Consider the following 57,671-nt stretch of genomic DNA (forward strand, 5'->3'; position numbering starts at 1 on the left):
ATGACAATGACCCGATTTCACAGCGGCATGCGGCGTGGTTAACGCATTTTCTGGGTGTCTCCCGTTTGACCGCACTTCAAACCAAAAAACTAGACACGATACTGGAGCGTATTTTTAGCCGATTGATCAAACCGTCCATGAACCCTCTGAATTCGAAACGGTATGTGGTGGGCCGTAGCAGGGACAGTGACCCTAATCTGATTGCCTTTGTGACGAAACTTGATAGCAGAAAATATATTTATTTATTCGACACTTTTTTCCGCACTCGACTGGATGCTCGCCAGGCAGGGGTGATGGAGGAACTTAGGCCGACCGTGCCGCCATTTGATTTCAATGGGCACTTCAGGGCGGTCACGTTAATTCATGAGTTGTGTCATCAAGTGGCAGGTGCCGAAGACATCGCTTATATAAACTCTGCACTGCCGTATGTAGAGTTTTTGCAAGATGTTGTGCCGTCGACAGCTAATTCCGCAACCGCTACTCGGCGCTTGCAAGAAGAGGGGCTCTCGGCACGAACGCCGCGTGATGAGTTGTTCAGGGTCCAAGGTTCAATCAGTTCGCACAATCATGAAGTCAATGCCAGGATCGCCGACTCTATAGTGAAATTAACGGGGGCCCAATCGCTGGATCAAGCTCGAGACATCTTCATAAATGATGAGTTGAAGCGTGCAGACGTCATTCTGGCCAATGCGGACTCACTGGCATTGATCATCAGTCGTTTAGGGGGCGGGCTGGAAAACTACAGCGTGGTCGGACGCGGGCGTTAATTTTGTAGTTGCGTGCGAAGCAGCGGCGGGCTGCATGTTCACATGCAAGCCCTGCCGCCTGATCGCTCGGTGTATGACGTGCGGATTAACCGTTTGAGCAGCCGTTGCCCATGACGCGGTATTCGAGGGTGTGTTTTATACCTTGCGAGTCTTCGTAAACCATCTGAGCCGGTACAACTTCGCAAACATTAGGAATTTCGCTCATGGAAATTACTTTGGCGATATCAAGTTCAGAAGAGTAGGAATAGTGTTCTACAACCGGTTGCTGGTGCGATACCTGAGTACTTGCTTCATCAGCAAAAGCGCTAACACACACACTGCTGAGGGCCAGAACTAACAACGCTTTCATTTCGTATTTACCTGTCGATGGGCGAGTTGGGTCACGCGGCCCTTTTGAGGCTGCGTGTGAAACTTGATTAATTAAGAGCGATTAAAAATGCCTTCGTGGGGGCTGTAACTTGCGTTAATCGCGGTGCCTTGGTTGGCGAGGCGAATTTTAGGCCGCCGCCCTGCAGGCATATAGAGGGTCTTTTGATAAAGACTGTTGACAGATTCTGCAACAATCGTCGAAAACAGGTCGTGTGTTCAGGTATTTCAAGTCTGACGACAAGGGGGGAAGCGCTGTAAGCATTGTTCTTGAGCCTTGCGTAGAAAAACCATGGTTTTTCTGGGTGTTTCTTACTACCAACGTCGAATGGATCTCACGCCAAGGCCCGGCTACAACAGGGTCATAAAACAACAACTACAAATATAGAGGTATGAAACATGAGTGCCGCTTCCCTGTATCCCGTACGCCCTGAGGTTGCAGCCAATACGCTGACTGATGAGGCGACCTACAAGGCGATGTACCAGCAATCCGTCATCAACCCGGATGGTTTCTGGCGCGAGCAAGCCCAGCGTCTGGATTGGATCAAGCCGTTTACGACTGTTAAGCAGACCTCTTTCGACGATCACCATGTCGATATCAAATGGTTTGCCGACGGCACTCTTAACGTTTCCTACAACTGTCTGGACCGTCACCTCGCCGAGCGGGGCGATCAGGTCGCGATCATCTGGGAGGGCGATGACCCTTCCGAGCAGCGCAACATTACCTACCGTGAACTGCACGAAGAAGTCTGCAAGCTGGCCAACGCCCTGCGCGGTCAGGACGTTCACCGGGGGGACGTTGTCACTATCTATATGCCCATGGTGCCCGAGGCGGTTGTCGCAATGCTGGCCTGTACCCGTATTGGCGCGATTCACTCGGTGGTGTTCGGCGGCTTCTCGCCGGAGGCATTGGCAGGGCGGATTATCGACTGCAAATCCAAAGTGGTGATCACAGCCGACGAAGGCGTGCGTGGCGGCAAACGCACTGCGCTGAAAGCTAACGTGGACATCGCGTTGACTAACCCTGACACCTCCAGCGTGCAGAAAATCATCGTGTTCAAGCGTACGGGCGGCGACATTGCCTGGTACAAGCACCGTGATATCTGGTACCACGATCTGATGGCTGTCGCCTCCACCCATTGCGCGCCCAAGGAAATGGGGGCCGAAGAAGCGCTGTTCATCCTTTATACCTCTGGCTCCACCGGCAAGCCCAAGGGCGTGCAGCACACCACCGGCGGCTACCTGCTGTATGCCGCGCTGACCCATGAACGCGTGTTCGATTACCGTCCGGGCGAAGTCTACTGGTGTACGGCCGACGTGGGTTGGGTCACGGGCCACACCTATATCGTCTACGGTCCGCTGGCAAACGGTGCGACCACCGTCCTGTTTGAAGGCGTGCCGAACTATCCAGACATCACCCGCGTGTCGAAAATCGTCGACAAGCACAAGGTCAACATTCTCTACACCGCGCCTACCGCAATTCGCGCCATGATGGCCGAAGGGCAGGCTGCCGTTAAAGATGCTGACGGTTCGAGCTTGCGCCTGCTGGGTTCGGTGGGCGAGCCGATCAACCCCGAGGCCTGGAACTGGTACTACACCACGGTCGGCAAAGAGCGTTGCCCGATTGTGGATACTTGGTGGCAGACCGAAACCGGTGCTTGCATGATGACTCCGCTGCCGGGCGCCCATGCGCTCAAGCCGGGTTCGGCGGCGCGTCCTTTCTTTGGCGTGGTACCCGCGCTGGTGGACAACCTGGGCAACCTCATTGAGGGGGCGGCCGAAGGCAACTTGGTGATTCTCGATTCGTGGCCGGGGCAGGCGCGTACCTTGTACGGCGACCATGATCGTTTTGTGGACACGTATTTCAAGACTTTCCGCGGCATGTACTTCACGGGCGACGGTGCGCGCCGTGATGAAGACGGTTACTACTGGATCACCGGTCGCGTGGACGACGTGCTCAACGTCTCCGGGCATCGCATGGGCACGGCAGAAATCGAAAGCGCGATGGTTGCGCATGCCAAGGTGGCTGAGGCTGCCGTTGTCGGCGTGCCGCATGACATCAAGGGGCAGGGCATCTATGTCTACGTCACCCTCAATGGCGGCGAAGAACCCACCGAAGCGCTGCGCCAGGAGCTGAAAAACTGGGTACGCAAGGAGATCGGTCCGATTGCCTCGCCTGATGTCATCCAGTGGGCGCCGGGCTTGCCAAAAACCCGTTCGGGCAAAATCATGCGGCGCATCCTGCGCAAGATTGCCACGGGTGAGTACGACGGCCTGGGGGATATTTCGACCCTGGCTGACCCGGGCGTGGTGCAACACTTGATCGATACCCACAAGAGCATGAAGGTCGCATAACGCACCTTGGATGTAAGAAAGCCCCGCCTGAACTTGTCAGGCGGGGCTTTTTTTGACCTGTGTAGACGCTGCCGCAGGCTGCGATATGGTCCGAAGCACACTGATAAAAGCACGGCGCTTCGCGGCCCTCTGCAGCGGCTACAGGTTCAATCTTGGTTCTAAAGGTGTTACCCCATGTGTAACCGTGCGCCCTAAAACGGGCAGATGTGACACCAAAGGCACCGTTTTAGAGCGTCCTGGCGAGCCCCGGAAAATAAGATGGAACGCTAGACTTGCCGGAATAGAAGGGTTTGCGAATAATAGGCCCGCTATTTGCAACTCATATAGGTTCTATATCTTTTGCTCTTGCACGAACTTGAAGAGCTGTCAATGCCTGGAGTCGCCTTTCTCGGTGCATTTGTAATATGTTGTCGCATTGAAGAAATAACGGCTTGAAGCCTGTCGTTAGAATGCCGCTCACTCGCTCGTCGTCGTGGTGCTGACCCTCAGTTCAACGCCAGCAGGACGTGGCGCCGCATTCCCGGTTTAACCTCCGCATATTGGGCTTAGGCTCACTCTGCATTTATTGCCCTTTACCGATGGAGTCCTAAGATGAAGAAACTCGTGCTTCTTGGCGCCCTGGCACTGTCCGTGCTGTCCTTGCAGGCTTTTGCTGATCCAAAGCCACTGAAAATTGGCATTGAAGCCGCTTACCCTCCGTTTGCCTCCAAGGCGCCGGATGGCAGCATTGTCGGCTTTGACTATGACATCGGTAACGCGCTGTGCGAGCAGATGCAGGTCAAATGCGTCTGGGTCGAGCAAGAATTCGACGGCCTGATCCCTGCGCTTAAAGTGCGCAAGATCGACGCCATCCTGTCATCGATGTCGATCACCGACGACCGCAAGAAGTCTGTCGACTTCACCAACCGCTACTACCTGACCCCGGCTCGCCTGGTACTGAAGGAAGGCACAACGGTTTCCGATTCGCTTGATGAACTCAAGGGCAAGAAGATCGGCGTGCAACGCGGTTCGATCCACGACCGTTTCGCCAAGGAAGTCTTTGCTCCTAAAGGCGCGACCGTTGTGCCTTACAGCTCGCAGAACGAAATCTACCTGGACATCGAAGCCGGTCGTCTGGACGGCACTGTCGCTGACGCCACCCTGTTGCAGGAAGGTTTCCTGGATACCCCGGCTGGCAAGGGCTACGCCTTCGTAGGTCCTGCGTTCACTGACGCCAAATACTTTGGTGATGGCATCGGCATCGCCGTACGCAAGGGCGATAAAGAGAACCTGGACCGCATCAATGCCGCGATTGCTGCTATCCGTGCAAACGGCAAGTACAAGGCAATTCAGGACAAGTACTTCAACTTCGATATTTACGGCCCAGAAGCCAAGTAAATCATCGCTGCTGTAAGTCTGAAATGGCGCAAGCGACAGGATTTCTGAAGTTTGCGCCATTTTTCATTCTCATTTTCGAGCTAATTTTTCGAGGGCCGGAATCATGTTGAAAGGCTACGGGGCTGTCATCCTCGATGGCGCTTGGCTGACGCTGCAGCTCGCCTTGTCGTCCATGGCCCTGGCCATTGTTCTAGGTCTGATTGGTGTTTCGATGCGCCTGTCGCCAGTGCGCTGGTTGGCCTGGCTGGGTGATCTGTATTCAACGGTGATCCGTGGGATTCCCGATCTGGTGCTGATCCTGCTGATTTTTTACGGCGGGCAGAATTTGCTGAACAACGTTGCCCCGATGGTGGGCTACGACGATTACATCGACCTCAATCCTTTCTCGGCCGGTGTGTTCACCCTGGGCTTTATCTTTGGTGCGTACCTGTCCGAAACCTTTCGTGGCGCCTTCATGGCGATCCCCAAGGGGCAGGCAGAAGCGGGTATGGCTTACGGCATGAGCCGTTTGCAGGTGTTTTTCCGGGTATTGGTGCCACAGATGATCCGCCTGGCGATTCCGGGCTTTACCAATAACTGGCTGGTGTTGACCAAAGCCACCGCGCTGATTTCGGTGGTTGGCTTGCAAGACATGATGTTCAAGGCCAAGCAGGCGGCCGATGCCACCCGCGAACCTTTTACCTTCTTCCTTGCCGTGGCAGCGCTGTACCTGGTGATGACCAGTGTTTCGCTGCTGGCGTTGCGACAACTCGAAAAGCGCTACTCGGTAGGCGTAAAGGTGGCTGAGCTATGATCTTCGACTACAACGTCATTTGGGACAGCATGCCGCTGTACCTGAGTGGAATGGTTGAAACGCTCAAGTTGCTGGGTATTTCGCTGTTCTTTGGTTTGCTGGTGGCGTTGCCGCTGGGCTTGATGCGCGTCTCGAAGCGCCCGTGGGTCAACTTCCCGGCGTGGCTCTACACCTACGTGATTCGCGGCACGCCGATGCTGGTGCAGCTGTTTTTGATCTACTACGGCCTGGCGCAGTTCGACATCGTGCGCGAAAGCTTCCTCTGGCCCTTGCTGTCCAGTGCGACCTTTTGCGCTTGCCTGGCGTTTTCGATCAACACCAGTGCCTACACCGCCGAGATCATCGCGGGCAGCCTCAAGGCCACGCCCCATGGCGAGATCGAAGCGGCCAAAGCGATGGGCATGTCACCGGGCAAAATGTATCGCCGCATTCTGCTGCCGTCGGCCATGCGTCGCGCGCTGCCGCAATACAGCAACGAAGTGATCATGATGCTGCAGACCACCAGTCTGGCGTCCATCGTGACCCTGATCGACATCACCGGCGCTGCACGCACGGTCAACGCGCAGTATTACCTGCCGTTTGAAGCCTACATCACCGCCGGTGCGTTCTACCTGTGCCTGACCTTCATTCTGGTGCGCCTGTTCAAAATGGCAGAGCGCCGCTGGCTGGGCTACATGGCCCCGCGCAAGGCCTGAGAGTTGAGCGACGCTCAACGTCTGACCCACTGTTTTTGTGAGAACCGACAGCATGTACAAACTTGAAGTCCAAGACCTGCATAAGCGCTACGGCAGTCACGAAGTGCTCAAAGGCGTGTCTCTGGCTGCAAAGGCGGGTGATGTAATCAGCATCATCGGTTCCAGCGGTTCGGGCAAAAGCACCTTTTTGCGCTGCATCAACCTGCTTGAGCAGCCGCACGCCGGCAAGATCCTGCTCAACAACGAAGAGCTGAAGCTGGTCGCGAAAAAAGACGGCGCGCTGGTGGCGGCCGATCCCAAGCAGTTGCAGCGCATGCGTTCGCGTCTGTCGATGGTGTTCCAGCATTTCAATCTGTGGTCACACATGACCGCGCTGGAAAACATCATGGAAGCGCCCGTGCACGTACTGGGCATGGCCAAGGCCGAAGCGCGGGATAAAGCCGAGCATTACCTCAGCAAAGTGGGTGTGTCCCATCGCAAGGATGCCTACCCTGGGCACATGTCCGGCGGTGAACAGCAGCGCGTGGCGATTGCCCGTGCGCTGGCGATGGAGCCGGAAGTCATGCTGTTTGACGAGCCGACCTCGGCCCTCGACCCAGAATTGGTGGGTGATGTGTTGAAGGTCATGCAAGACCTTGCCCAGGAAGGCCGGACCATGGTGGTGGTGACCCATGAAATGGGCTTTGCCCGCGAAGTGTCCAACCAACTGGTGTTCCTGCACAAAGGGATTGTCGAAGAGAGCGGCAACCCGCGTGAAGTGCTGGTGAACCCGCAGTGCGAGCGCTTGAAGCAGTTCCTGTCGGGCAGCCTCAAATAATTTAACGTTACGCGAGACTGCTTTTTGCACCAAGTTAGTGCATGCTGCACGCCATAATAAATAGCGTGGTGGCGGATCTAGCTTGGTGGTTGCCACCTTCGGCATTAACACTGTTCACGTTTCGGATTGCATGCCATGACTGCCCATCGAATAGGTTTCCTGATTTGGCCCAGCACCAAAGCATTGACGCTTGCGCTGGCCGAGGAGGCCTTGCGGGTCGCCCAACGGGTACACCCGGAAGTGGCTTACGAACTGGTGTTTCTCAGTGCAGAAACCCCGATCGAGGTCGTGGCAGGGGGCTGGCAATTGCCGGGCGAGCCGTGGGCAGGAAAGCTCGAAGGCTGCCAGAAGCTGTTTCTGGTCGCCGATGAGCCGCCTGCCACAATCGCCCCGGCGCTCAGCAGTGCGCTCAAGCAACTGGTGCGCGCGGGCTGCGTGATCGGTGGTCTGTCGGCGGGTGTGTATCCCTTGGCGCAACTGGGCTTGCTCGATGGTTATCGGGCGGCCGTGCATTGGCGCTGGCAGGATGACTTTGCCGAACGCTTCCCCAAGGTGATTGCCACCAGCCACTTGTTTGACTGGGACCGTGATCGTCTGAGCGCCTGTGGCGGCATGTCGGTGCTGGACTTGTTGCTGGCCTTGCTGGCTCGCGATCACGGCGCGGAGCTGGCGGGGGCGGTGTCGGAAGAGCTGGTGGTCGAGCGGATTCGCGAAGGCGGTGAGCGTCAGCGTATTCCGCTGCAAAACCGCCTGGGCTCCAGCCATCCGAAACTCACCCAGGCCGTGTTGCTCATGGAAGCCAACATTGAAGAGCCGCTGACCACCGATGAAATCGCGCAGCATGTGTGCGTGTCCCGTCGCCAGCTGGAGCGTATCTTCAAGCAATACCTCAACCGGGTTCCGAGCCAGTACTACCTTGAGCTGCGCTTGAACAAGGCCCGTCAAATGCTGATGCAGACCAGCAAATCGATCATTCAGATCGGCTTGTCATGCGGGTTCTCCTCGGGGCCGCATTTCTCCAGTGCCTACCGCAACTTCTTTGGTGCCACGCCGCGCGAAGACCGCAACCAGCGCCGCAGCAGCAGCCCGTTCGAATTGTCGTCGGTGCCTTCCGAGCGCGGCTGAGCCAGCCCTTGATGCATGCGTAGGGGCAAGCTTGTCTCGCGATCTTTTGATCTATAAAAGATCGCGAGCAAGCTTGCCCCTACAGATCATGGGCAGTCGGTGTTTTTTCTCGTTACAAAAGGCTTTTCTCGGCACGCCCAGCGTTTAAACTGCGTCTTTGCGAAGCAATATGTCGCATTGCTATAAACCCGGCCATACCGGGGTTTGGCGCTATAAGAAGTTGTCGCTTGGCGGCAAGGCCGCATCACCATCTGTCCTTACAATCCCCCCATCGCTCGCCATTTTAGGCTGGCGTTTCTCATCAGGAGACTCCGATGTCCGTTGAGCAAGCCCCGGTGCAACGCGCCGATTTCGATCAGGTCATGGTTCCGAACTACGCACCTGCTGCTTTCATTCCTGTGCGTGGCGCCGGTTCCCGAGTCTGGGACCAGTCGGGGCGCGAACTCATCGACTTCGCAGGCGGCATTGCGGTTAACGTGTTGGGCCACGCTCACCCGGCGCTGGTCGGCGCCTTGACCGAGCAGGCCAATAACCTGTGGCACGTGTCCAACGTGTTCACCAACGAACCGGCGCTGCGCCTGGCTAAAAAGCTGGTAGACGCGACCTTCGCTGAACGCGTGTTCTTCTGCAACTCCGGCGCCGAAGCCAACGAAGCGGCCTTCAAGCTGGCCCGTCGTGTGGCGTTCGACCGCTTCGGTGACGAGAAATACGAAATCATCGCGGCTCTCAACAGCTTCCACGGCCGCACGCTGTTCACAGTCAACGTGGGCGGGCAGTCGAAGTACTCCGACGGTTTCGGTCCAAAAATCACCGGCATCACGCACATCCCGTTCAACGATCTCGACGCCCTGAAGGCGGCGATCTCGGACAAAACCTGTGCCGTGGTACTGGAACCGGTACAAGGCGAGGGCGGCGTGTTGCCTGCCGAAAAGGCTTACCTGCAAGGCGCGCGTGAACTGTGCGACAAACACAACGCGCTGCTGGTGTTTGACGAAGTGCAAACCGGCATGGGCCGTACCGGCCAACTGTTTGCCTACCAGCACTACGGCGTGACGCCGGACATCCTCACCAGCGCCAAAAGCCTGGGCGGCGGTTTTCCGATTGCCGCCATGTTGACCACCGAAGACCTGGCCAAACACCTTGTGGTCGGCACCCATGGCACCACTTACGGCGGTAACCCGCTGGCGTGCGCGGTGGCCAATGCGGTGATCGACGTGATCAACACCCCTGAAGTGTTGCAAGGCGTTGAAGCCAAGCATCAACTGTTCAAAACCCGCCTTCAGAGCATTGGCCAGCAGTACGGCGTGTTCACTGAAGTGCGCGGTCTGGGCCTGCTCATCGGTTGCGTCTTGAGCGACGCCTGGAAGGGCCGCGCCAAAGACATCTTCAACGCGGCTGAAAAAGAAAACCTGATGATCCTGCAAGCCGGCCCGGACGTGGTGCGTTTCGCGCCAAGCCTGGTGGTAGAAGAAGCAGACATCACTGAAGGCCTGGATCGTTTTGAGCGTGCAGTGAAAAACCTGACCGCCTGATCCACGCCATACCCTGTAGGAGCGAGCTCGCCTCGCGATCTTTTAATCTTTTAAAAGACCGTGAGACATGCTCGCCCCTACAGGGCCCCATTTTTTATTTTCTGGATTAAGGAGTGACACCATGCTGGTGATGCGCCCCGCGCAAATGGCTGACCTGAACGAGGTACAGCGTCTGGCTGCGGACAGCCCGATTGGTGTCACTTCATTGCCGGACGACCTCGACCGTCTGCGCGACAAGATTGCCGCCTCCGAAGCCTCGTTTGCCGCTGAAGTGAGCTTCAATGGCGAAGAAAGTTACTTCTTCGTCCTCGAAGACACGTCAACCGGCAAGCTGGTGGGGTGTTCGGCGATTGTCGCGTCGGCCGGGTACTCCGAGCCTTTTTACAGTTTTCGTAACGAGACCTTCGTTCACGCATCGCGGGAACTGAAGATCCATAACAAGATTCACGTGTTGTCGCAGTGTCACGACCTGACCGGCAACAGCCTGCTGACCAGCTTTTATGTAGTCCCGGAACTGGTAGGCACGGCCTGGTCCGAACTCAACTCCCGTGGCCGCCTGCTGTTTGTGGCCAACCACCCGGAGCGCTTTGCCGACTCGGTGGTGACCGAGATCGTCGGTTACAGCGATGAGCAGGGCGATTCGCCGTTCTGGGATGCCATTGGCCGCAACTTCTTTGATTTGAACTACGCCGCCGCCGAGCGTCTGTGCGGGCTGAAAAGCCGTACCTTCCTCGCCGAGCTGATGCCGCATTACCCCATTTACGTGCCGCTGCTGCCCGACACCGCCCAGGAAGCCATGGGGCAGGTGCACCCGCGTGCGCAAATCACCTTCGACATCCTGATGCGCGAAGGTTTCGAGACCGATCATTACATCGACATTTTCGACGGCGGCCCGACCCTGCATGCGCGGGTATCGGGCATTCGTTCGATCGCTCAAAGCCGTGTGGTACCGGTCAAGATCGGTGAGCCGGTTCGCGGTGGTGGTCGCCAGTACTTGGTGGCCAACGCCCAGTTGCAGGACTACCGAGCCGTATTGCTGGAGCTCGATTGGGCGCCGGGCAAACCGGTCACGCTGGATCTGGAAGCGGCCGAAGCGCTTGGCGTTGGCGAAGGCGTCAGCGTGCGAGTGGTTGCGGTTTAACGCGTTTGAGCGAGTGTCACGGGGTTCGTCAGCGAGCCCTGTTTAAGGAGATAGCATGATCGTTCGTCCTGTACGCAATAGCGATTTACCGGCCCTGATTGAACTGGCCCGCAGCACCGGCACCGGCCTGACCACCCTGCCGGCCAATGAAGAACGCCTGTTACACCGTGTCAGCTGGGCTGAAAAAGCGTTTCGTGGCGAAGCCGAACGTGCCGATGCCGACTACCTGTTCGTGCTCGAAGATGACGACGGCAAAGTGGTCGGCATTTCTGCCATCGCCGGCGCAGTGGGCCTGCGCGAGCCGTGGTACAACTTCCGGGTCGGCCTGACGGTCAGCGCCTCCCAGGAGCTGAACATCTACCGCGAAATCCCGACCCTGTTCCTGGCCAACGACCTGACGGGCAACTCTGAGCTGTGCTCGTTGTTCCTCAGTGCCGACCACCGCAATGGCCTTAACGGCCGCATGCTGGCCAAGGCGCGCATGCTGTTCATTGCCGAGTTCCCTGAACTGTTTGGCGACAAGATCATTGCCGAAATGCGCGGCATGTCGGACGAAAGCGGGCGCTCGCCTTTCTGGGAAAGCCTGGGGCGACACTTCTTCAAAATGGAATTCAGCCAGGCTGACTACCTCACCGGCGTGGGCAACAAGGCTTTTATCGCCGAGTTGATGCCCAAGTTCCCGGTGTACACCTGCTTCCTGTCCGAAAGCGCCCGTGCGGTGATCGGCAAGGTTCACACCGACACTGAGCCTGCCTTGAACATGCTCAAGAGCGAAGGTTTCAGCTATCAGGGCTACGTCGATATTTTCGATGCGGGCCCAGCAGTGGAATGCGAAACCACCAAGATTCGCGCCGTGCGTGACAGCGAAACCCTGGTGCTGGCCATCGGCACGCCAGGCGACGACGCCACCACTTACCTGATTCACAACCGCAAGCGCGAAGAGTGTCGCATCACTGCCGCTCCGGCGCGCTTGGCCGCAGGCACGCTGGTCGTCGACAAACTGACCGCCAAGCGTCTGCAATTGAGTGCGGGTGACCAGGTGCGCGCCGTACCGTTGTCTGCCCAGCCAGCCGCCTCTCGGGAGTCCAAATAATGAGCACGTTGTACATTGCAGGCGCCTGGCAGGACGGCCAGGGCGAAATCATTGAATCGCTGAACCCGGTGACCCAGCAAGTGCTGTGGACCGGCAATGCAGCCAATGCCGAGCAGGTGAGCGAGGCGGTCAAGGCTGCGCGCCAAGCATTCCCGAGTTGGGCCAGACGCTCGTTCGAGGAGCGTCTGGGTGTGCTTGAAGCCTTTGCGGCGAGCCTGAAAAAACACGCGGATGAACTGGCCCACAGCATCGGCGAAGAAACCGGCAAACCCTTGTGGGAGGCGGCCACCGAAGTCACCAGCATGATCAACAAGGTGGCGATTTCGGTGCAAAGCTATCGCGAGCGTACCGGTGAAAAAAGCGGCCCATTGGGGGATGCCACCGCCGTGCTGCGACACAAGCCACACGGCGTGGTTGCGGTGTTTGGCCCGTACAACTTCCCGGGGCACTTGGCCAACGGGCACATCGTCCCGGCCTTGCTGGCGGGTAACTGCGTGGTGTTCAAGCCGAGCGAGCTGACCCCGAAAGTTGCCGAGCTGACCGTGAATTGCTGGATCGAAGCCGGTTTGCCTGCGGGCGTACTGAACCTGGTGCAAGGTGCGCGCAAGACCGGTGTCGCGTTGGCGGCCCACGCCGGCATCGACGGTTTGTTTTTCACCGGTTCCAGCCGCACTGGCAACAGCTTGCATCAGCAGTTTGCCGGACGACCGGACAAAATCCTGGCGCTGGAAATGGGCGGCAACAACCCGCTGGTGGTCGATCAGGTCGCTGATCTGGACGCTGCGGTGTACACCATCATCCAGTCGGCCTTTATCTCGGCAGGCCAGCGTTGCACCTGTGCGCGCCGCTTGCTGGTGCCGCAAGGCGCGTGGGGCGATAGCCTGTTGGAGCGTCTGGTCGACGTCTGCAAAAGCATCGACGTGGGCGCGTTTGACCAGCAGCCCGCACCGTTCATGGGCTCGGTGATTTCCTTGTCGGCGGCCCGTGACTTGCTGGCCGCCCAGTCGCTGTTGATCGATAACGGCGCTCAAGTGCTGCTGCGCATGAGCCAGCCAAATGCGACCTCGGCGTTGCTGACGCCGGGCATTATCGATGTGACGGCGGTGAGCGAGCGCTCAGACGAAGAATTATTCGGGCCGTTGTTGCAGGTGATTCGCTACGCCGATTTTGATGCTGCGATAGCTGAAGCCAACAACACCGCCTATGGATTGGCGGCGGGCTTGTTGTCGGATTCCGAGGCGCGTTACCAGCAGTTCTGGCTCGAAAGCCGCGCCGGCATTGTGAACTGGAACAAACAACTCACCGGTGCTGCCAGCAGCGCGCCATTTGGCGGGATAGGCGCATCGGGCAACCATCGCGCCAGTGCGTATTACGCTGCTGACTATTGCGCGTACCCGGTTGCGTCGCTGGAAACCCCGAGCCTTGCGCTGCCCGCTGCATTGACACCGGGCGTGAGATTGCCTTAAGGCCTCATATCGTCACTGTGGGAGCGTGCGTGCTCGCGATGCAGGCCACGCGGTTTTACGGTTGAGCCGCGATGATGCCATTGCGAGCAAGCCCGCTCCCACAGGTCAAGTGCTCTACCTTGTCTATTACCACCGTTTGCCGGAGCCTCACCGATGAAATCCTTTGAAGTCAACTTTGACGGTCTAGTGGGGCCGACCCATAACTACGGCGGTTTGTCCTTCGGCAATGTCGCGTCCCAGAGCAACAGCCAACAGGCTTCCAACCCCAAGGAAGCTGCGCTGCAAGGCCTGGAAAAAATGAAGGCGCTGATGGACATGGGCTTTGTCCAGGGCGTGCTGGCTCCCCAGGAGCGCCCGGATGTTGGCGCGTTGCGCAGCCTGGGTTTTAGCGGTACAGACGCCCAAGTGATTGAGCGCGCCGCCAAAGAATCCATGCCGCTGCTGGCCGCCACTTGTTCGGCCTCCAGCATGTGGGTGGCCAATGCGGCTACCGTCAGCCCGAGCGCCGATACGGCAGACGGGCGTGTGCATTTCACCGCTGCCAATCTCAACTGCAAATTTCACCGCAGCATCGAGCATCCCACCACCAGCCGCGTGCTGGGCGCGATGTTTGCCGATCAGCAACACTTTGCCCATCACGCTGCGCTGCCCGCAGTGGCTCAGTTTGGTGATGAAGGCGCCGCCAACCACACGCGGTTTTGCCGTGACTACGGCGAGGCCGGGGTGGAGTTTTTTGTCTTCGGGCGCAGCGCGTTCGACAGTCGTTACCCGGCGCCGCAAAAGTACCCGGCGCGTCAGACCCTCGAAGCGTCTCAAGCCGTGGCGCGCCTGCACGGTTTGAGCGAGGAGGGCGTGGTCTTCGCCCAGCAAAATCCGTCGGTGATCGATCAGGGTGTGTTCCATAACGACGTCATCGCGGTGGGCAATGGCGAGTTGTTGTTCCATCATCAGGACGCTTTCCTCAATACCGAGTCGATGCTCGATGAATTGCGCCGCAAGCTGGCCGCCCGCGGGGCTGCGTTCGAATCCATCAGCGTGCCGCGTGATCAGGTGTCGGTCGATGACGCGGTGCGTTCTTATCTGTTCAACAGCCAATTGTTGAGCCGCGCTGACGGTTCAATGCTGCTGATCGTGCCCGAAGAGTGTCGCAGCAACCCGCGTGTCTGGCAGTACCTGCAAGGCCTGACCAGCGCTGGCGGGCCGATCCGTGAAGTGAAAGTCTTTGATCTCAAGCAGAGCATGCAGAACGGCGGTGGCCCGGCGTGCCTGCGGTTGCGTGTGGCGTTGAATGAGACAGAGCTGGCGGCGGTCAACCCCGGGGTTATCATGACTGCCCCGTTGTACGACACGCTGACCGGCTGGGTGAACAAGCACTACCGCGATGCCTTGCGCGAAAGCGACCTGGCTGACCCGCAATTGTTGCTTGAATGCCGGACGGCACTGGATGAACTGACGCAAATCCTTAAACTGGGCTCGGTTTACCCGTTTCAGATCAATTGAACCTGCGCCCACGCGCTACCTGATTTTCCAATGAGAGCACAATTATGAGCGATTCCCTGCAGCTGATCCTTGAAGACACAGACGGCACGCAACTGCAAACGTCCTGCACCCGCGTTGCGGTCCTGTGGCAGGGTAAAGAGCTGTGGATCCAGCAAGATGGCCGTGGCCAATTGCTGATCGGTGTGGACGTAGAAGAAGGCGATGCTGAATACGCCAACCTGCTGCTGCGCCCATTGGCAACTAACCTTGTTAGTCTGCAACTGGAGATGGAACCGGCTGATCCGAGTGACGAAGACGGTCACGTGCACGGCCCGGACTGTAATCACTGATTAAGGAAGCCCTATGCTCGCTCTCGGCAAACTGCTTGAACTGACCCTGACTGGTCGTGAACCGGCCCAGAAAATTCAACTGACTGTCGACGGCGTGCGGATGCGCTGGCTGGCCGAGGGCGCGCTTGAAGTGCGTCCTCCCGATGTGCGCGACAACGGCATGGACTTGCTGTTGTCGGCTGGCATCCACGGTAATGAAACAGCGCCGATCGAGCTGCTTGATCGCCTGTTGCATGCCATCGCTCGCGGTGAGATTAAGCCGCGGGCCCGAATTCTGTTTCTGTTCGGCAACCCCGGCGCCATGCGCACCGGTGCGCGCTTTGTCGAAGAAGACCTCAATCGCCTGTTTAACGGCCGCCATGAAAACAGCAGCGGGCCAGAAGCCTTGCGGGCGTGTGAGCTTGAGCACCTGGCCGAGACGTTTTTCAGTCTGCCTGAGCGTACCCGTCTGCATTTCGACCTGCATACGGCGATTCGCGGTTCCAAGATCGAGCAGTTCGCCTTGTATCCGTTTAAAGAGGGGCGCAAGCATTCCCGCGAGCAACTGGCTCGTTTGCGGGCGGCAGGGATGCAAGCGGTGTTACTGCAGAACAAGCCTTCCATTGTCTTCAGTGCTTACACCTACGATCAGTTGGGTGCCGAGGCGTTTACGCTGGAATTGGGCAAGGCCCGGCCATTTGGGCACAACGATGGAGTCAACGTCGAACGCCTGGAAACCCGCCTGACGCAGATCATCGAAGGCACCGAGCCGTCGCTGCAAGACGCATCGTTGGACGGTTTGCAGTTGTTCAGCGTGGCGCGTGAAGTCATCAAACACAGCGACGCGTTCATGCTGCACCTGCCGGTAGATGTCGAGAATTTTTCTGAATTGCCCAAGGGCTATTTACTGGCGCAAGACACGCCCAAAAACCGTTGGGTGATAGAAGAAGAGGGCGCGCGGATTATCTTCCCCAACCCCAAGGTCAAGAACGGCCTGCGTGCGGGGATCATCATCGAACCGGTGAAAGCAACAGCATTCGCCTAAATATCGACGCCCGCTGTAGGAGCGAGCTTTTGCTTTCAAGATCAAAAGCTCGCGAGACGAGCTCGCTCCTACAGGAGGTTGGGGTTGTTGCACCGCGCGTAGACGCAGCTTCCTGGCCTTGTCGAAACAGTATTCGCCTAAATATCGACGCCCGCTGTAGGAGCGAGCTTGCCTCGCGAGCTTTGCTTTTAAAGATCAAAAGCTCGCGAGACAAGCTCGCTCCTACAGGAGGCCGGGGTTGTTACACCGCGCGTAGACGCAGCTTCCTGGCCTTGTCGAAACAGTATTCGCCTGAATATCGACGCCCGCTGTAGGAGCGAGCTTGCCTCGCGATCTTTTGCTTTTAAAGATCAAGAGCTCCTACAGGCGGTTGGGGTTGTTACACCGCGCGTTTTTGCTGGGTATCCAGACGCTTGATGGCGCGGATTTTCTGCAGGGTATCGACGCAGGTTTTCGCTGCTTCCTGACCTTTGTGCACGAAGTGGTCGAAGAAGAATTTCTGATGCTCTTCGCCCGCGTGGAAGTGGTGCGGGGTCAGGCTGACCGAGAACACCGGCACTTCAGTTTCCAGCTGTACTTGCATCAAGCCGCTGACCACGGACTGAGCCACGAAATCGTGACGATAAATGCCGCCGTCAACCACTAGGGCCGCGCCGACGATGCCGGCATAACGGCCGGTCTTGGCCAGCAGTTTGGCGTGCAGCGGGATTTCAAAGGCACCGCCGACTTCGAAGAAGTCGATGTCACTTTCCTGATAGCCCTGCTCAAGCATTTCGGCGAGGAAGCCCTTACGGCTCTGATCGACGATTTCCTTGTGCCAGCTGGCCTGGATGAAAGCGACGCGTTCGTTGTGGTGAATGGCTGTAGGTTGCATGTTCTGACTCCTGTTTGTGTGAAAAACAGGGCATATGAATCGAAGGGGATTTAAGGGTACGTTCAGGCGAGAGTACACGCGGTTTAACCGCAGTCCTTTCCACCTGATTGACGGCCCTTTGGCGCCAATCCCGTTCTCTCTTCATCCGGACTATGACCGTCGGCCCCGGAATCACACCGGGTCTGCTGACCTTGGCACATCGTCAGCCTTGAAGCTGTCTGATGGGCCAAGCGCTCGCGGGCTATACGCATTGCGCGCAATTACCGCCGGTGGGGAGTTACACCCCGCCCTGAGAACGTTGCCCCCCGTATTTCGGGGCGGCGGGCATTTTGTATCACAAATGTTTCAAAGATGCATCGCTGCTTTTAGCTAATAGCCATCGTATTTTTTGATGTCGGTATGCGGCTATTCTTGCGGCACAAGGATTTCTCTGATGAGCCTATGGCCGAGGACGTTTGCATGACTGTTATCGATCTGCGCAGTGACACCGTGACCCAACCCAGTGCTGGCATGCGCGAGGCCATGGCGAATGCCCCGTTGGGCGACGATGTGTACGGTGAAGATCCGACGGTGAACAAGCTGGAGTCCGAACTGGCCACGCGTCTGGGCTTTTCACAGGCATTGTTTGTTCCGACCGGCACTATGAGTAACCTGCTGGCGCTGATGGCACATTGCGCACGTGGTGATGAATACATCGTGGGCCAACAGGCGCATACCTATAAATATGAAGGCGGCGGTGCCGCGGTGCTGGGCTCTATTCAGCCACAACCGCTAGAAGTGCAGGCCGATGGCAGCCTGGATCTGCAGCAGGTGAGTGCCGCCATCAAGCCCGATGATTTTCATTTCGCACGGACCCGCCTGTTGGCGCTGGAAAACACCATGCAGGGTAAAGTCCTGCCGCTCGAGTACCTGGCGCAGGCCAGCCGGCTGACCCGTGAGCATGGCCTGGCGTTGCACCTTGATGGCGCGCGGCTCTACAACGCGGCCGTAAAGCTGGGTGTGGATGCCAGTGACATTGCCCGGCATTTCGACTCGGTCTCGGTGTGTTTGTCCAAGGGGCTGGGGGCGCCGGTGGGGTCCGTGTTGTGCGGCACTGCCGATTTGATCGGCAAGGCGCGGCGTCTGCGCAAAATGGTCGGCGGTGGCATGCGTCAAGCCGGGCAACTGGCGGCTGCAGGCTTGTATGCGCTGGATCATCAGGTGGCGCGCCTGGCCGATGACCACGCCAATGCCCAGTTGCTGGCCGAAGGCCTGCGTGCCGCGGGTTACACCGTTGAGCCGGTGCAGACCAATATGGTGTATGTGCAGATCGGTGGGCAGGCCGATGCGCTCAAAGCCTTTGCCGGGCAGAGGGGGATCAAGCTCAGCGCCGCTGCGCGCTTGCGTCTGGTGACGCACATGGACGTCAGCCGCAGCCAAATCGAGCAAACCATCGAAGTTTTCAGCGACTTTATCCGTCAATAAGCTTGCAATCTGTCCAATTGCTTGCAGCTATCGTATAAACACACTGTACCCAAGGCGAAGGGCCGATATAATGCGGCCCTTTGCGAGTCATTTGTCAATTGATGAGAATTGTTTGCCTGGGCTGGAAGGGTTCCGATCCGTCCAGCTTCTGAGCAATAGCCATCAATTGACAGAAATGACTTGCCTCTGGCCGCAGCCTCCGTGGAAGAACCTATGAAAAGCGCAGAAATCCGTGAAGCCTTCCTTCGCTTCTTCGAGGAGCAAGGTCACACCCGTGTCCCTTCCAGCTCCTTGGTCCCGAATAACGACCCGACCCTGCTGTTCACTAACGCGGGGATGAACCAGTTCAAGGACTGCTTCCTGGGTCAAGAAAAGCGTGCTTACACCCGTGCGACAAGCAGCCAGAAGTGCGTGCGAGCCGGTGGCAAGAACAGCGACCTGGAAAACGTCGGTTACACCGCACGTCACCACACCTTCTTTGAAATGCTCGGCAACTTCAGCTTTGGCGATTATTTCAAGAAAGACGCGATCAACTTCGCCTGGACCTTTTTGACCGGCGTGTTGAAGCTGCCTAAAGAAAAACTCTGGGTCACGGTTTACGCCAGCGATGACGAAGCCTATGACATCTGGACCAAAGACGTGGGCGTGCCGGTTGAGCGCATGATCCGTATTGGCGACAACAAAGGCGCCCCGTACGCATCGGACAACTTCTGGACCATGGGTGATACCGGCCCGTGTGGCCCATGCACCGAGATTTTCTACGATCACGGCCCGGAAATCTGGGGCGGCCCACCCGGCTCGCCAGATGAAGACGGTGATCGTTACATCGAGATCTGGAACAACGTTTTCATGCAGTTCAACCGCACCGCCGATGGCGTGTTGCATCCGTTGCCAGCGCCGTCGGTAGACACCGGCATGGGCCTGGAGCGGATCAGTGCGGTGATGCAGCACGTGAACTCCAACTACGACATCGACTTGTTCCAGAGCCTGTTGAAAGCTGCCGCCGAAGCAATCGGCTGTGCCAACGAAGGCCAGGCGTCGCTCAAGGTCGTGGCGGACCACATCCGTTCCTGCAGCTTCCTGATTGCCGATGGCGTGCTGCCTTCCAACGAAGGCCGTGGCTACGTGCTGCGCCGCATCATTCGTCGTGCCTGCCGTCACGGCAACAAGCTGGGCGCAACCGGTAACTTCTTCTACAAGATCGTCGCGGCTCTGGTGGCCGAGATGGGCGCGAGCTTCCCGGAGCTGGTGCGCGAGCAGGCCAACATCGAGCGCGTACTCAAGGCCGAAGAAGAGCAGTTCTCCAAGACACTGGAACAGGGCCTGAAAATCCTCGAGCAGGATCTGGCTGAACTCAAGGGCACCGTGGTGCCGGGCGACGTAGTGTTCAAGCTGTACGACACCTACGGCTTCCCGATGGACCTGACCGCCGACATCGCCCGCGAGCGCAACCTGACCGTGGACGAAGAAGGCTTCGAGCGCGAGATGGAAGCCCAGCGTGTGCGTGCACGTTCTGCCAGCTCGTTCGGTCTGGACTACAACACCCTGGTTAAAGTCGACGTACCGACCGAGTTCATCGGCTACCAGGCGACCCACAGCTCGGCCAAAGTGATTGCCCTCTATAAAGAAGGCCAATCAGTTGCCAGCTTGAATGAAGGCGACGAAGGCGTAGTGGTCCTCGACCAGACACCTTTCTATGCAGAGTCCGGTGGCCAGGTCGGCGATTGCGGTTACCTCCAAGCCGGTGCTGCGCGCTTTGACGTACGTGACACCACCAAAACCGGTGGCGCGTTCCTGCACCACGGCGTGGTAGCGGCAGGCGGCCTGAAGGTCGGCGAAACCGTCGAAGCTCAGGTGGATGCCGATGTGCGTCACGCCACCTCGCTGAACCACTCGGCCACTCACTTGCTGCACGCCGCCTTGCGCAAAGTGCTGGGCGAGCACGTTCAGCAGAAGGGCTCGTTGGTTGACAGCCAGCGCATGCGTTTTGACTTCAGCCACTTTGAAGCCATCAAGCCTGAGCAGATCAAGGCCCTGGAAGACATCGTCAACGCCGAGATTCGCAAGAACACGGCGGTTGAGACTGAAGAAACCGACATCGAAACCGCCAAGCAAAAAGGCGCCATGGCGCTGTTCGGCGAGAAGTATGGCGACAACGTGCGCGTGCTGAGCATGGGCGGCGATTTCTCGGTTGAGCTGTGTGGCGGTATTCACGCCCAGCGCACCGGTGATATCGGCCTGATGAAAATCACCAGCGAAGGCGGTGTAGCGTCGGGTGTTCGTCGTATTGAAGCGGTGACCGGTGCGGCTGCGCTGGCTTACTTGAACGCCGCCGAAGAGCAGCTCAAGGAAGCCGCAAGCCTGGTAAAAGGTTCGCGTGACAACCTGGTCGATAAACTGTCGGCCGTGCTGGAGCGTAACCGTCAGCTGGAAAAGCAACTGGAACAATTGCAGGCCAAGGCCGCAAGCGCTGCGGGCGATGATCTGTCATCGTCAGCGGTCGATGTGAAAGGCGTGAATGTGTTGGCCGCTCGCCTGGACGGTCAAGATGGCAAGGCGCTGTTGGCGCTGGTAGATCAGCTGAAGAACAAGCTCGGCCGCGCAGTGATCCTGCTCGGCAGTGTTCATGAGGATAAGGTCGTACTGGTTGCAGGCGTGACCAAAGACCTGACTGGCCAACTCAAAGCCGGTGATTTGATGAAGCAGGTCGCTGCGGCAGTGGGCGGGAAGGGCGGTGGTCGTCCGGACATGGCGCAAGGCGGCGGTGTCGATGCCGCAGCCCTGGACGCCGCACTGGCCCTGACTGTGCCATTTGTCGAGCAGGGTATCTGAGGTCCAGTACGCGCCGTCGTCTAGTGGCGGCGCGTCGTTTGAATGATAAATGGGCGCCCTTTATGGGCTGAGGCTGCTTTGAAATGGCTTTGATCGTACAAAAATTTGGAGGCACCTCGGTCGGCACTGTCGAGAGAATCGAGCAGGTCGCCGATAAAGTTAAGAAGTTTCGCGAAGCCGGCAACGACCTGGTTATTGTGCTGTCTGCGATGAGCGGCGAGACCAACCGTTTGATTGATCTGGCCAAACAGATCAGCGATCAGCCGTTGCCGCGTGAGCTGGACGTGATTGTTTCCACCGGCGAACAAGTCACCATTGGCTTGCTGGCCATGGCGCTGAACAAGCGCGGCGTACCAGCGGTGTCTTACACCGGTAGCCAGGTGCGTATTCTGACTGACAGTTCGCACACCAAAGCGCGCATCTTGAAAATTGACGACCAGAAAATTCGCGCCGACCTCAAAGAAGGTCGCGTGGTGGTGGTTGCAGGTTTCCAGGGTGTGGATGAGAACGGCAATATCACGACCCTGGGTCGGGGTGGTTCGGACACGACCGGCGTGGCCCTGGCAGCAGCCCTCAAGGCTGATGAGTGCCAGATCTACACCGATGTTGACGGCGTCTACACCACCGATCCACGGGTTGTGGCAAAAGCTCAGCGCCTGGAAAAGATCACCTTCGAAGAAATGCTGGAGATGGCCAGCCTGGGCTCCAAGGTGTTGCAGATCCGTGCGGTTGAGTTCGCCGGCAAGTACAACGTTCCGCTGCGCGTATTGCACAGCTTCAAAGAGGGTCCGGGCACCCTCATTACTATCGATGAAGAGGAATCCATGGAACAGCCGATCATTTCTGGCATCGCTTTTAACCGCGACGAAGCCAAGCTGACCATCCGTGGCGTGCCTGATACCCCAGGCGTTGCGTTCAAGATTCTGGGCCCGATCAGCGCGGCCAACATTGAAGTCGACATGATCGTGCAGAACGTTGCGCACGATAACACCACCGACTTCACCTTTACCGTGCACCGCAACGACTACCAGGCGGCCCATGACGTCCTGGAAAACACCTCCCGCGAGATCGGCGCACGTGAAGTGGTGGGCGACACCAACATTGCCAAGGTATCGATTGTCGGCGTGGGCATGCGCTCGCACGCAGGCGTTGCCAGCCGCATGTTCGAATCGCTGGCCAAGGAGAACATCAACATCCTGATGATCTCCACCTCCGAGATCAAAGTGTCGGTGGTAATCGAAGAGAAGTACCTGGAGCTGGCTGTGCGTTCCTTGCACACCGCTTTTGATCTGGATGCACCAGCCCGGCAGGGCGAGTAAAGCGTTGTCCAGAGGGCGCGGTTGAACCGCGCCCTTTGTTTTTCTGAACGATGTGGCAAATGGCTTTATCTTTTGCCATGTTGGTCAATACTAAGGGCGCAGGGTTCTGTCGCTATATAGCAGGCAGGCTCTGGCCCTTTTTTTTGCAGACTGTTGTCCCTGAATGAAAGTGTGAGGAGAAACGTATGCTGATTCTGACTCGCCGGTGCGCAGAAAGCCTGATCATAGGCGATGGTGAAATTACTGTGACCGTGCTCGGCGTCAAAGGAAACCAAGTGCGAATTGGAGTGAATGCCCCTAAGGAAGTGGCCGTGCACCGCGAGGAAATCTACCTGCGGATCAAGAAAGAAAAGGATGAAGAACCAAGTCTTTAATTTTATTTAAGTTTTTAGTTGCATACGGGGAAAAGGCTGGTTATTATACGCCCCGTGTTGCGGAGAGGTGGCCGAGTGGCCGAAGGCGCTCCCCTGCTAAGGGAGTACACCTCAAAAGGGTGTCGGGGGTTCGAATCCCCCCTTCTCCGCCATTATTCATGTAGCACGTTAGAATCTAGCCACTTCAGTAAGTTGTTGAATTTATTGAAAAAAAACACTTGGCAGAGAGATTCAACGGTCTATAATACGCAGCTTCAAATGCACTCGTAGCTCAGCTGGATAGAGTACTCGGCTACGAACCGAGCGGTCACAGGTTCGAATCCTGTCGAGTGCACCATTTAAGAGTTAGTTACTTCGGTAGTTAACTTGGCGTCAACCAGAGGTGATCTGGTTTAACAAACACACCCTGCACTCGTAGCTCAGCTGGATAGAGTACTCGGCTACGAACCGAGCGGTCACAGGTTCGAATCCTGTCGAGTGCACCATTTATAAGTTAGTTGCTTCGGTAGTTAACTTTGCTTCAACCAGGGTGGTCTGGTTTAACAAACACAACTTGCACTCGTAGCTCAGCTGGATAGAGTACTCGGCTACGAACCGAGCGGTCACAGGTTCGAATCCTGTCGAGTGCACCATACACCAAGAAGCCCGCATTTAATGCGGGCTTTTTGCTGTCTGCGATTTATATGAAATTTTTGATCGCCTCGCCCTGCAGCAAAAAAATGTCACGTGCCCGACTTATCTTCTGTTTATCGTAAGCCCGCTCAAGCCTCATCCAGGAATTTACCGAGCCGTGCGCGGTCTCTTTGTAGGAGCGAGCTCATCTCGCGATCTTTTGATCTTCTAAAAAATGCCAGGCAGCACGAAGATTCGTAAAAAAAGGTGTGCTCTCACAAGCGCTTTTAGCGTCGCAGATTCAGCCGCGCAGACGAAGCCTTGGTGCGCCTCGTAAACGTTTGTTATCTCCAGAGATTTATAGCGTCATTAATTTTTAAGCCGTGTATGATTGCGCCCGTCAGCCCCGCCGGGGCTTGTGGAATACCTCCATGGACTTACCCAGTAGTAACTCAGCATCCCGCTTTTCCAATCAAGAATTGACTGATTGATCCTTCCGGCGTGCCCTGCTGCTGGGAGTGGAGTTCGCCTATGACCGAAGTTGAAGTAAAGAAAGCGCAAGACAGCCTGCAAAGCCGCCTCGCTCAAGTGATCGAGCTGCTCAACCGCCAGCGTGTGGCTGAGGGCCTGACTCATCGTCAGGAGGGGCATCACCAGGATCGCGTCGAGACCCTGGTTCACCGCCAAAACCTTGTTGAACTCCAGCGCAAGCTGGAAGACCTGCACTCCGCAGACGTTGCCTACATTCTGGAAGCCTTGCCCCTGGACGATCGTCTGACCGTCTGGCAGTTGGTCAAGGCCGACCGTGACGGCGACATCCTGCTGGAAGTGTCTGATTCAGTCCGTGAAACCCTGATCGCTGACATGGACGATCACGAGCTCCTGGCCGCGGCCAAGGAGATGGACGCCGACGAACTTGCTGACCTGGCCCCTGAGCTGCCGCGAGACGTCATCCATGAGCTGATGGAAACCCTCGATAACCAACAGCGTGAGCGCGTTCGCTCCGCGTTGTCTTATAACGAGGACCAGGTCGGCGCCCTGATGGACTTCGAGATGGTGACCATCCGCGAAGACGTCAGCCTTGAAGTGGTTCTGCGTTACCTGCGTCGCCTCAAAGAGCTGCCTGGCCACACCGACAAACTGTTTGTGGTCGATTACGACGGTGTGCTCAAAGGCGTGCTGCCGATTAAGCGTTTGCTGGTCAACGACCCTGAGAAACAAGTGGCCGAAGTGATGGCCAGCGATCCGGTGAGTTTCCATCCGGACGAAGATGCCTACGATGCGGCTCAAGCGTTTGAGCGTTATGACTTGATCTCGGCGCCAGTGGTCGACAAAAACGGCAAACTGATTGGCCGTCTGACCATCGATGAAATGGTCGACCTGATCCGTGAGGAAAGCGAAAGCGAAGTCCTCAACATGGCCGGTCTGCGCGAAGAAGAAGACATCTTCGCCTCGGTGTGGAAATCCCTGCGTAACCGTTGGGCCTGGCTGGCGATCAACCTGATCACTGCTTTCCTGGCCTCGCGGGTGATTGGCCTGTTTGAAGGTTCGATCGAAAAACTGGTGGCTCTGGCGGCCCTGATGCCGATCGTGGCGGGTATTGGTGGCAACTCCGGTAACCAGACCATCACCATGATCGTGCGCGCCATGGCGCTGGACCAAGTCAACACCGGGAGCACTTCGCGCCTGATGCGCAAAGAGCTGGCCGTGGCCTTGATCAACGGCGTGGTGTGGGGCGGGGTGATCGGTGTGGTCGCCTACCTGCTGTACGGCAGTTGGTCGCTGGGCGTGGTGATGACCGCCGCCATGACCCTCAACCTGTTGCTGGCCGCGCTCATGGGCGTGCTGATCCCCATGACGCTGGCCCGGTTCGGGCGTGACCCGGCCATGGGTGCCAGTGTCATGATCACTGCCATGACTGACAGTGGCGGGTTCTTTATCTTCTTGGGGCTGGCAACGCTCTTCCTGCTCTGACCGAAAAGGCCTGATGGTGCAATTGCCCCATCAGGCCTTTTTTGTAGGAGTGGCGAGGCATGCCTTGTGCCTGAAAAGCGCCCATAAAAAAAGCCAGCTTAGCGCTGGCTTTTTGTTGCCCGGGTTACTCAGGAAGCGTCGGATGTTGCTTCAACATCGTGAGCAATCAGAGAAACCAAAGCGTTTTGTTGGCGATGTGACAGTTGGCGGAAGCGTTGCAGCAATTCGCGCTCGTTCAGGGAAAGCTCTGGGCTGTCCAGGCGCATGGAGAGTTCTTCACCCAGCGCACCTTCCTGAATAAGACTTTGCTCCAGACGAGCAATGATCTCGGAGTTCATGCTGCGGTGGTGATTGCGAGCCACTTCGGCAATGCGTTCACGCATTCCGTCTGGCAGGCGTACGACGAACTTGTCAGCCGTACGGCTTGAGTAAATTGCCTGTTTCAATGGGCGCATTATAGTCAACCGGTTAGTTCAGGGGAGCGGTTCTCGGAAATTGGCCGCAAGCTATGGTTTCAGACCAGGCTTGTCGCCAAATGTTCAACCTGAATTGCAAAGAGGCGCGCATCATGCCTCATATCTGCCACTTCCCTGGCGTCAATTCTGTGACAAATATTGAACGGGATAAAGGCTATAAGCCAGCACCTGTTGTCAAAAATGTGCGGTGTCCGACGTAGTTTACAGGCTATCGCGTTTAGTAAAAGGAACCATTATGTGTAAAGGCCATCATTGACTGACTTGAATGCTTCTTAGCCGCCCCCATCTTTTTGCCCGTGTCATCCCTTGCGGATGAGCCCAGCTTTACGCACAGCGTCCCGGAGATCCACCGAGTGCCAGGTAAATTGATCTATTTGATGGGGCCTTCAGGCTCGGGCAAAGACAGCTTGATCGACGCCGCAAGGCCTTATCTGGCTGCGCGCGGCTGTGAAGTGATACAGCGCGTGATTACCCGTTCGGCCGAGGCCGTGGGTGAAGCGGCAATCGGCGTGACCCCCGAGGCCTTTGGGGCGCTCAAGGCCGAGGGCGCCTTTGCCCTGGACTGGCAGGCCAATGGTCTGCAATACGGCATACCCGTGCAGCTGGATCACTGGCTAGAGGCTGGGCGACATGTGTTGGTCAACGGCTCAAGAGGGCACTTGCAGCAGGCCCGTGAGCGCTACCCGGATTTGCTGGCGATTATGTTACGGGTTGATACCAACGTCTTGCGTCAGCGCTTGTTGGCCCGCGGACGAGAAGCCCCAACGCAAATCAATGCCCGGTTGGCGCGTAATGAACTGTTTCTGGAGTCTGCAGAGGCACTGGTGGCAGACCGTGTGCACGTGCTGGATAACTCGGCGGCGCTGCAGGTGGGCGTTCAGCGCTTGCTCGCGCTGATAGATGCCGCCATCGCGACCTCTTAGCGAAGCTGCGGGTCGAACTTGAAGCGGCGTCCAAGGACCCGGGCAAGCAGCCAGCCGATAAAAAACACGGCAGACGCAATCAAGGGAGCATCGCCAAACGCGTCCTGCGTGAACACACCCAGGGCGAGGCTCAGCAATGTGAGCACCATCAAACCGAAAGCAATTTTGGACATAAATTAAACAACTCTTTTTTAGAAAACCCAGTGATCGCTCTGAGTGTTCTCAGATGCAACAGGTGCGGTGGAGCGCTCGGTCGCCAGGTGGGGGGTAACGTGACTGGAGCCCGTCATCACGGCTCGCTGGGGCAGTGGCAAATGGGGTTTGATGTAAGTCCCTGCCACGTCCAGGCCTTGATCGGCAGTGGCGGGGCTGGAATGGAAATGAAAGCCTGTCAGCACCACCAAGGCAAGAACATTCAACAGGAAAAGGGTTCTGTTCATGGTCATGGCAGTCATCTCTTAGAATTGGGATATGCAATGACTAGAGCAGGCATCATGCCAACTCTTTTTGATTAAAAAATCCTTATAAATCAATGGTTTGATGCGTGACGGAAAGACCGGTCAATTGCAAATTGCAATGATGGCTTTTTGGTGTAATGCAAAATGCACGATGCTGGAAAACCAGGCGGGGGAGTGGCTAAAAACCTAACGCTCATGCGCTCTTGGATTCAACGCAAGGTATCTAATGGCAACATCCCCCAACCAGTTCCCTCTCCTGCGGGAGAGGGCTAGGGTGAGGGGCTTTTGCTCTAAAAACCTACCGCATAAATTTCGCCGCCCACCCCGAAATCACTTTCGGCCGTGGCTGGGCATACGTACGCACCTTGGACGTCGATAACCCAAGGCGTACCAGCGATTCAGCGACCGTCACCGCCGCGCTTACTCCATCAATCACCGGCACTCCGGTGCGCTGCCGAATCTGCTCATCCAGCCCGGCCATGCCGCCGCAGCCCAGGCAAATCACCTCGGCACGGTCCTCACTCACCGCCAACTCGGCCTGGCGCACAATGGCCTCCAGCGCGCGCTCGGGTGATTCCTCCAGCTCCAGCACCGCCAGGCCGCTGGCCCGCACCGATGCACAGCGATCCCACAAGCCCGACAGGCGCAGGCGATCCTCAATCAGCGGCACCGTGCGGTCCAGCGTGGTCACCACCGAATACGCGCGGCCCACATACATCGCCGTGCTGGCTGCCGCATCGGTGATGTCCACCACCGGCACGTTGAGCAACTCCTGCAGACCTTCGCGCCCATGCTCGCCATAACCGGCCTGAATCACTGCATCAAACGGCTGGTCGTAAGACATGACCTTGTCCATCACCGCAATGGCGGCCAGATAACTCTCAAAATTGCCCTCTACCGAATCAGCCCCAAAGTCCGGGGTCAGCCCGATGATCTCAGTCCCGGGCGCCGCGGCCGCCTGCGCTTGTCGCGCAATGGCCTGAGTGATGCTGTCAGTCGTGTTGACGTTGACCACGAGAATTCGCATGCAAGCTCCTGCTACAAAAAAGTAAAAACACGGCCCGGCATAGGCGGGCCGCAGAACAATCAATGGCTGACGTTATCAACCGCAATCGACTCGCCGCTGACACTGGCGTACTGCGCCTGGCGCTTGGCAAAAATCAGGTACAACAGCGCCGCGATGCCCGCACCAATCAGCCAGGAGAACGGCGACACCTCATGAAAGCCCGGCACCAGCGCCAGCACGATGGCGATCAGCGCCGCGGGAATAAAGGCCGCTACCGCGCGCATATTGACCCCGCGCGAGTAAAAATAAGCGCCGCGTGGGTCTTCGCTGTACAGCGCGGGCACATCGATCTGGCCTTTTCGCAACAGCCAGTAATCCACCATGATCACCCCGTACAGCGGGCCGAGCAGGGCGCCCAGGCCTGACAGGAAATACACAATCACCAGCGGGCTGTTATAGAGGTTCCACGGCAATATCAGCACCGCGAGGGTGGCGCTGATCAGCCCGGCGCGGCGGAAGGTCAGGTGCTTGGGTGCCAGGTTGCTCAGCACAAACGCCGGGGCGACAAAGTTGGCCATGATATTCACCGCCACCGTCACAATCAGAAACGCCAGGCAGCCCATCACCAGAAAAAAGGTGTTGGGAATTGAGGCAATGATTTGCGTCGGGCTTTCGATAATCTGCCCATTGATTTGAAATTGAGCGCCGCACAGCAGCACGGTGATCCCGGCGAACACCAGAATATTCACCGGCAAACCCCAGAAATTACCGACCTTGATGGTTTTGCAGCACGGCGAGGAGCGGGAAAAATCGCTGAAATTCAAAATCAGCGTGCCGTAGATCGCGAGCCACAGTGCCCCGCCGGCAAACACATTGCGCCACACTTCGGCAGTACTCAGCGGCACGCGGTTGGACCAGGCAATCGTGCCGTTGGCCTGAAAGTACATCCACGCCGCCAGGCTGATCACCGTCAGCAGAATCACCGGCCCGGCAAACGCCTCATAACGGCGGACCATCTCCATGCCGTACGCCAGAATGACCAACTGCACCAGCCAGATGGCCACAAAACACACCCAGCCCAGGCTCGACAGCCCCAGGATCGAATCATGGTCAAACGCGGCGAAACCGGGATGCACTGCTACCAGTAACACGCGTAACACCACCGACGCCAAATACGTCTGAATCCCGAACCAGGCAATCGCGATAACGGCACGAATCAATGCCGGAATCTGCGCCCCATGCACACCGAAACTGATACGGCTGATCACCGGAAACGGCACCCCGGTGCGCTGGCCCATATAGCCCGACAGGTTCATGAACATAAACACCAGCGCGGCACCGATACCCAGCGAGAGCAGAATCTGCCAGCCATTCAGCCCCAGTGCATACAAACCGATGGCGAACGAATAATTGGCAATGTTGTGCACATCATTGGTCCACAGCGCAAAAATGCTGTAGCGGCCCCAACGGCGGCCTTCGGCCTTGGTCGGCGCCAGATCGTTGTTATGCAAGCGAGGGCTCAGCGCAAAGCTTGAGGACGCACTGTCCACGGTCGGCTGGGCGGCTGAAACGGAAGAGGGTAAATCCAGAGCGATAGTGCTGGAGAGTCTTGTGCGCATTCTGGGCAAGCTCCTGACCCCAAGCCTGCGTCAGGACAGGTTGGAATCACTGGTGATGAAGTCCGCGTTATGCCTGCATTTAGGGTGCAAGCCACTAAACAACGTGTACTTAGTTTCTTGTGGTTTTGTATACAAGTGTCGTTTAGGTCATAGCGAGATTCATGCCAGCCAACAGCACTGGATCGGCAAATGGGCTGCCTGCATCTGAGTTGTGTATTTAATTAACTGAAAAATAAGACTATTTTTTAGTGTGTCGTAAAGACAGAAGGGAGCGATGCCGTAAAAGCCATCAAATTGCCGGTAGTGTGCGCAGTAAAATGCCTGTTACTTTTTGATGCACGCTGCTCAACGTTGCACCCAGTGAGTGCACCGTTACGTGACAACCTGTATACGATTTTTTAACGGCAGGAGCGAGCTTGCCTCGCGAGCTCTTAATCTTGAAAAACGTGCCTGCTTGCACCCAGGCACGTACTGCTCTAGTGCGTCGTCAAACCATCCAGCGACTTATCGACATACGCCTTGGCCAGCTCCACCAAGTGCATGCTCGACAACACCAAACTGCGTGCATGGCCGCTCAGCCCATTCCCGGCCTCACTCGCCGAAGCTCCCGCGCAGCGCAACAAGTCTGACGCCTGGGCCAAAGCCGCTTCTAAATTGACACTGTCGGGGATGGCATACGTGGCCTGATCCACGTGCCGTGGAGGCTTAGGCTCGAGCAGATAAAAATCCAGCGCGCGCTCGGCAGCCGCACGGTCCAACGATACTGCATCGCACTGAGCAGCGTCATGCAAGGGAAGGGCGGGGGGATCGGGGACACTCTTTTTCATGGGGCACTCCAAGTTTAGGGGGCAGCCCTTAATCGCGACTAAACGAGGGGGAGGCAGCCGTACGCAGGTTAGTCGACCGGCAAACTTGGAAACCGGCGCACTCGAAAGTGCCCTGCGCACGGCCACCATAAAACGCAGGCCGTAAAAAAGCGCCTCGCGGAGGTGGCGCCTTGCGCCAAGTTTGCAAGCCGGGCGACTAAACCCGACCGCTGAAAGACAGCGATGGGCCGAGACTATGCCCCGAACTGGACTGGCGCAAGCGAATGGGATTTTCTCGGAAGTTTCACCTGATTGAAAGCGAAGCGTCGTACGAAACGGCTGATTTTTCGGCGTCCCACCCTCGGCACAGCCCGTGCCGAACGCCCTTGCGAAGCCTGCTAAAGCGCTGCGCTGCTATACAGGCGCGGGCGACGATCGCCATGCAGATCGTTCAGGTTGCTGATGCGCTTGTTGTTAGCTTGCGCAAGGTTCAGCGTGGCCAGCAACATCTGCTCGCCTGCCAACTCCGTCGGGCCACTCAGCGGATAACCATCGGCATCGACGATCACTGACCCTTGCACCCAGCCCACCCCGCGCTCATGGCCATGGCGATCACACGCTGCGACAAACATACGATTGACCGAGGCATTGGCCTGAACCCGTATCACTTCGGCGGGGCGCTCTTTGTCCGGTCGTGGGCCATCGGGCCAATTGACCGGCGCGCAGAGTAACTGTGCCCCGGCCAATGCGGGCAGCCGTACCCACTCAGGGAACTCCAGGTCGTAACAGATCATCATGCCGATCCGCCCGAACGCGGTTTCCACCACGGGAGGCGGCGAGTGTCCTGCACTGAAAATTGTGTTTTCTTCGTCCCACAGATGCGCCTTGCGATACACCGCGCGAACCCCATGCACATCCAGCATCGCGGCACTGTTGGCCAGCCCGCCATTGTCCAGACGCTCGCAGAAACCAGCCACGATAACCAGGTTCAGCTCCAGGGCCAGGGCTTTCCATAAAGTGATGGCCGGCCCCTCGATTGACTCGGCCAACGCCAGCGCTTCATCACGGTCGGCGAATACGTAGCCGCTTTGCACCAACTCGGGCAGCACCACCACCTGAGCCCCACGGGAGGCAGCGGTGCGGATTGCCCGCTCGGTGAGCGTGCGGTTGTAGGCAAGGTCGCCGATCTTGGGTGCTACTTGGCAGCACGCAACGACGACATGGGTCGCTCTGTTCAATTCACTGAATTCCTTTTGTCTGGCCTTTGCTCGGGCAGGCGTTGGCGCACCTTCACGGCTCATGTGTCTGTTGGCGCACGAGACATTGCAACGAAGTCGCTTTCGGTCATCGACGCAATCACCCGGCGTTCGTACTCAAGATCAAGCGAACGGCTGAGCAGGTAATACACCAGGCCAGAAACCACCAGGCCCACGAGCCAGGCAATGTCCACGCCGCTCAACAGGCTCGCCAGCGGGCCTACAAAAATCTCTTGATTACTGGTGGCGTCAACGATGTAGAAAAACGGCACCATGGCGGCGAACCCCAGCAGGTAAGAAACGATCCCGCGAAATTGCCAGGCGCCGTAGATACCTTTAGGCGTAAAGAAATGCGCAATGGCATAGCGGCCTTTTCGCACAAAGAAGTAATCCACCAGATTGACCGCCGTCCAGGGCACCAGAAAATACAGCAGCACCACCAGGAAAGTGTTCAGCAGCGCGACACCGTCGCCTTTAATCGACAGCACACACGTCAGCACGATCAGGCTGATGGCGAAAATCGACACCACGCGGGCGTTGGGCGTCGGCGTGATTTTTTTGATCGAGTCGATACCGGTCAGCAGCGTCAACATGGCGCTGTAGGTATTGAGCGCGATGATCGGGAGAAAGCCCAAAACCGACACCAGCACCAGCACATGCCCCAGGCCCGGGATCATCGAAGAGCCGACCTGATTCAGCGCCACCAGCGCATCGTGTGCCTGCAACTGCTGCGACAACCAGGCCCCCAGGCCGATCATCCACCCGCCCGACAACGACGCGCCCAGGAACACCGCCGCGATCAGTTTGGTCCGGCTGGTATTTTTTGGCAGGTAGCGAGAATAGTCAGACACATACGGCGCGTAAGAAATGTTGTAGCTGGCACCAATGGCAAACAGCGTGGCAAACGCGACCCAGTTAAAGCCGAGGTCGGGTGCAGTCGCCGCGACATCACTGTGGCCTACGCCCATCATCAACGCGATGGTCACCAGCGTATACAGCGGCAGCGTGGCCAATAACGCCCACTTGAACGCCTTGTGCATCAGGTCATGGCCAAAGATCGACAGCAGGGCGCCGATCAGCACGACCCCGCAGGCTACTACGGTCGGGTTGAGCCCGAACACGTGCTTGAGGCCGTTGATAATCAGCGAAATATTGACCACGTTGAAACCGACGAACACGAACATCGTCGCCACCAACGCCAAAATTACCCCACGGTAGCCAAACTGCGCCCGCGACTGAATCATTTGCGGCAGGCCCATCTCAGGCCCTTGGGAACCATGGAAGGCCATGAAAATGGTGCCGAGCATAATGCCCAGCGCACCCGCCACCATCGTCCATAACGCTGACAGCCCAAGGCTTGGGCCGACAAAACCGATAGAAATAGTGAAGAAATGAAAGTTGCCCAAAAACCAGAACGGGCCCTGGCTGCTGAGTTTGGCGTGGCGTTCGTTCTCTGGAATGTAATCGATTGAATGGCCTTCGATGGCCAGCCCATCACTCGCCACCACAGCGCGCGCAGGCCTACTGGACTTTGACATACGATTCTCCTTTGACATGGAATCGAGGGTGATCATTGTTTTTATGGGGGAAGCAGTCAGTACGTGTGGACGGCTTCTTTGCTCGATATCCCAATCAGTTGGAGCTCCAAAAGCCGGCGATAAGGTCGTCGAAAACGTTGTGGTCACTGCACCAAAACACGACCTATCATTGCTCGCCATCAAGGCATCTCAGTACCGGCCCTTTGCAATGTAGGGGGCCATCCCGGGCTGTTAAATAGCGAAGATCAACTGTTTACATAGATAGTTGTCTATGTAACCCATTAGGCGGGAGCCCCTATGCTAGGCACTGTATCGGAACTGGATCTGCGCCTGATCCGCGTGTTTCTCGCCGTGGTCGAGGCGGGCGGCATCTCTGCGGCACAAACGGCGCTCAACACCACGCAACCCACCATCAGTGCGCAATTGGCTACCCTGGAAGCCCGGTTGGGGTTTCGCCTTTGTGAGCGGGGGCGGGCGGGGTTTTCGATCACGGCCAAAGGCCAACAGTTTCTCGACGCTGCGCGCCGACTAATGGCTGCCGCAGAAGGGTTTCGCATTGAAGTCCAGCACATCAATCGCAAAATCACCGGCAACGTCAACATCGGCCTATTGGGCCAAATCGACCCGGTGGCCAACAAAAAAATCGCCCTGGCCATCGCCCGATTGCGCTCCGAACATGAAGGGCTGCACTTTCACTTCACCGAACTCTCTTCATCGTTTTTGGAAGAGAAACTCATCAACGGCCACCTCGACCTGGCCATCGGCTATTTCTGGCGGCGACTGCCCAACATCGACTACTTCTCGTTGTTTCAAGAAACCCAGATCGCCTATTGCGGCCCCACCCACGCACTGTTTGACCAGGTTGGCGCACTCAGCAGCGACGACGTGCGTGAATACGACTGGGTCTGGCCCAGCCACCCGCTACCGGAAATGCCAGCGCCCACCTCCATCGACCGCCTGACCGCACTCACCGACAGCATGGACGGCGCCGCATTACTGATCTTGTCGGGCCAACATCTAGGATTTCTCCCACAGCACTACGCAGCCAAACATGAAGTACTGGGGCAATTGCACCCCCTAAACCCCGAACAATTGCGCTACGAAGTGGGTTTCCACGTCGCCGTCCGCCACTCCACGCGCCAACACGATGTCGTGAACGCATTTTTGGCCGAACTGCTGAGCATATTCGAAGACAAACTCCCCACCGCCTGACCTGCCCAGCGCTGGCGCGATAAAGCCCCCCACCTGTAGCGCCCGCCCTGACACGCAAAAAGCCCACGGACGACATGACAAACAAAGGCATGCCCGTTAACATGCACGCCGTCCTCTGCGCCACGCCATCAGCGTGTGGTGCAAACGTTTGTCTCAGTAGCTCAATTGGATAGAGCATCCCCCTCCTAAGGGGAAGGTTGGCAGTTCGAACCTGCCCTGGGACACCATACTTTTCAAGGCTTTACGACCACCAATCCTGTGATCGCTTATCTCGTACCAGCAGCGTACCAGCGTGAGAGTTTTGTGACGCTGAGCATGAAAGTAGTTTTGATATATGGTTCAGGCATCCTCCTCGCTCAGATCGTCTATCCCCTTGCCCCTGTCCTACGGCTAGAACTGCGCTCGCAGCTAGCGCCTAAGCACGCTCCGCTCCCTCCCTGCTGGGGTGCGGCCAGCTCGTTTGCTACACCATAAACTCGCGTCACACCGCCGATCAATAGACTGGTAACAACAGGGTGTTCACCTGAAGATCCCTGAAATGCAGGAGCTCTAGGCGTTGGTTTGTACCTGTTTCACGGGTTACACGCTCCTAGCACTACTGCATCTATTAGCCATGGAATAGGCCTACACGATCAATCGTTTCATACTGAGTGAAACGTACCAAACCGGCAGTGAGTGGCTATCCGCCTTTTGGTGGTATGAGCGAAATGCGCCCACAGCGAAGCCCTTGATTGTGGACTAACACGTTCTACTGGGGGGAGTGTGAGTCTTTCATTTGATGCTGATTAATCCGCTGGGGACCCTGAGGATTTAAAACAGGTACGGGGCAGGAAACCCGCGGGATTACGTTAGTGAAAGGGGTCACAGCTTAGTGAACTGGTGAACTGGTGAACTGGGTTAACTGCAGTTCACCTGTGCATATGCACTATAGATTTGGAACTGCTAGACCCTCAGGGGGGCGTGTGTGTCGGTAAGGTGAAAGTGTGTCGACTGAAGGGTGATGGGAATCGGGCCTTTAGTGGTTACGGGCTGTATTGCTGGTAATCAACACGCTGCTGAGTCAACTGGGTCAACCAGTCAAGTGTGGTCAACTAACTCTGGAATCCAGCCACTAACGATTTCGTGCGGGTTTCCTGCCCCGTACCTAGCAATAAGTCCCAGGGGCCCAGTCACGTTTGACGCACCAGCTTCTATCGCTGGAGGGACCATCGACTAGGGGGCTAAGGGGGGCTCTCTGAAAGGCAGTGTTGCGTGTGTTACAGGTGTTTCAATTTTATAACTATCTGATTTTAAGTGATTTTTATTGGTTTCCTCAGCCTTGATCGTACTCAGGATGAAGTGTTACGGGGGAGGGGGGTGTTACATGAAATTGGTTCTTGGATTGGTACTATCGAATATCTTAAACCTGCTGTTGGCCAGAAGCGGCAATCGCAAAGCGAGCAGGCATAGATTCGTTGCGACAGGATCTGGCGGGCTGAAAATGACTCATAGTCGATGTTGGAACTCCATACGAATAGGGTTTATCTTCTCCATATTTCGAGTGCTATATCCTGTCAGATCGCGCTGCATCTCTCATAGATCCTGGAAAATGCCGTAATCTCGCGGTTATGATCAGGGCAAAGCGTTTTGAATCTCCACCTACGGGTCGCTAGAACGCATTATGCATTTCAATGGAATGAGTCCGCCAAAATGAGTCCGGCTTACTATTTACCTCGCAAGCTCACAGATGGTAATAGAACATATACGGAGGAGGAGCTGCTCCTCGCTTCAGACTACGTGATCGTTCTGTCTGAGCCCGGTGGAGGTAAGTCATCATTGCTGGAAAGCCTTGCGCAGCGACTAGAAGTGGCATGTGTCACTGCTAACGTTTTCAGCCACTTGGGGGGCGATACAAATAATTCCTCTCTAGTCATAGATGCTTTTGATGAGCTAGCTAAGATCGATCAGACCGGTATCCATAGGCTACTTGCCAACGCGACAAAGTCTCATGCGAAGCATGTAGTCATTTCGAGCCGATCAAGCGAGTGGGGCACCTCGTCGACTCAGGCGTTTACGGACTTTTTTAGACAGTGTCCTCTCGTAGTTCGGTTATGTGAATTCGATAAAAATGAACAAAAGTCTATATTTGATCAGCATGTGCCGGGTGAACATTTTAAAAATTTTCGGAATGAAGTATCAAGGTTTGATCTAGAGTCACTTCTTCCGAATCCTCAATTTCTAAAACTTTTCGCAGATGCATACGTAGAAAGTGGCAGGCACTTTGAAAATAAAAGATCTATCTTCTCCCTTGCAGTAGAGCGCTTATCAAGGGAGGTGAATCCTAAGATCGCAAGTAAGCCTAATTCACTCTCTGTTGTTGAAAGAGTGGATTTTGGATCTGAAATATTTGCCAAATTGCTCCTGTGTGGATCTGATGGCGTAACTAAGAATGAAGCAAGTGAGAGCCGTATTTACCCATTTATGGGTTCGCTTTCCAGTAAGTATGAATACTGTGGAGATATTTTAGCAACGAGACTATTCAAGCCTGGAGACTTGTCGGATCAACATCGCCCAGTTCACAAAGTGGTTGTTGAGTACTGCGCTGCAAGCTATTTGACGAATCGCATTCGGGATTCAAGAGACTTTCTCACATTAACAAAATGTCTGCCTGTTATTGCACCTAACTCTATCGTTCGAGATGAACTGCGCGGCCTTATTGGGTGGATGGCTGCGCTGGGCACTAGAGATGTCCAGGCAGCAGTAATCCAGTTGGATCCATATGCCGTGCTGGCAAACGGTGATCCGTCACAGCTGGAACCATCTTCAAAAAGATTGTTGATTCGCAAGCTAAAAGAAATTGAAATAATAGATCCTTATTTTCGAAGAGGTGACTTTGGTAGGCGTTTCAGCGTTGCTGGATTTTTCACAAGAGATGTTGTTGACGAAGTTAGATCTATTTTAGTATCAGGAGGTGAAGGGCATCTTCGTGATCTTATTTTAGAGTTGTTAGTTGGTTCAAAAGAAACCAAAGAGTTTGAAGGTGAGTTGGTGAGTATACTGTTGGCTTCCAGGGAGTCTGAGAGCGCACGGTTTCTGGCAAGTAAGTGTTTAATTGCGATTGCTGGTCGTAATCACAAACCCGATTTGATGGTTTTGATTGATGAGGCTACTCATACTTCCTTGCGAGTAGCTGCAGAGTTCATGAAGTATGCATATTCCAAGGCGAGTGAGCGGGCATTAATTTTTGATTTTCTTCGCGCTTGTGCGAGTCTTTATCCGGAAGAATATAATCGTTATGATCGTATTATAGAGTCTCGTTTTTTTGTGAAGCAACTAATTGTATGTTTAGAGTGCGAAGTAGTTGGGTGGCTTCTCGATGAGCTCTGTTTAGATCTTGTCTGCACTTGTGCGAAAGAAGTCTACGAGTGCAAGTGTAAGATTGGTACAAGTAAAATCATGGGCTATTTGTTGGATCGTTATTTTGATGTCGTCGCCCCGCCGCATGATCCGGTAAGGGTTTGGAGGTGGGTTGAAAACTTAAACTATCACAATCAAATAGTTGCAAGTCAAAGCAAAGCAGTTGAAATTCTACAGCAAGATATAAATTTGCGACAAGGGATTATTGCCGTCGCATTCGGAAATTTGACGGATAGAGAGGAAATATTCAAAACAAAAATACATAAGTTTGAGTTTCACTCTCATTCAGGTTTGATGCTGTTTCGTGAGGATAAAAAGTTTTTAGCGGATCTTGCTTTTGAGTTAGGGAATCCGATTTTATGGTCGACTTGCATTCCGTCACACCAGAAGCATCAGTCTAGTAATGCCCGAGGGCCTGATGACTTACGGTGCTACTTACGTGGCCAAGCGCTTGCGAAACCAGAGTTCATGCACCAGTGGGTCAAAGTTAATAGGTCAGCCTCGGAGCTCGATAAGTTAAATGGTTTGCCAGCTAATCTTAGAAGAAAGATAAATAGGAGTAAATATAAGCGAAAAATTATTCGAGAAAAAAATGCGCAATACGTTAGAGAAAACAGACAGCTGATTGAATCTGGTTCGCACTGGAGAAGCTTGGAGAGGTTAGCCGTTCTTACGTTAATGGAAACGAATGGAGTCGAAGAAGAATTTGGCGATAAAACAATTGCGCTGAATGCATTGAGAAATTGTATCGATTTTATAGCGCCGCACATACCAGAGCTGCAAACGCTTGCAGAACTGTCCTGCGCCTCTAAAGGATCAGGCGCTGTACGGATATTGTTTGCAGCCTGCCTGGAAATTATGCGGGAGCAACAAAGTCTGGAGTGTATAGATCTACGACTATTAAAGTCAGTTAGAGCTAGTATTAATGTTCACTATAGATCTGTGAGCGATGATGAGAACAAAGCTATTAAGCGTGAGATAGATAGACTTATTTTTGCTGAAGATGGCGGTGCGGAAGATTTTATTAGAGCTTATGTTGAGACTCAGCTTGCCATTCCTGGGTGTAATAATCCAGATGTTTGGCTTCTGCGCGGAGATGAAGCTTTTTCCCAGTTGCGCTCAAAGCTGTCTATTGAGTGGTTGACTCGTTTTGAAGAATTAAAGCTCGATACTGATTGTGCTTTGTTTGACATCGCTGTTCAGTACGCTGATCGTGATTCATTGAAAGCTATTATTATGAAACGATGCTCTGAATTAATAGCGCTAAGTTCTGATGTGGCGAATTGTGAGGATTTAAAACAGAAACGTTTATTCTGGTTTCTTGCTGATTTTTATTTCAATGATGATATCTCGAAGCCTCAGTGGGACTGGTTGCAGGTTGATGCTGAAAATATTTTTGCTTTTTATGAGCGCTCAGGAAAACTTCGGAATAGTAATTCGTCGTGGCCAAGCTTAACTGCTGTAAAAGTTAAGGCTGTTCTTGATGCGTTTATCAGTAGCTGGCCTGAGGTGGAGTTGAATAATCAATGGGGGAACGATAGCCCGAAGGAAGAGAATGCATATCGTTTTATACAGGAGTTAGTGTGGAGTTTGAGTTCGTTGGAGGCAGATGAAGCCATTCCTGTTATTCAGGATCTTCTTGCAGATTGTAGATATGAAGGGGTCCGCAGGGATTTAAGTAGTATTCATAGTGCGCAATTTAGAAGGCAATCACTCAGAGATTATGAAGCACCATTCCCTAGGGATATTGTAAGTCTGCTAGACACCGACTCCATTGTTACTGTGGAAGGGTTGCGGCAATTTATCATTGATGAGCTTCATGTTCTACAGGGTGCAATTAATGGTGGTGAGTTTAATTCGGGAGATCGATTTTATGATAAGGAAAAACGGTTAGGTGAAATAAAGTGCTCCGAGGTGATTGCTGAACGTCTTAGCATTCGACTTGAATCTCTGGGTGTGATAATTACGCAGGAACATCAATTGAAAGAAAGTAAGCGGAGTGATTTTACGGCAGCAAAAATTATTGATGGTAAAAGAAAGCTTCTAGTTACTGAGGTCAAAGGTCAATGGCATGCAGAGCTATACACTGCTGCGCAAGATCAACTTCATGATCGATACTCAATTCATCCAGATGCGGAGCAGCAGGGGATTTACATTGTTCTTTGGTTTGGTGGTGACGAGCTAATAGCAGGTCGAAAGAATTCAGGTGTTGCAACCGCAGAAGAATTAAAGTTAAGTATCCAAGCGAGTTTGCCACGGCAGTTGAGCGGCCTTCTTGATATTTTTGTTCTGGATGTCAGTAAATCTAGACGATGGCCAAGTGTGTAATCTATCCAATTCTTTGTGTGGGGGTATGTTTGATTTATTGGATTGTAAGATTTTTCAGTGAATATCTTATGTCGAATTCGGATAGTAAGTCTTTCATCGCTCAAAGCGATGAACCGTTTTAATGGCCAGGAAATACCGATAAACAATGAGTACTTTGTTGGTAACCCTCACACCTCAGTTATGAGAAGGGGTGTGGTGACGTGGGTCATCATGAGTTTGCCTTCAATGTAAAGGTTTAGCTGAATATCCCATTTCTGAATCATCAAACAGCTTCATAGTTTCTCCGGTTGGTTGCAGATATGGCAGGTTGCCTCTGGCCAAAATAGTCGTCTACTCGGATTAGACATTTCCTCACTCAGGCTGCAAATTTCCATACGGTTTAGTCATGAAACATCGGCCCGATACGCATCAGATCACCACACCTAGGTCTCTATATCATTAGCTTACTTGCCTCTCAGCACCTCACCGCGCTCTCGCTAACCTATCTGCGCTGGGCATTTGCCGTTAAAGTGCCTCAAGCCCAGTAGTTTTTTTGCAAGGATGCTCTTAGGATGCTTTCATCGCCCCAACCCAAAAGCCTGATCATTGACCTGGAGGTCGTCCCCGGCAAAGCCAATCAACCTGACCGCATTTTTATGGTTGGCGCCTTGCGTACCGACACGGAAGAAGAGTTTGAGCGTAAGGTCGACAAGGATTTATCCTCTGCCCTTGAGGCGCTAGATAGCTTGGGGTTGGGCGCCAATTTCGTACTTGGCCATAACATCATCGATCATGACTTACCGATACTCCAAGCGCAAGCTGCGCACCTGGCTTTACACCAGTTACCGGTTATTGACACAAGCCGCTACTAGCTGAAAGCTGCCTCCGCCAATGGAGCTTTCGATCCCAAGAGACTTGTCATTGGCTTATTAGAATCATGGCTGCTAAAACTCTTGTTGGTACATGTAACTTTTGGCGGAGAGTTGAGTTTGCAGCTATTTAGATAATGCGCGCAGGATTTACGTCTGCTGTAGCTGCTGAGAGTGGCTGGTGGAGGTGCGTAAAGTACAACTCGTTTGCAATCATGAAGTACGTATTGCTCAACCATGACTTTCCTGATTTGCCCGCTGCCTTGAGCACTCTCATGGACGACATGCTGGCACTAAGCTATCTTCGCCTGCAAAATTAAGCGCGGGCCGCGCGATGAGATGACTCAGCAAAGGGATGGGCGCGATGATTTACCGATGCAATGGATGCAGTAAGACAACCTTTGAGACTTCATGCTCAGGTTGCTTGAATTCTGAGGTTTCGCCGTCTTCAGAGCTTGATGCATGGCACCTTACTCCGCTGGATCCTTCGTTTTATCCGGACTTCCAATATCGGTCCAAAGGGCTGATAAAAGACTTTCTCGGTAAAAAAAAGGAGCAAGCCCAGCTCAACGAGCTTCTGAGTAATGTGTTGAGAAAATACTCGGAGCTGAAGCAGCCCTATTTCACAAACTTCATCCACACCACTCGTCAAAGGAGAGGGAGTGATGAGGCAAAACAATCGGGCGAATACACCCAGCTAGACCTGTTCAGGGAGGTGTTGGTTCGCAAAGGCTTTGACGAGCTTGAAGGCTTGCCTTCTCTTTTGGACAAACTGCTGCAAACGACTGCGTTTAATTCTACCTACCGAGGGTTCGCGAGAGAGTTGTCTCGTCATATTCGAGCCAATCTTGCAGATACTTTGCGCTCCTGGATTGAAGAGGCCGGAACGACATTCAGGTCTGACTTGGCCTTGTTCTACTACTACCTTTGGGAAAATAAAGTTGTCTTTCCTAATGTCCAATTCAATCCTCAGGCTGCCTCGACACCTGGTATACCGCTCCTTCCTTTACAGGCCTTACTCAATAGTCTGGAACTCTGCGAGGATATCTATTACGACATTCTCGTTGAGCGGTTGGGTTCCCAGCTTGAGCATTTCAATCCGAACCAATTCATCACTATGTACCTAGTGGATGCTATGGATGGATTTCAATTCGAAGCCTTTCTGGTCGAGATCTTCCGAACCATTGGCTACGACGTAAAAGAAACCAAAAAGACAGGTGATCAAGGCGCCGATCTTTTCGTCAACCGGTTTGGCAAAAACATGGTCATCCAGGCCAAGAATTATTCCGGTACTGTGGGTAACTCGGCGGTGCAACAAGCTATTTCTGCAAAAGCGTTCTACGGATGTGACGAGGCGATGGTAGTCACCAACTCGTACTACTCAATATCAGCAAAAGAACTGGCCGACATGGCAGGCGTCAGGCTCATCGACCGCATTGGGCTTCAGAGTTATCTGGATGACTACAATCAGAAACTCATCGAGGTCTTTGAGGTTGAGGAAGAAAGCGCTTAGGCGTATCTGTTCTTCCAATCAACTACGAACGAGCCCCAACGCAGCAGGCTGCTTCATTGCAGCCTGCTGCAATCGCTTACATCCCCCTCACACCACCGCCGCCTCAACCATCCTGACGTTCGGCGACCCTGCCTTCGAATTCTGCTTCAGTCGATACCTAGCAATATTTCGCTCGCTGGGGGGTTATCATCCACGGGGTGTGGGGGTGCGAAAAGACGTGTTACAGGTGTTACAGGTGTTACAGGTGTTACGAGTAACGTTAACCTATTGAATTTCTTGGGTTTTATTGCCGTTACACACCTCTAATCCATCACATGCGTTGGGTGTTACAAGCCAAATAGGTGTTACAAACCGTAGGCCGCAATCGGTCGGAAGCTGTCTTTCACCGCTCCACAGAAACACTCTCAACGTATCCTGCTAAAAGAAAACAATGAAAAGGAGTTCGAATGAAAACTGATTGGCAACAAATACGAGAAATGATGAACACTGTCATCGATAGCTGTGAGCAGATCGAGACGGCAGGATTCAATGAAGAACATCGCTCCGCGACCGTGGAAATCAAAGGCGTCAATTACTCCGTTCAGGAGTTTTTAATCAGTGCTTGGACGCTCCCGGAAAACATTCGCTACCAGATCATTCGTGAGCGTCATGAAGCTGGAAATAACCTTCCCTACGTTCCTGAAGCAGCCCGCATTCTTGTCTCCATGGCGCAGGCCTGTGCGGAATTGGTCGGAGCAGCCGACACGGCACCAGCTCAAAAAGCTATTGCAGGAATGAATCATTGGTACAAGGCCTACGCTGTACCGCATATGACCACAGCCATCGGGCTGGCAAAAAAAGAATCTGACGCTTAGATTCCATGGGCAATCACCCGGCGGAGGCGGATCTGTCATCTCCTGTACGAACGCCTGCTATGGGTAGTTTTCAGCCTCTCACCGCAGGCAGAAAACGGCCAAAAGCAGTCAGTCACGATAGCTGCGGTCGACCCAATACGAACTTTCTCGTAGACAACTGTAGTGGTCTAATGAAACCGGACACTCTTTTAGGCGAGAATACTTGCCAAGGGCGGCATTTCTACCACTTGCCGCCCCTCATCCCCCTCATCCCCCTCACACCACCGCCGCCTCAACCATCCTGGAACGCCAGACAGAAGCCAACACCATCAGCAGCCCCAGACCCGCCATGGCCGCTCCGGCCAGGGAAATCGCCGGATAACCCAGGCCCGCATTGATCACCGCTCCGCCCAGCGCTGCGCCTATCGCGTTGCCAAAATTGAAGGCGCCAATGTTCACCGCAGAGGCAAGGTTGGGCGCGTCTTTGGCTGCTTCCATGACGCGCATCTGTAGCGGCGGCACCAGGGCGAAGCTGGCGATACCCCATATCAGGATGGCCAGTGCAGCAGGCACCTCCCAACGCATCAGCAGGGTGAACGCCAGCAAGACGAGAATCAGCACGCTTAGCGAGACGATCAAGGTGCGATCTATCGAGCGGTCGGCGGCCTTGCCGCCCCACATATTGCCCAGCGTCAACCCCACTCCAAAAAGTACCAGCATGGCGGTGATGTAGGCGGTGGAACCATGGGTCTCGCTGCTGAGGATCGGCGCGATGTAAGTGAAGACGGTAAACATTGCGCTCGATCCGACGACGGTCAGGGCCAAGGCGCCCAGCACCGGGCCGCGCCCCAGTACTCGAATTTCGGCCATGACACCGGCGCTTTGCGGCGTCTTCAGGTTAGGCAGGGCGAACCACAGCGCGGCCATGGTCAACAAGCCGAGGCCAGTGATGCCCCAGAACGCGGTGCGCCAACCGAACAGCTCACCAAACCAGGTGGCCAGCGGCACACCGCCGATGGTTGCCAGGGTCAGGCCCATGAACATCGCCGCAACCGCTCCGGCACGTTTTTCCGGAGCGACCACGCTGGCGGCGACGATGGAGCCAACACCAAAAAATGCACCATGGTTGAGTGAGGTCACCACCCTGGCGATCATGAGGCTGTAGTAATCGGTGGCCAGGGCTGACATCAGATTACCCAGGGTGAAAATCGCCATGAGCCCGATCAGCAGATAGCGCCGGGGAATTTTGCCGGTGGTCAGGGTCATCAGCGGTGCGCCGAGCAATACGCCCAGCGCATACGCACTGACCAGCAAACCGGCGGCAGGAATGGAAACGCCCAGATCCGCAGCGATACCCGGCAACATGCCCATGGGGGCGAATTCTGTGACGCCGATGCCAAAGGCTCCGATGGCGAGTGCTACAAGGGGTGGATTGATACGCATGAAAGGCTCCTTATCTATGCCGCTAATGCTACGATCCTGTCTTTTCAAGCGGTAGATGGCATTTTTGGCAATCACCTTTGCGCAGGAGGCACAAGTGGACTTCAACGGCAGGTCTGGTGAAATGAGCGTGTTCACCACCGTGGCGCAGGAAGGCAGCCTGTCGGCCGCCGCGCGTGCACTGGGCCTGACACCCTCGGCAGTCAGTCGGATCATCGCGCGTACCGAGCAACGCCTTGGCACCCGCCTGCTGTTGCGCACCACCCGAGCGCTCACCTTCACTGCCGAGGGCGAAGCGTTCCTGCGCGGCGCCCGGCGTATCCTGGCCGACATGGATGAAGTTGAAGAAGCCATCGCCGATCAAGGCGTACCCAGGGGGCGATTGCGGGTCAGTGCGGCCCTTGGCCATGGCCGGCTGGCCATCGTTCCCTTGGTTGCAGCATTCAGCGCCCGTTACCCGAACATCGTCGTCGACCTCACCCTCGGCGACGAAGTGGTCGACATTCTTGGCGGTCAGGCGGACGTCGCGATACGTTTTGGCCACCTGCCCGACAGCCCGCTGACCGCGCGCAGGATCGGCGACACCGGCCAGGTCGTGGTGGCATCGCCCGATTACCTGCAGCGCCACGGCATCCCCCAAGAGCCGGAAGACCTGTTGCAGCACAACTGCCTGCGCTTCAACTTCCGGCGTGCCGAGCCCAACTGGCCGTTTATCCGCGATGGAAAAGAGTTCTCCCTAAAGGTCAGCGGCAACATCGAATGCAGCAGTGGTGAAGCGCTGTCACAATTCGCGCGAGTAGGTGCCGGCATTGCACGTATCGGTGAGTTCAGCGTGAACGAGGACCTGCAGCGCGGCGACTTGATTGCACTGCTGGAAGCCTGGAACCCCGGGGACCGCGAACCGATTCATGCGGTGTTCGTCGGTGGGGCGGCCATGCCGGCGCGAGTACGATTGTTCGTGGATTTCTTGCTGGAGCATCACCGGATATAAGCGCAGGCGTGAGCCGGGTACTTGTGGCCGATTTCTGCCTGTCCCCAAGGGCCTTAGACAACCCGAATTCGGCTAAAGAAAACCCATGGATCAGCTTCTGATCCAGAACATCGTTTGCACCGTAATCTGCGGATGACTTTCTAGCGACTCCTGTATTCTGCAAGCGTCTATCCAAATCTGTGATCACAGATGCCGTTTTAACCTACCCCCAACGCCCCAATCCGCCTATAATCCCCGCCCATGAATCTATCCAAACTCGTGTCGCCCATGGTCCGCCAGACTCTCAGTGCGGACGTTTATTCTCAGCTTCGTGATCTGTTGATCAGTGGCCGGGTCATGCCCGGAGAGAAGCTGTCGCTCAGGTCCATTGCGGATGCGCTGGGCGTGAGTGTGATGCCGGTGCGTGAGGCGGTGCATCGGTTGGTGGCTGAGCAGGCGCTCGAGATGTCGGCCAATCGCTTTATCCGGGTGCCGGTGTTGACGGTCAGCCAGTTTCGCGAGGTCACCAGTATTCGTTTGAATCTGGAAGGCCAGGCAGCGGCGCGGGCGGCGGAGTTGGTCAGCCCGCAGGCGCTGCAGGAGATAGAGGGTATTCATGAGGCTTTTTGCAAGGAGTTTGCCAAGAGCGCTCCGGATGAATCCCAACTCATCGCGCTGAATAAAGAGCTGCATTTCGCTATTTATCAGCAGGCGGACATGCCCATCCTGCTGCGGATTGTTGAGTCCCTTTGGCTAAGAATCGGGCCGATCCTCAATTACGATCTGCGCTCGGGCACTGAGCGGGTGATTCAGCGGGTGCAAGCCAGCCACCATGCGGCAATGGTCGAGGCCTTGAGGGCGCGCGATCCGGTGGCGGCGTGTGAGTCTTTGCAAAACGACATCAAGAGTGCCGCAGAATTTATTTTGAATACCGGTGCGCTGGTGGTGGCGGATGCCATCAAGGCTGTCGACGCGGATTAACCCGGCAGCAGAGGCAAAAAACGAGGCGGACTGAACAGTCCGCCTCGTTTTTTTATGGGCGCTGACCTCTGGCGGCTTACATCTGTGCGCCGATCATCCAGGGCACGGTTTCTTCGTTGCCCACGCCCAGGGCTTCACTTTTCGATTGCTCGCCCGACGCGACACGAATAAGCATGTCGAAGATTTCCCGGCCCTTGGATTCAAGGGTGGCGTCCCCGTCCATAACGTCTCCGCAGTTGATGTCCATGTCATCCTGCATGCGGGTGAACATTTTGGTGTTGGTCGCCAGCTTGATGGACGGCGCAGGCTTGGCGCCAAAGCACGAACCCCGGCCGGTGGTGAAGGCCACCAGGTTGGCGCCGCTGGCGATCTGGCCAGTGGCACCCATGGGGTCGTAACCCGGTGCATCCATAAACACCAGGCCGCGGGCGGTAATCGGCTCGGCGTAGCGGTACACGCCCATCAGCGCCGAGGAGCCGCTTTTTGCCACGGCGCCGAGGGATTTCTCAAGGATGGTGGTCAGGCCGCCCGCCTTGTTGCCCGGGGTGGGGTTGTTGTCGATGCTGCCTTTTTCCCGATCTGCGTAGTTCTCCCACCATTTGATGAGGTCGACGATGCCTTGGCCCACTTCACGGGTGGCCGCACGGCGCGTCAGCAGGTGCTCGGCCCCATAAATTTCTGGGGTTTCACTCAGGATGGCGGTGCCGCCTTGGGCGACCAGCAGGTCGACGGCCACTCCGAGGGCAGGGTTGGCGGTAATACCCGAGTAGCCGTCCGAACCGCCACATTGCAACGCGACGGTGAGATGCCTGGCAGGCACCGGCTCGCGCCGACAGGCGTTGGCAATCGGCAGCATGGCTTCCACGGCAGCGATTGCGGCATCGGCAGCCTTGCGCGTCCCGCCCGCATCCTGGATGACCACCGGCGCGATCAGCTTGCCAGTCTCGATGCCTTGCGCCATGAACAGCGCGCCCATTTGGTTGGCCTCGCAGCCCAGGCCGATGACCACCACGCCGGCGAAGTTGGCGTGCTTGATGAACCCGCCCAGGGTGCGCCGCAGTTGGTTCACCCCCTCGCCGTTGTGCTCGATGCAGCAACCAAAACTGTGGGTGATCGGCACCACGCCATCCACGTTCGGATAGGCATCGAGCACACCGTTTCTCGAGAAGTGTTCCACCACCATTTTGGTCACGGTAGCGGAGCAATTCACGGTGCTCACGACGCCAATGTAATTGCGCGTGGCCACCCGACCGTCCGCGCGCACAAACCCCTGGAAGGTCACCGGATCGGCTGGTGGCGTGGCGATCCGCGCGTCTTCGCCGAATGCATAGTCACGCTCAAACGTGGCCATTTCCAGGTTGTGGGTGTGCACATAATCGCCGGGCTCGATGGGTTGCGTCGCAAAACCAATAATCTGGCCATAGCGCAACACTGGTTCACCCGTGTCGACGTGGGCCAGTGCGACCTTGTGCGCGGCGGGCACGTCACTGCGCACCACGGTATCGTCGAACTCGGTGATCACCGTGCCTTCTGCGATCGGCGCACGGGCGATGGCCACGTTATCGCTGGGGTGAAGTTTTAGTACCAGAGACAGAGTCTTCATTTGATCCTCGTGTTTTCAGTCATGCACGGTGTGACGTGGGGCAATACGATGTTGTCCCGTGTTGTAGAGGTGCTTTCTTGCGCTTGGCGCAGGCGGGTGCTGAGGAACGCGGCGAGCATCAACAGGGCGGCCACAATGATCAGCCCGTTCTTGGTGCTTCCGGTTGTTTGCTCGACGAAGCCCAGCAGTGACGGGCCGAAGAAACCACCGGTAATCCCGCAGGTATTGACCAGCGCCAGGCCGGCGGCCATGCCGGCGCCCGCAAGCCGTGAGCTGGCGAAGAGGAAGACCACCGGCTGCACGACAAAAAACATCGAGGCGGTGAGGGTGAATCCGATCAGTGCAATCATCGGCGGCGTGTAGGCGGCCAGGGTCAAACCGGCCGACATCAGGACCAGCCCGCCAAACATGATCTTGCGCGAGAGTTTTGGCGTGGTCGCGTACTTGGGCAGGAAGGCGGCGCCCAACGCGGCGGCGATCCAGGGGATTGAGTTCAACAGGCCGATTTGTACGGAGGTCAGCCCGCCGTATGTGCCGATGATGCCCGGCAAAAAGAAGATGACCGAATACACACTGATCTGGTGCAGAAAGTACACCGCAATGGCTAGCCACAACTGAGGGATTTTGAACACGCCCTTAAAAGAATGGCCGACGTTGCCGGAGGCGATTTCTTCATCATTTTCTTTTTTGAGGGTCTGTTCGACTTCAAGGGCTTGTTCCTTGGTCAGCCAACTGGCCTTGGAGGGTTTGTCCGGAAGTTTTTTCCAGATCACCACCGAGAACAGCACCGCCGGGATGCCTTCCAGAAAGAACAGCCACTGCCAGCCATGCCAGCCCATGATGCCGTCCATTTCCAGCAACAGCCCGCCAATCGGCCCGCTGATAATGTTGGCCAGGCACACGCCGATCAGGAAGTAGCCGCTGGCGCGCGCCCTTTGCTCCTTGCCGAACCAATAGGTCAGGTACAGCATGACACCCGGAAAGAGCCCCGCTTCAGCAGCACCGAGCAGGGCACGGGCGATATAAAAAGTCGTCTCGTCGGTGATAAAGGCCATGCCCGCCGACAGCACGCCCCAGGTGATCATGATCCGGGTAATCCACAGGCGTGCGCCCACGCGGTGCATGATCAGGTTGCTCGGCACTTCCATCAGCGCGTAGGTGAGGAAGAACAGCCCGGCGCCAAATCCATAGGCGGCCGCAGAGATACCCAAATCGACAGCCATGTGGGTTTTGGCCAGGGAAATATTGGTCCTGTCCAAAAAGCTGATGACGTAGGCAAAGATCAGCATCGGCATTAGCTTGCGAAACATTAAAGCGTTCAGCGACTGTCCCTTTTGTGTTTTTGTATGGGTCGTTGCGAACATGGTTCAGCTCTCCTCATGAGGACAGGGCGTCGGGCCGCTGTCGCAAAACAGCGCCCGTGAGTACTCGATCTATCCTCTGGATAATCTTTAGTGGGGCAGGGCCCCGTGCTTAGAAGTTGACGTTGTCGCCACCCTTGAGTTTGAGAATCTGTCTCGCGTCATCGGGCGTCGCCACTTCCAGTGAAAGTCCTTCCAGAATCGTGCGCATGCGCCGCACCTGGTCCGCATTGCTTTTTGCCAATTGCCCCGGGCCGTCCCACAGCGAGTCTTCAAGGCCAACCCGCACGTGCCCGCCCAAGGTCGCTGCCTGCGCGCCAATGCTCATCTGTTGCTTGCCGGCTGGCAGCACCGACCACTGATAGTCATCCCCGAACAGACGGTCGGCAGTGCGACGCATGTGCAGCACGTCTTCGGGGTGAGCGCCGATGCCGCCGAGAATCCCGAACACCGACTGGATCAAAAACGGCGGCTTGATCAGCCCGCGATCAATAAAGTGGGCCGCCGTGTAGAGATGGCCGATGTCATAGCACTCGATTTCAAAGCGCGTGCCGTTTTCGCTGCACGACTCCAGGATGTGGGCAATGTCGGTGAAGGTATTTTTGAAAATACGGTCATGGCTGCCCGCCAGGTAAGGTTCTTCCCAGGCGTGCTTGAATGTCTTGAACCGATTGAGCATGGGGTACAGGCCCATGTTCATGGTGCCCATGTTCAGCGAGGCCACTTCGGGCTTGAACTGGTGCGCGGGGCGCAGGCGATCTTCTAGCGACATGGTCGGTGCGCCGCCAGTGGTCAAGTTGATCACCACGTCGCTGGCTTCCTTGATAGCCGGCAAAAATTCCTTGAACAGGGCCGGGTCCTGGGAAGGGCTGCCGTCCACCGGGTTGCGCGCGTGCAAATGGACAATGGCCGCGCCCGCCTCGGCAGCGCCAATGGCCTCTTCGGCAATTTGGCCGGGAGTGACCGGCAGGTAAGGGGACATGGACGGTGTGTGGATGGCGCCGGTAACAGCGCACGTAATGATGACTTTACGAGCCATGGTGATCTCCTGGTGCTTTTGTTTTTGGTGGTCAGGATGAAGCAGGGTTTTCAACAATCAGGGGCTTGGCGCTTGTGCGCGGCCAGGGCCATCAGGCGCTTGTCGCGCCAGGCCGAACGCAGTGCGATGCCTTCAAGTTCCAGCGCACGGCGACGCTCCTGATGCACGCGGTCGACGGCCGATTCCGACCAACTGAACGCGTGCTCAGAATCGACCGCTGCGCGATTTTGCTGGCCGTAGCGCGCGGCGTAGTCAGCCACGCCAGCCGGGGCGTTGAGGTCAATGGTTTCGAAAGGACCCATGAACGACCAGCGCAGGGCGAGCCCATCCTTGAGTACCCGGTCGATGTCTTCGGCGCTGGCGAGGCCGTCTTCATGCAATTTGAAGCATTCGTTGAGCACGGCGGCTTGAACGCGATTGAGTAGAAAACCGTGGATTTCCCGGGACAACACCACGGGGCTTTGCCCGGCGGCGGAGTAGAGCGTGTGGGCGCGGATCATCACGTCCGCGGCGGTCCAGGGGGCAGGGCACAGCTCTACCAGCGGGATCAGATAAGGCGGGTTGGTCGGGTGTGCTACCAGGCAGCGGGCCCGCCCCGGCAGGTCATTCGTGAACTCGGAGGCCGGCAGCCATGAAGTCGAACTGGCCAGGATCGCCTCCTTGGGTGCCAGGGTGTCCATGCGCTGGAAAATCTCGATTTTGGCTTCGACCGTTTCCCGAACGTTTTCCTGGGCGAGCACTACGCCGCGCAATGCAACGGCCAAATCGGGCACACAGGTAATGCGCGCCAGCACGGTGTGAGGGGCGTCTGTGAGCAGGTCAAAGTCCGCGAGCTCATGCAGCCTTGCTTCGATGTAGGCATGGCTGGCCTGCATCGTGTGCCGATCCATGTCGTGCAGGCGCACGGGGTGGCCCGCGCGGGCAAACACGATGGCCCATGCTCTGCCAATCAGACCGGCGCCAATGATGGCTACGGGGCCTCGTTCGGTGGTAGCGGTGCTTTGCATGATGTTCTCCACATTTTTGTATTTATGTTCAGGAGTTGCGCTTTTGGCTGGCGCATCCACATCGAGGGTCGGGCCGAGGCAGGGCAATCGGCGGCGCTGACGAGTGGTATGAAAATCATGGTATTCGCTGTGATCACAGATCACAAGATTAATTTATAGAGTGTCGGACGATTGGTTTTGCCCCTACCCACAAGGCATTTCAGGCACTCGCAAGGCTCACGGCTGTGGGCCGCGCAGTGTTCCGACGGACTGAAAAATAGGCTAGACGGCCCGCCAGCGCACGGCTGGCAAGCCGTTCTGGTCGGGTTCAGAGGTACTCGACATTGCCGTCGATGCTGATGGCCTGCCCGGTCACGTTGTGCGCGGCGGGCGAGCAGAGAAACAGCGCCATGGCGGCCACATCGTCAGGGGGCGTCATGCGGCGCAGAGAGATTTTTTTCAGCGTCTGCTCCAGCATTTCGGGTTCGGAGATGCCCAGTTGTTTGGCGCGGTCATGGATCACCCGGTCCTGACGCGGGCCTTCGATGATGCCCGGCAGCAGCGCATTGACGCGGATGTCCCGCTCACCCAGTTCGGCAGCCAACGATTTCATCAGCCCGATGATGGCCCATTTGGTGGCCGCATACGGGGTCCGCCAGGCATACCCCAAGCGGCCCGCGACCGATGAAATGTGAATGATGTGCGCGTGTTCCGACTTAACCAGCAGGGGCACCGCATGATGCGCGAAGCGGTACTGCGCATTGAGGTTGATGTTGATCGACTGCTCCCACTCGGTCTCGGTGATTTTTTCGATCCCGGTGGTGGGGCCTGCGATCCCGGCATTGTTGATCAACACATCCAGCCCGTTTGCCCACTCGCGCTGCAGGTCGAACACACGCTGGACCTCGGCGGCATTTGACACGTCAGCCTGGGTTGCGAGCGCTTGTGGGTAGCGCTCGCGAAAAGCCGCAACCGCTTGCTCACTGACATCACACACGTGCACCTTCGCCCCGGTCTCCAGATAAGCCGCAGCAATCACTTCGCCAATGCCAGCGGCCCCACCGGATATCAGCACCTTCAACCCGGAGTAGGGGATGAGTCGTTTCACAATGCTCATAGCTTCGTACCTGTCTTATTGTTGTATCGGACGTTCTTCCCGGGTCATCACAGCCTGCCCCAGAAATGTAGCGCTAGTGATATGTGATCACAGTTTGTTTGTCAATGTGAAATCCGCCCTCCACCTCGGCCATTGCCCCACCCTTGGTCAGTCCCCGATACTAAGGCCGTGTTGTTCACTTAAGAGCAGCACTGCTTATCAGGGGGCGCGGGCTTGCTCGCGACGGTCTTCAGAGCGCCTCATTTACCCAGTAAATACGCATCATCGTTACCGACCTTCGCGAGCAAGCCCGCGCCCACAAAAGCGCAAAACCCCCACCCTCATCGAGAAAAGCTGTGCTCAGAAACGTTACGGACATGGATTTGCGGCTGCTGCGCATTTTCGCCACGGTGGTCAAATGCGGCGGGTTCACGGCTGCCCAGGCTGAGCTGAACATGAGCCAGTCGAACATCAGCACACATATTTCCGGCCTGGAAAAACGCCTGGGCTATCGCATTTGCGAGCGCGGCAAGGGCGGGTTTCGCGTGACCGAAAAAGGCCAACGGATTCTCAAGGCGTCGTCGGTGTTGTTCAGTGCGGTAGATGCGTTTCGCAATGAGGCCCAGGACCTGGCCGGGCGGTTGGTGGGGGATCTGTATCTGGGGCTGGCGGACAATATCGCGACATTGCCAACGGCCCGCATCGACGCGGCCATCGCACGCTTTTATCAGCGTGAACACGACATGCATTTGCACATTTTCGTGAACTCGCCCACGGAACTGGAACGGGCGGTGATCGACGGGCAACTGGATATCGCCATTTCCTATTTCAGCCGCCCGCTGCCGACCTTGACGTATCAGCCGCTGTACTCGGAGGAAATCGGCATTTTCTGCGGTCAGGCGCACCCGCTGTTCGAGGTCGAGACGCCGAGCCTGGCCCAGCTTCAGGCCTGTGACTGGATCCGCCATGGCTTCTTGCCCGTCGATCAGGTGCTGCCCATCGCCCCGGATCGTGCATCGGCCACCGCGCATCACATGGAGGCGGTCGCCCATGGCGTGCTGGCCGGCACCCATCTGGGCTATCTGCCAGCGCATTACGCGCGGGCCTGGCTGCAGAACGGGCAGATGCGCGCCCTGCAGCCCGCGACACTACGCTATGACGTGCAGCACAGCATGATCACCCATGCTGGCCACCCGCAAAGCGAGGCGGTCCGTGCCTTTATTGCCGACCTGTTGCTTGAGCACGGGCTGTGAGCCGCGCCTCAGCCCAGGCAGCGGGTCACGTGTTTGACCGACTGGTAGGCTGACAAACCCCAAGGGCCGAGTTCACGACCGATGCCGCTGCCCTTGGTCCCGCCCCAGGATGTTTCCACGAACACCGCCTGGATCGAGTTGATCCATACATGGCCCACTTCCAGTGCCTGCGCCACGCGCTCGGCGCGTTCCAGATCGGCGCTGATCACCGTGGCCACCAGGCCGAAGCGGCTGTCGTTGGCCAGGGCCAAGGCCTGTTCTTCTGAACTGAAGCGATGACTGCACAGCACCGGCCCGAAAATTTCTTCGCTCCACAGGCGGCTGTTCAGCGGCACGTCGGTGTAGAGGGTCGGGCTGACGAACCAGCCCGGGTCGCACCAGGCCTTGGCGCCAGTCGCAAGGTGCAAGCCTTCATCGCGGGCGATGGCAAAGTACTCACTCACCTTGGTCCATTGCGCCTGGCTGGTCAGTGGGCCCATGTCCACTTCACCGTTCAGCGGGTTGCCCACGCGCAGGGTCTCAAATGCGCTCTGCAAGCGTTGGGTCAGCGCATCGGCAATGCTCTCGTGGACCAGCAGCCGCGAAGTGGCCGAGCACATTTGGCCGCTGTTCCAGCAAATCCCGGCCACGATCCATTCAACGGCCTGATCGAGGTCGCAATCCTCAAACACCACAATGGCCGACTTGCCGCCCAGTTCCAGTGTGATCGGGCGGCAATGCGCGGCAGCGCTGTGCATCACCTGCGTGCCCACGGCGTTGCTGCCGGTGAACGACAACTTGTCCAGACCCGCATGATTGCTCAGCGCAATGCCGGTCTCGGCCTTGCCGCAGACGATATTCAACACACCGGCGGGCAAGCCCAACGCATCGGCAATCTGGCCATAGGTCTGCTCGATCAGCGGGGTGACCTCCGAAGGCTTGAGCACCACCGTGCAGCCTGCCGCCAGAGCCGGGGCCAGCTTCCAGGCGCTGGTCACCAAGGGGAAGTTCCACGGCACGATCAGGCCGACCACGCCCACCGGTTCCAGTCGCGTGTGGGAGGTAAAGCCGGGCACCGCCAGCGGGACTTCAGGGTTGGGGTTCTCTGCCAATTTATCGGCCAAAGTCGCGTAATAGCTGAAGGTCGCGACTGCATCGTCAATGTCGACTTCGGCCTCATGGCGGGGTTTGCCGTTGTTCTGCATCTGCAGGGCGATCAAGGCTTCGCGGCGCTGCTGGAGCTGTTCAGCGAACCCCCTCAGGTAACCGGCGCGGGTGGCCGCATCAACCTGCCGCCACGCGGGCAGGGCCTGACGCGCTGCCGCGACAGCTTGATCCACCTGATCAGCGCTGGCGCTCATCAGCTCGGCAATCGGCTGGCCCAAAGACGGATCGTACACGGTGATCTGCTCGGCGCCTTCGCCTGTGAGCCAGTTTGCGTTGATGTACTGTGCTTGTTTCATACGTTGACTCCCGGCAGGACGCCGTGCACTGCGTTAATGAAAATCTGGCTGTAATCGGCTGCACTGAGCGGGCAGGCGTTGGTGTCCGAAGAGGACGTGTCAGCGAGTGCCTGCTCACCCACCCACACGGCGGCCTCGTCATCCAGGCCGATTTCTGCGAGCGAATGGGCGATCCCCAGGCGTTGGCGCAACTGCAACACCCAGTGGAGAAAACCGTCGAAATCGGGTTGATCCAGTTCCAGGTAACGCGCCAGCCGGGCGATGCCTTCACTGATTGTCGGGCGGTTGGCGACCAGCACATAAGGCAGCAGGATCGCGTTCAGCAGTCCGTGATGTTTGTGGTAGCGCGCACCCAGCGGGTGGGCGAGGGCGTGCACGCCGCCCAGGCCTTTTTGAAACGCCACCGCGGCCATCGCCGACGCCACCAGCATGCCTTCGCGGGCCACCAGGTCTTGGCCATCGTGATAGGCGTTGCACAAGTGTTGCTGGATCAGGCGAACCCCTTCCACCGCCACCCCGCAAGACATCGGGTGATACAGCGGCGAGCAAAAGGCTTCAATGTGATGGGTCAACGCGTCCATGCCGGTGGCAGCGGTCAGCGCGGGCGGCAAGCCACGGGTCAGGATAGGATCAAGAATCACGCTGGCCGGCAGCATTTTAGGGTGGCTGACCACCCGCTTGATGTTCAGCTCGCTGAGGGTGAGCACCGCTTCACGGCCCAGTTCCGAGCCTGTGCCCGCAGTGGTCGGCAAGGCGATCAGCGGTGGCAGTTCGAGGGGAGGAAAGTCGCCCAGTGTCGGGTAGTTTTCCATCACCGTAGACCACTGGTAACGCTCCAGACCTTGCGCGTCGACGGCCGCCAGGCTGATGCCCTTGGCCGCGTCCATGGCACTGCCGCCGCCCAGGGCGATCAGCGAGTCATGCTGGCCGGCCTTGAACACGGCGACGCCCTTGGCCACATCGCCCAGGCTCGGGTTGCTGGCGATATCGCTGAACACCGCGAACTGGATCTGGGCGTGCTGCAAATGCGCCTGGATCAGCGCCATCGGCTCCAGCGTCAGCATGCCGGGGTCGGTGACCAGCAGCGGGTTGCGCATGCCCAACAAGGTGCAGCGTTCGGCCAACACAGCCAGCGCATCGGGCCCGCAGAAAATCTCTGTCGGGTAGTTCCAATAGTGAATAGCAGACATCTGACACTCCAAACAGCGAGGCCCGGGGTTGAGGGGCCTCGCACCATACAAAGACGTTAAACAGGCCGCAATTGAGGGGTGGCCCGCAGGTAAGGCTTGGCCCGGAACATATAAATCAGGCCCAGCACCGCGAGCACCGAAAACACCAGCACCACCGCCCACACCTGAAACCACGGCGCACCCGGTGGCGCCAGCGACTCACGCGGCCAGGCGACGTTGATGCTCTCGAACACCAGCCAGCAGAACGCTGCAATATTGACCGGCAAGCC

Annotated in this window: 46 protein-coding genes, 5 tRNA genes, 1 pseudogene and 1 riboswitch (2 of these 53 cut by a window edge); of the genes and pseudogenes, 33 read left to right on the plus strand and 19 right to left on the minus strand. The window is 56.5% G+C overall.

Features of this window, described 5'->3' with window-relative positions; genetic code table 11:
• Positions 1-767 carry the 3' portion of a M35 family metallopeptidase gene (locus NTD86_RS23940; RefSeq protein WP_262205860.1) on the plus strand. 4,549 nt of this gene lie to the left of the window's left edge, so 767 of the gene's 5,316 nt are visible here — the last part of the coding sequence; the start codon falls outside the window, past its left edge; its stop codon occupies positions 765-767.
• An 85-nt stretch (positions 768-852) separates the two neighbouring features.
• On the opposite strand, the gene NTD86_RS23945 is transcribed toward NTD86_RS23940, so the two are convergent.
• Positions 853-1,116 (minus strand): DUF2790 domain-containing protein, encoded by a 264-nt coding sequence (locus NTD86_RS23945; protein ID WP_262205861.1) that lies wholly within the window; start codon positions 1,114-1,116, stop codon positions 853-855.
• A 416-nt stretch (positions 1,117-1,532) separates the two neighbouring features.
• Here NTD86_RS23945 and acs point away from each other — a divergent pair, with 416 nt between their 5' ends.
• The 13 genes from acs to astE all read left to right on the plus strand — a co-directional run bounded on the left by acs (position 1,533) and on the right by astE (position 16,380).
• Positions 1,533-3,488: an acetate--CoA ligase gene (gene acs / locus NTD86_RS23950; protein ID WP_262205862.1), complete on the plus strand. Its 1,956-nt coding sequence runs from the start codon at positions 1,533-1,535 to the stop codon at positions 3,486-3,488.
• Positions 3,489-4,079: 591 nt separating this feature from the next.
• Positions 4,080-4,865: an ABC transporter substrate-binding protein gene (locus NTD86_RS23955; RefSeq protein ID WP_262205863.1), complete on the plus strand. Its 786-nt coding sequence runs from the start codon at positions 4,080-4,082 to the stop codon at positions 4,863-4,865.
• Positions 4,866-4,968: 103 nt separating this feature from the next.
• Entirely contained in the window at positions 4,969-5,658 is a 690-nt protein-coding gene (locus NTD86_RS23960; protein WP_262205864.1) for an ABC transporter permease, read from the plus strand.
• The gene (locus NTD86_RS23965) at positions 5,655-6,353 is read left to right on the plus strand and encodes an ABC transporter permease (RefSeq protein ID WP_262205865.1); all 699 of its coding nucleotides are present in this window, start codon (positions 5,655-5,657) and stop codon (positions 6,351-6,353) included. The genes NTD86_RS23960 and NTD86_RS23965 overlap by 4 nt, the downstream gene beginning before the upstream one ends.
• Before the next feature lie 52 nt (positions 6,354-6,405).
• Positions 6,406-7,170 carry an ABC transporter ATP-binding protein gene (locus NTD86_RS23970; protein WP_262205866.1) on the plus strand — a complete coding sequence of 255 codons (765 nt, stop codon included), beginning with the start codon at positions 6,406-6,408 and terminating at the stop codon, positions 7,168-7,170.
• A gap of 135 nt (positions 7,171-7,305) precedes the next feature.
• A complete protein-coding gene (argR, locus tag NTD86_RS23975; RefSeq protein ID WP_262205867.1) occupies positions 7,306-8,295 on the plus strand; it encodes a transcriptional regulator ArgR in 990 nt (329 codons plus the stop codon).
• Between the two features lie 314 nt (positions 8,296-8,609).
• A complete protein-coding gene (locus NTD86_RS23980) occupies positions 8,610-9,827 on the plus strand; it encodes an aspartate aminotransferase family protein (protein ID WP_262205868.1) in 1,218 nt (405 codons plus the stop codon).
• A gap of 121 nt (positions 9,828-9,948) precedes the next feature.
• The gene (gene aruF / locus NTD86_RS23985; protein ID WP_262205869.1) at positions 9,949-10,968 is read left to right on the plus strand and encodes an arginine/ornithine succinyltransferase subunit alpha; all 1,020 of its coding nucleotides are present in this window, start codon (positions 9,949-9,951) and stop codon (positions 10,966-10,968) included.
• A gap of 55 nt (positions 10,969-11,023) precedes the next feature.
• On the plus strand, positions 11,024-12,061 hold the full coding sequence (gene astA, locus NTD86_RS23990) for an arginine N-succinyltransferase (RefSeq protein WP_262205870.1): 1,038 nt from the start codon (positions 11,024-11,026) through the stop codon (positions 12,059-12,061).
• Entirely contained in the window at positions 12,058-13,527 is a 1,470-nt protein-coding gene (gene astD / locus NTD86_RS23995; RefSeq protein ID WP_262205915.1) for a succinylglutamate-semialdehyde dehydrogenase, read from the plus strand. The genes astA and astD overlap by 4 nt, the downstream gene beginning before the upstream one ends.
• Before the next feature lie 153 nt (positions 13,528-13,680).
• Entirely contained in the window at positions 13,681-15,027 is a 1,347-nt protein-coding gene (gene astB, locus NTD86_RS24000) for an N-succinylarginine dihydrolase (RefSeq protein ID WP_262205871.1), read from the plus strand.
• A gap of 44 nt (positions 15,028-15,071) precedes the next feature.
• A complete protein-coding gene (locus tag NTD86_RS24005) occupies positions 15,072-15,356 on the plus strand; it encodes a topoisomerase II (RefSeq protein WP_262205872.1) in 285 nt (94 codons plus the stop codon).
• Between the two features lie 13 nt (positions 15,357-15,369).
• The gene (astE, locus tag NTD86_RS24010; protein ID WP_262205873.1) at positions 15,370-16,380 is read left to right on the plus strand and encodes a succinylglutamate desuccinylase; all 1,011 of its coding nucleotides are present in this window, start codon (positions 15,370-15,372) and stop codon (positions 16,378-16,380) included.
• A gap of 379 nt (positions 16,381-16,759) precedes the next feature.
• On the opposite strand, the gene NTD86_RS24015 is transcribed toward astE, so the two are convergent.
• Positions 16,760-17,254: a 6,7-dimethyl-8-ribityllumazine synthase gene (locus NTD86_RS24015; RefSeq protein WP_262205874.1), complete on the minus strand. Its 495-nt coding sequence runs from the start codon at positions 17,252-17,254 to the stop codon at positions 16,760-16,762.
• Between the two features lie 128 nt (positions 17,255-17,382).
• Positions 17,383-17,555, minus strand: a riboswitch (FMN riboswitch).
• Positions 17,556-17,713: 158 nt separating this feature from the next.
• Here NTD86_RS24015 and ltaE point away from each other — a divergent pair.
• The 9 genes from ltaE to mgtE all read left to right on the plus strand — a co-directional run bounded on the left by ltaE (position 17,714) and on the right by mgtE (position 25,829).
• Positions 17,714-18,718 (plus strand): low-specificity L-threonine aldolase, encoded by a 1,005-nt coding sequence (gene ltaE, locus NTD86_RS24020; RefSeq protein WP_262205875.1) that lies wholly within the window; start codon positions 17,714-17,716, stop codon positions 18,716-18,718.
• A 213-nt stretch (positions 18,719-18,931) separates the two neighbouring features.
• The gene (gene alaS / locus NTD86_RS24025; protein WP_262205876.1) at positions 18,932-21,550 is read left to right on the plus strand and encodes an alanine--tRNA ligase; all 2,619 of its coding nucleotides are present in this window, start codon (positions 18,932-18,934) and stop codon (positions 21,548-21,550) included.
• A gap of 83 nt (positions 21,551-21,633) precedes the next feature.
• Complete coding sequence (locus tag NTD86_RS24030; RefSeq protein WP_262205877.1) at positions 21,634-22,869, plus strand: aspartate kinase; 1,236 nt, start codon at positions 21,634-21,636, stop codon at positions 22,867-22,869.
• 185 nt (positions 22,870-23,054) lie between these two features.
• Positions 23,055-23,243, plus strand: a complete 189-nt coding sequence (csrA, locus tag NTD86_RS24035) for a carbon storage regulator CsrA (RefSeq protein ID WP_003175645.1) — start codon at positions 23,055-23,057, stop codon at positions 23,241-23,243.
• Between the two features lie 61 nt (positions 23,244-23,304).
• A tRNA-Ser gene (locus NTD86_RS24040) sits at positions 23,305-23,395 on the plus strand.
• A 108-nt stretch (positions 23,396-23,503) separates the two neighbouring features.
• Positions 23,504-23,580 (plus strand) — tRNA-Arg (locus NTD86_RS24045).
• Positions 23,581-23,651: 71 nt separating this feature from the next.
• Positions 23,652-23,728: transfer RNA gene (locus NTD86_RS24050), tRNA-Arg, on the plus strand.
• 70 nt (positions 23,729-23,798) lie between these two features.
• Positions 23,799-23,875 (plus strand) — tRNA-Arg (locus NTD86_RS24055).
• 511 nt (positions 23,876-24,386) lie between these two features.
• Entirely contained in the window at positions 24,387-25,829 is a 1,443-nt protein-coding gene (gene mgtE, locus NTD86_RS24060) for a magnesium transporter (protein ID WP_262205878.1), read from the plus strand.
• A 128-nt stretch (positions 25,830-25,957) separates the two neighbouring features.
• Here mgtE and NTD86_RS24065 read toward each other — a convergent pair whose 3' ends face one another.
• Complete coding sequence (locus NTD86_RS24065; RefSeq protein WP_262205879.1) at positions 25,958-26,284, minus strand: Arc family DNA-binding protein; 327 nt, start codon at positions 26,282-26,284, stop codon at positions 25,958-25,960.
• A 374-nt stretch (positions 26,285-26,658) separates the two neighbouring features.
• On the opposite strand from NTD86_RS24065, the gene phnN reads away from it, so the two are divergent.
• Entirely contained in the window at positions 26,659-27,228 is a 570-nt protein-coding gene (gene phnN / locus NTD86_RS24070) for a phosphonate metabolism protein/1,5-bisphosphokinase (PRPP-forming) PhnN (protein ID WP_262205880.1), read from the plus strand.
• On the opposite strand, the gene NTD86_RS24075 is transcribed toward phnN, so the two are convergent.
• From NTD86_RS24075 to NTD86_RS24105, 7 genes are all read right to left on the minus strand, one after another.
• Positions 27,225-27,401 (minus strand): PA3371 family protein, encoded by a 177-nt coding sequence (locus NTD86_RS24075; RefSeq protein WP_262205881.1) that lies wholly within the window; start codon positions 27,399-27,401, stop codon positions 27,225-27,227. The genes phnN and NTD86_RS24075 overlap by 4 nt on opposite strands.
• Before the next feature lie 18 nt (positions 27,402-27,419).
• Positions 27,420-27,668, minus strand: coding sequence for a hypothetical protein (locus tag NTD86_RS24080; protein WP_262205882.1), 249 nt, complete (start codon positions 27,666-27,668; stop codon positions 27,420-27,422).
• Positions 27,669-27,984: 316 nt separating this feature from the next.
• Positions 27,985-28,713: an aspartate/glutamate racemase family protein gene (locus NTD86_RS24085; protein WP_048367851.1), complete on the minus strand. Its 729-nt coding sequence runs from the start codon at positions 28,711-28,713 to the stop codon at positions 27,985-27,987.
• A 59-nt stretch (positions 28,714-28,772) separates the two neighbouring features.
• Positions 28,773-30,311 carry an NCS1 family nucleobase:cation symporter-1 gene (locus tag NTD86_RS24090; protein WP_262205883.1) on the minus strand — a complete coding sequence of 513 codons (1,539 nt, stop codon included), beginning with the start codon at positions 30,309-30,311 and terminating at the stop codon, positions 28,773-28,775.
• 476 nt (positions 30,312-30,787) lie between these two features.
• Entirely contained in the window at positions 30,788-31,138 is a 351-nt protein-coding gene (locus tag NTD86_RS24095) for a DUF6124 family protein (protein WP_262205884.1), read from the minus strand.
• A gap of 377 nt (positions 31,139-31,515) precedes the next feature.
• Positions 31,516-32,355, minus strand: coding sequence for a nitrilase family protein (locus NTD86_RS24100; protein ID WP_262205885.1), 840 nt, complete (start codon positions 32,353-32,355; stop codon positions 31,516-31,518).
• A 59-nt stretch (positions 32,356-32,414) separates the two neighbouring features.
• Complete coding sequence (locus NTD86_RS24105) at positions 32,415-33,911, minus strand: purine-cytosine permease family protein (protein WP_262205886.1); 1,497 nt, start codon at positions 33,909-33,911, stop codon at positions 32,415-32,417.
• Between the two features lie 297 nt (positions 33,912-34,208).
• Between NTD86_RS24105 and NTD86_RS24110 the strand changes: the two genes are divergently transcribed.
• The 6 genes and pseudogenes from NTD86_RS24110 (at position 34,209) to NTD86_RS24135 (ending at position 44,062) form a co-directional block, all read left to right on the plus strand.
• Positions 34,209-35,123 carry a LysR family transcriptional regulator gene (locus tag NTD86_RS24110; protein WP_262205887.1) on the plus strand — a complete coding sequence of 305 codons (915 nt, stop codon included), beginning with the start codon at positions 34,209-34,211 and terminating at the stop codon, positions 35,121-35,123.
• A gap of 150 nt (positions 35,124-35,273) precedes the next feature.
• A tRNA-Arg gene (locus NTD86_RS24115) sits at positions 35,274-35,350 on the plus strand.
• 1,462 nt (positions 35,351-36,812) lie between these two features.
• A complete protein-coding gene (locus NTD86_RS24120) occupies positions 36,813-40,847 on the plus strand; it encodes a hypothetical protein (protein WP_262205888.1) in 4,035 nt (1,344 codons plus the stop codon).
• Between the two features lie 551 nt (positions 40,848-41,398).
• A pseudogene (locus NTD86_RS24125) lies at positions 41,399-41,692 on the plus strand (hypothetical protein); the annotation flags it as partial.
• A 367-nt stretch (positions 41,693-42,059) separates the two neighbouring features.
• On the plus strand, positions 42,060-43,208 hold the full coding sequence (locus NTD86_RS24130; protein WP_262205916.1) for a restriction endonuclease: 1,149 nt from the start codon (positions 42,060-42,062) through the stop codon (positions 43,206-43,208).
• Between the two features lie 446 nt (positions 43,209-43,654).
• Positions 43,655-44,062, plus strand: a complete 408-nt coding sequence (locus NTD86_RS24135) for a hypothetical protein (protein ID WP_262205890.1) — start codon at positions 43,655-43,657, stop codon at positions 44,060-44,062.
• 255 nt (positions 44,063-44,317) lie between these two features.
• Here the strand turns inward: NTD86_RS24135 and NTD86_RS24140 are convergent, their stop codons facing one another.
• Positions 44,318-45,484, minus strand: a complete 1,167-nt coding sequence (locus NTD86_RS24140) for an MFS transporter (RefSeq protein ID WP_262205891.1) — start codon at positions 45,482-45,484, stop codon at positions 44,318-44,320.
• 94 nt (positions 45,485-45,578) lie between these two features.
• On the opposite strand from NTD86_RS24140, the gene NTD86_RS24145 reads away from it, so the two are divergent.
• Together NTD86_RS24145 and NTD86_RS24150 are read left to right on the plus strand one after the other, a co-directional pair.
• Positions 45,579-46,472: a LysR family transcriptional regulator gene (locus tag NTD86_RS24145; protein ID WP_262205917.1), complete on the plus strand. Its 894-nt coding sequence runs from the start codon at positions 45,579-45,581 to the stop codon at positions 46,470-46,472.
• 267 nt (positions 46,473-46,739) lie between these two features.
• Positions 46,740-47,432 carry a GntR family transcriptional regulator gene (locus NTD86_RS24150; protein WP_262205892.1) on the plus strand — a complete coding sequence of 231 codons (693 nt, stop codon included), beginning with the start codon at positions 46,740-46,742 and terminating at the stop codon, positions 47,430-47,432.
• Between the two features lie 76 nt (positions 47,433-47,508).
• On the opposite strand, the gene NTD86_RS24155 is transcribed toward NTD86_RS24150, so the two are convergent.
• From NTD86_RS24155 to NTD86_RS24175, 5 genes are all read right to left on the minus strand, one after another.
• The gene (locus NTD86_RS24155) at positions 47,509-49,035 is read right to left on the minus strand and encodes a UxaA family hydrolase (RefSeq protein ID WP_262205893.1); all 1,527 of its coding nucleotides are present in this window, start codon (positions 49,033-49,035) and stop codon (positions 47,509-47,511) included.
• Positions 49,032-50,399: an MFS transporter gene (locus NTD86_RS24160; protein ID WP_262205894.1), complete on the minus strand. Its 1,368-nt coding sequence runs from the start codon at positions 50,397-50,399 to the stop codon at positions 49,032-49,034. The genes NTD86_RS24155 and NTD86_RS24160 overlap by 4 nt, the downstream gene beginning before the upstream one ends.
• Before the next feature lie 109 nt (positions 50,400-50,508).
• A complete protein-coding gene (locus NTD86_RS24165) occupies positions 50,509-51,435 on the minus strand; it encodes a 3-keto-5-aminohexanoate cleavage protein (RefSeq protein ID WP_262205895.1) in 927 nt (308 codons plus the stop codon).
• Positions 51,436-51,485: 50 nt separating this feature from the next.
• The gene (locus tag NTD86_RS24170) at positions 51,486-52,442 is read right to left on the minus strand and encodes a 3-hydroxyacyl-CoA dehydrogenase (RefSeq protein WP_262205896.1); all 957 of its coding nucleotides are present in this window, start codon (positions 52,440-52,442) and stop codon (positions 51,486-51,488) included.
• Between the two features lie 307 nt (positions 52,443-52,749).
• Positions 52,750-53,538, minus strand: a complete 789-nt coding sequence (locus NTD86_RS24175; protein WP_262205897.1) for an SDR family oxidoreductase — start codon at positions 53,536-53,538, stop codon at positions 52,750-52,752.
• Positions 53,539-53,873: 335 nt separating this feature from the next.
• On the opposite strand from NTD86_RS24175, the gene NTD86_RS24180 reads away from it, so the two are divergent.
• A complete protein-coding gene (locus NTD86_RS24180; protein ID WP_262205898.1) occupies positions 53,874-54,770 on the plus strand; it encodes a LysR family transcriptional regulator in 897 nt (298 codons plus the stop codon).
• An 8-nt stretch (positions 54,771-54,778) separates the two neighbouring features.
• Here NTD86_RS24180 and NTD86_RS24185 read toward each other — a convergent pair whose 3' ends face one another.
• The 3 genes in view from NTD86_RS24185 to NTD86_RS24195 are tightly spaced (at most 56 nt apart) and all read right to left on the minus strand, a layout consistent with a single transcriptional unit that may run on beyond the window.
• Positions 54,779-56,212 (minus strand): aldehyde dehydrogenase family protein, encoded by a 1,434-nt coding sequence (locus NTD86_RS24185; RefSeq protein ID WP_262205899.1) that lies wholly within the window; start codon positions 56,210-56,212, stop codon positions 54,779-54,781.
• A complete protein-coding gene (locus NTD86_RS24190) occupies positions 56,209-57,402 on the minus strand; it encodes an iron-containing alcohol dehydrogenase (RefSeq protein WP_262205900.1) in 1,194 nt (397 codons plus the stop codon). Before NTD86_RS24190 ends, NTD86_RS24185 begins: the two co-directional genes overlap by 4 nt.
• Positions 57,403-57,458: 56 nt before the next feature.
• Positions 57,459-57,671, minus strand: partial view of an APC family permease gene (locus tag NTD86_RS24195; RefSeq protein WP_262205901.1) — the 3' portion only. It continues 1,263 nt past the right edge of the window; the window shows 213 of its 1,476 coding nt (coding positions 1,264-1,476); its start codon lies beyond the right edge, outside the window; it ends in the stop codon at positions 57,459-57,461.

Origin of the sequence: Pseudomonas sp. 7P_10.2_Bac1 (assembly GCF_025465935.1) — a bacterium.
In the GTDB taxonomy this organism is placed as follows: domain Bacteria; phylum Pseudomonadota; class Gammaproteobacteria; order Pseudomonadales; family Pseudomonadaceae; genus Aquipseudomonas.

Coding starts and splice junctions, on each gene's coding strand:
- NTD86_RS24080 (WP_262205882.1), bottom strand. CDS start 27,668: ATGAACAGAACCCTTTTCCTGTTGAATGTTCTTGCCTTGGTGGTGCTG.
- NTD86_RS24185 (WP_262205899.1), bottom strand. CDS start 56,212: ATGAAACAAGCACAGTACATCAACGCAAACTGGCTCACAGGCGAAGGC.
- NTD86_RS24110 (WP_262205887.1), top strand. CDS start 34,209: ATGCTAGGCACTGTATCGGAACTGGATCTGCGCCTGATCCGCGTGTTT.
- NTD86_RS24085 (WP_048367851.1), bottom strand. CDS start 28,713: ATGCGAATTCTCGTGGTCAACGTCAACACGACTGACAGCATCACTCAG.
- astB (WP_262205871.1), top strand. CDS start 13,681: ATGAAATCCTTTGAAGTCAACTTTGACGGTCTAGTGGGGCCGACCCAT.
- NTD86_RS23945 (WP_262205861.1), bottom strand. CDS start 1,116: ATGAAAGCGTTGTTAGTTCTGGCCCTCAGCAGTGTGTGTGTTAGCGCT.
- NTD86_RS24140 (WP_262205891.1), bottom strand. CDS start 45,484: ATGCGTATCAATCCACCCCTTGTAGCACTCGCCATCGGAGCCTTTGGC.
- NTD86_RS24175 (WP_262205897.1), bottom strand. CDS start 53,538: ATGAGCATTGTGAAACGACTCATCCCCTACTCCGGGTTGAAGGTGCTG.
- NTD86_RS24005 (WP_262205872.1), top strand. CDS start 15,072: ATGAGCGATTCCCTGCAGCTGATCCTTGAAGACACAGACGGCACGCAA.
- NTD86_RS23955 (WP_262205863.1), top strand. CDS start 4,080: ATGAAGAAACTCGTGCTTCTTGGCGCCCTGGCACTGTCCGTGCTGTCC.
- NTD86_RS24030 (WP_262205877.1), top strand. CDS start 21,634: ATGGCTTTGATCGTACAAAAATTTGGAGGCACCTCGGTCGGCACTGTC.
- NTD86_RS24090 (WP_262205883.1), bottom strand. CDS start 30,311: ATGCGCACAAGACTCTCCAGCACTATCGCTCTGGATTTACCCTCTTCC.
- NTD86_RS24155 (WP_262205893.1), bottom strand. CDS start 49,035: ATGAAGACTCTGTCTCTGGTACTAAAACTTCACCCCAGCGATAACGTG.
- mgtE (WP_262205878.1), top strand. CDS start 24,387: ATGACCGAAGTTGAAGTAAAGAAAGCGCAAGACAGCCTGCAAAGCCGC.
- NTD86_RS24190 (WP_262205900.1), bottom strand. CDS start 57,402: ATGTCTGCTATTCACTATTGGAACTACCCGACAGAGATTTTCTGCGGG.
- NTD86_RS24150 (WP_262205892.1), top strand. CDS start 46,740: ATGGTCCGCCAGACTCTCAGTGCGGACGTTTATTCTCAGCTTCGTGAT.
- aruF (WP_262205869.1), top strand. CDS start 9,949: ATGCTGGTGATGCGCCCCGCGCAAATGGCTGACCTGAACGAGGTACAG.
- csrA (WP_003175645.1), top strand. CDS start 23,055: ATGCTGATTCTGACTCGCCGGTGCGCAGAAAGCCTGATCATAGGCGAT.
- NTD86_RS24065 (WP_262205879.1), bottom strand. CDS start 26,284: ATGCGCCCATTGAAACAGGCAATTTACTCAAGCCGTACGGCTGACAAG.
- NTD86_RS24130 (WP_262205916.1), top strand. CDS start 42,060: ATGATTTACCGATGCAATGGATGCAGTAAGACAACCTTTGAGACTTCA.
- alaS (WP_262205876.1), top strand. CDS start 18,932: ATGAAAAGCGCAGAAATCCGTGAAGCCTTCCTTCGCTTCTTCGAGGAG.
- NTD86_RS24160 (WP_262205894.1), bottom strand. CDS start 50,399: ATGTTCGCAACGACCCATACAAAAACACAAAAGGGACAGTCGCTGAAC.
- NTD86_RS24075 (WP_262205881.1), bottom strand. CDS start 27,401: ATGTCCAAAATTGCTTTCGGTTTGATGGTGCTCACATTGCTGAGCCTC.
- astE (WP_262205873.1), top strand. CDS start 15,370: ATGCTCGCTCTCGGCAAACTGCTTGAACTGACCCTGACTGGTCGTGAA.
- NTD86_RS24135 (WP_262205890.1), top strand. CDS start 43,655: ATGAAAACTGATTGGCAACAAATACGAGAAATGATGAACACTGTCATC.
- argR (WP_262205867.1), top strand. CDS start 7,306: ATGACTGCCCATCGAATAGGTTTCCTGATTTGGCCCAGCACCAAAGCA.
- ltaE (WP_262205875.1), top strand. CDS start 17,714: ATGACTGTTATCGATCTGCGCAGTGACACCGTGACCCAACCCAGTGCT.
- NTD86_RS23960 (WP_262205864.1), top strand. CDS start 4,969: ATGTTGAAAGGCTACGGGGCTGTCATCCTCGATGGCGCTTGGCTGACG.
- NTD86_RS23965 (WP_262205865.1), top strand. CDS start 5,655: ATGATCTTCGACTACAACGTCATTTGGGACAGCATGCCGCTGTACCTG.
- acs (WP_262205862.1), top strand. CDS start 1,533: ATGAGTGCCGCTTCCCTGTATCCCGTACGCCCTGAGGTTGCAGCCAAT.
- NTD86_RS24105 (WP_262205886.1), bottom strand. CDS start 33,911: ATGTCAAAGTCCAGTAGGCCTGCGCGCGCTGTGGTGGCGAGTGATGGG.
- NTD86_RS23980 (WP_262205868.1), top strand. CDS start 8,610: ATGTCCGTTGAGCAAGCCCCGGTGCAACGCGCCGATTTCGATCAGGTC.
- NTD86_RS23970 (WP_262205866.1), top strand. CDS start 6,406: ATGTACAAACTTGAAGTCCAAGACCTGCATAAGCGCTACGGCAGTCAC.
- NTD86_RS24165 (WP_262205895.1), bottom strand. CDS start 51,435: ATGGCTCGTAAAGTCATCATTACGTGCGCTGTTACCGGCGCCATCCAC.
- astA (WP_262205870.1), top strand. CDS start 11,024: ATGATCGTTCGTCCTGTACGCAATAGCGATTTACCGGCCCTGATTGAA.
- NTD86_RS24120 (WP_262205888.1), top strand. CDS start 36,813: ATGAGTCCGGCTTACTATTTACCTCGCAAGCTCACAGATGGTAATAGA.
- NTD86_RS24015 (WP_262205874.1), bottom strand. CDS start 17,254: ATGCAACCTACAGCCATTCACCACAACGAACGCGTCGCTTTCATCCAG.
- NTD86_RS24095 (WP_262205884.1), bottom strand. CDS start 31,138: ATGAAAAAGAGTGTCCCCGATCCCCCCGCCCTTCCCTTGCATGACGCT.
- NTD86_RS24170 (WP_262205896.1), bottom strand. CDS start 52,442: ATGCAAAGCACCGCTACCACCGAACGAGGCCCCGTAGCCATCATTGGC.